At 71.4% G+C, this 57,671-nt stretch carries 46 protein-coding genes (1 of these 46 cut by a window edge); 22 read left to right on the top strand and 24 right to left on the bottom strand.

Annotation, left to right across the window (positions count from 1 at the left end):
• The first annotated feature begins 63 nt into the window (after positions 1-63).
• The gene (locus ACH4XV_RS29270; protein WP_380006152.1) at positions 64-966 is read left to right on the top strand and encodes a MurR/RpiR family transcriptional regulator; all 903 of its coding nucleotides are present in this window, start codon (positions 64-66) and stop codon (positions 964-966) included.
• A 66-nt stretch (positions 967-1,032) separates the two neighbouring features.
• Here ACH4XV_RS29270 and ACH4XV_RS29265 read toward each other — a convergent pair whose 3' ends face one another.
• Complete coding sequence (locus ACH4XV_RS29265) at positions 1,033-1,473, bottom strand: MerR family transcriptional regulator (protein WP_395794896.1); 441 nt, start codon at positions 1,471-1,473, stop codon at positions 1,033-1,035.
• Between the two features lie 120 nt (positions 1,474-1,593).
• Between ACH4XV_RS29265 and ACH4XV_RS29260 the strand changes: the two genes are divergently transcribed.
• A complete protein-coding gene (locus ACH4XV_RS29260; protein WP_395794894.1) occupies positions 1,594-3,090 on the top strand; it encodes an MFS transporter in 1,497 nt (498 codons plus the stop codon).
• A gap of 26 nt (positions 3,091-3,116) precedes the next feature.
• On the opposite strand, the gene ACH4XV_RS29255 is transcribed toward ACH4XV_RS29260, so the two are convergent.
• Entirely contained in the window at positions 3,117-4,589 is a 1,473-nt protein-coding gene (locus ACH4XV_RS29255) for an MFS transporter (protein ID WP_395794892.1), read from the bottom strand.
• Between the two features lie 189 nt (positions 4,590-4,778).
• Between ACH4XV_RS29255 and ACH4XV_RS29250 the strand changes: the two genes are divergently transcribed.
• Entirely contained in the window at positions 4,779-5,348 is a 570-nt protein-coding gene (locus tag ACH4XV_RS29250; RefSeq protein ID WP_395795075.1) for a TetR/AcrR family transcriptional regulator, read from the top strand.
• A gap of 36 nt (positions 5,349-5,384) precedes the next feature.
• On the opposite strand, the gene ACH4XV_RS29245 is transcribed toward ACH4XV_RS29250, so the two are convergent.
• The 5 genes from ACH4XV_RS29245 to ACH4XV_RS29225 form a co-directional block, all read right to left on the bottom strand.
• Complete coding sequence (locus tag ACH4XV_RS29245; protein ID WP_395794890.1) at positions 5,385-6,101, bottom strand: helix-turn-helix domain-containing protein; 717 nt, start codon at positions 6,099-6,101, stop codon at positions 5,385-5,387.
• Between the two features lie 1,234 nt (positions 6,102-7,335).
• Positions 7,336-7,635 (bottom strand): hypothetical protein, encoded by a 300-nt coding sequence (locus tag ACH4XV_RS29240; RefSeq protein WP_395794888.1) that lies wholly within the window; start codon positions 7,633-7,635, stop codon positions 7,336-7,338.
• 105 nt (positions 7,636-7,740) lie between these two features.
• Positions 7,741-8,919, bottom strand: a complete 1,179-nt coding sequence (locus ACH4XV_RS29235; RefSeq protein WP_395794886.1) for a nitrilase-related carbon-nitrogen hydrolase — start codon at positions 8,917-8,919, stop codon at positions 7,741-7,743.
• Positions 8,916-10,229, bottom strand: coding sequence for an ArgE/DapE family deacylase (locus ACH4XV_RS29230; RefSeq protein WP_395794884.1), 1,314 nt, complete (start codon positions 10,227-10,229; stop codon positions 8,916-8,918). Before ACH4XV_RS29230 ends, ACH4XV_RS29235 begins: the two co-directional genes overlap by 4 nt.
• Positions 10,226-11,974, bottom strand: coding sequence for an amidohydrolase (locus ACH4XV_RS29225; RefSeq protein ID WP_395794882.1), 1,749 nt, complete (start codon positions 11,972-11,974; stop codon positions 10,226-10,228). The genes ACH4XV_RS29230 and ACH4XV_RS29225 overlap by 4 nt, the downstream gene beginning before the upstream one ends.
• 233 nt (positions 11,975-12,207) lie before the next feature.
• On the opposite strand from ACH4XV_RS29225, the gene ACH4XV_RS29220 reads away from it, so the two are divergent.
• Positions 12,208-12,939, top strand: a complete 732-nt coding sequence (locus ACH4XV_RS29220) for a response regulator transcription factor (RefSeq protein WP_395794880.1) — start codon at positions 12,208-12,210, stop codon at positions 12,937-12,939.
• Positions 12,940-12,960: 21 nt separating this feature from the next.
• Here the strand turns inward: ACH4XV_RS29220 and ACH4XV_RS29215 are convergent, their stop codons facing one another.
• From ACH4XV_RS29215 to ACH4XV_RS29205, 3 genes are all read right to left on the bottom strand, one after another.
• On the bottom strand, positions 12,961-13,557 hold the full coding sequence (locus tag ACH4XV_RS29215; RefSeq protein ID WP_395794878.1) for a TetR/AcrR family transcriptional regulator: 597 nt from the start codon (positions 13,555-13,557) through the stop codon (positions 12,961-12,963).
• Between the two features lie 164 nt (positions 13,558-13,721).
• Positions 13,722-14,597, bottom strand: coding sequence for a geranyl diphosphate 2-C-methyltransferase (locus ACH4XV_RS29210; RefSeq protein ID WP_395794876.1), 876 nt, complete (start codon positions 14,595-14,597; stop codon positions 13,722-13,724).
• A 17-nt stretch (positions 14,598-14,614) separates the two neighbouring features.
• Entirely contained in the window at positions 14,615-15,964 is a 1,350-nt protein-coding gene (locus ACH4XV_RS29205) for a family 2 encapsulin nanocompartment cargo protein terpene cyclase (protein ID WP_395794874.1), read from the bottom strand.
• 664 nt (positions 15,965-16,628) lie between these two features.
• Here ACH4XV_RS29205 and ACH4XV_RS29200 point away from each other — a divergent pair.
• From ACH4XV_RS29200 to ACH4XV_RS29190, 3 genes are all read left to right on the top strand, one after another.
• On the top strand, positions 16,629-18,041 hold the full coding sequence (locus ACH4XV_RS29200; protein WP_395794872.1) for a family 2B encapsulin nanocompartment shell protein: 1,413 nt from the start codon (positions 16,629-16,631) through the stop codon (positions 18,039-18,041).
• Between the two features lie 156 nt (positions 18,042-18,197).
• The gene (locus ACH4XV_RS29195; protein ID WP_395794870.1) at positions 18,198-18,332 is read left to right on the top strand and encodes a hypothetical protein; all 135 of its coding nucleotides are present in this window, start codon (positions 18,198-18,200) and stop codon (positions 18,330-18,332) included.
• A gap of 48 nt (positions 18,333-18,380) precedes the next feature.
• On the top strand, positions 18,381-18,797 hold the full coding sequence (locus tag ACH4XV_RS29190) for a DUF3052 domain-containing protein (RefSeq protein WP_395794868.1): 417 nt from the start codon (positions 18,381-18,383) through the stop codon (positions 18,795-18,797).
• 97 nt (positions 18,798-18,894) lie between these two features.
• Here ACH4XV_RS29190 and ACH4XV_RS29185 read toward each other — a convergent pair whose 3' ends face one another.
• A complete protein-coding gene (locus ACH4XV_RS29185; protein ID WP_395794866.1) occupies positions 18,895-20,427 on the bottom strand; it encodes a M1 family metallopeptidase in 1,533 nt (510 codons plus the stop codon).
• 212 nt (positions 20,428-20,639) lie between these two features.
• On the opposite strand from ACH4XV_RS29185, the gene ACH4XV_RS29180 reads away from it, so the two are divergent.
• On the top strand, positions 20,640-21,827 hold the full coding sequence (locus ACH4XV_RS29180; RefSeq protein ID WP_395794864.1) for an FtsW/RodA/SpoVE family cell cycle protein: 1,188 nt from the start codon (positions 20,640-20,642) through the stop codon (positions 21,825-21,827).
• 92 nt (positions 21,828-21,919) lie between these two features.
• A complete protein-coding gene (locus ACH4XV_RS29175; protein ID WP_395794862.1) occupies positions 21,920-23,284 on the top strand; it encodes an SMI1/KNR4 family protein in 1,365 nt (454 codons plus the stop codon).
• 255 nt (positions 23,285-23,539) lie between these two features.
• Here the strand turns inward: ACH4XV_RS29175 and ACH4XV_RS29170 are convergent, their stop codons facing one another.
• Positions 23,540-24,184, bottom strand: a complete 645-nt coding sequence (locus tag ACH4XV_RS29170) for a dihydrofolate reductase family protein (RefSeq protein ID WP_395795073.1) — start codon at positions 24,182-24,184, stop codon at positions 23,540-23,542.
• A gap of 126 nt (positions 24,185-24,310) precedes the next feature.
• Entirely contained in the window at positions 24,311-24,742 is a 432-nt protein-coding gene (locus tag ACH4XV_RS29165; RefSeq protein WP_395794860.1) for an ASCH domain-containing protein, read from the bottom strand.
• A gap of 164 nt (positions 24,743-24,906) precedes the next feature.
• Here ACH4XV_RS29165 and ACH4XV_RS29160 point away from each other — a divergent pair, with 164 nt between their 5' ends.
• Positions 24,907-26,142 carry a tetratricopeptide repeat protein gene (locus ACH4XV_RS29160; RefSeq protein WP_395794858.1) on the top strand — a complete coding sequence of 412 codons (1,236 nt, stop codon included), beginning with the start codon at positions 24,907-24,909 and terminating at the stop codon, positions 26,140-26,142.
• A 69-nt stretch (positions 26,143-26,211) separates the two neighbouring features.
• On the opposite strand, the gene ACH4XV_RS29155 is transcribed toward ACH4XV_RS29160, so the two are convergent.
• Complete coding sequence (locus ACH4XV_RS29155) at positions 26,212-27,420, bottom strand: amidohydrolase (protein ID WP_395794856.1); 1,209 nt, start codon at positions 27,418-27,420, stop codon at positions 26,212-26,214.
• Positions 27,421-27,516: 96 nt separating this feature from the next.
• Here ACH4XV_RS29155 and ACH4XV_RS29150 point away from each other — a divergent pair, with 96 nt between their 5' ends.
• From ACH4XV_RS29150 to ACH4XV_RS29140, 3 genes are read left to right on the top strand one after another with little or no spacing between them, the layout of a single operon-like run.
• Entirely contained in the window at positions 27,517-28,215 is a 699-nt protein-coding gene (locus tag ACH4XV_RS29150; protein ID WP_395794854.1) for a TetR/AcrR family transcriptional regulator, read from the top strand.
• Positions 28,215-29,948 (top strand): ABC transporter ATP-binding protein, encoded by a 1,734-nt coding sequence (locus tag ACH4XV_RS29145; RefSeq protein ID WP_395794852.1) that lies wholly within the window; start codon positions 28,215-28,217, stop codon positions 29,946-29,948. Before ACH4XV_RS29150 ends, ACH4XV_RS29145 begins: the two co-directional genes overlap by 1 nt.
• Complete coding sequence (locus tag ACH4XV_RS29140) at positions 29,945-31,930, top strand: ABC transporter ATP-binding protein (protein ID WP_395794850.1); 1,986 nt, start codon at positions 29,945-29,947, stop codon at positions 31,928-31,930. Before ACH4XV_RS29145 ends, ACH4XV_RS29140 begins: the two co-directional genes overlap by 4 nt.
• 102 nt (positions 31,931-32,032) lie before the next feature.
• Here ACH4XV_RS29140 and ACH4XV_RS29135 read toward each other — a convergent pair whose 3' ends face one another.
• Positions 32,033-32,737, bottom strand: coding sequence for an SDR family NAD(P)-dependent oxidoreductase (locus ACH4XV_RS29135; protein WP_395794848.1), 705 nt, complete (start codon positions 32,735-32,737; stop codon positions 32,033-32,035).
• 363 nt (positions 32,738-33,100) lie between these two features.
• Here ACH4XV_RS29135 and ACH4XV_RS29130 point away from each other — a divergent pair, with 363 nt between their 5' ends.
• From ACH4XV_RS29130 to ACH4XV_RS29115, 4 genes are read left to right on the top strand one after another with little or no spacing between them, the layout of a single operon-like run.
• Entirely contained in the window at positions 33,101-34,675 is a 1,575-nt protein-coding gene (locus tag ACH4XV_RS29130; protein ID WP_395794846.1) for an AMP-binding protein, read from the top strand.
• Complete coding sequence (locus ACH4XV_RS29125) at positions 34,672-37,167, top strand: amino acid adenylation domain-containing protein (protein WP_395794844.1); 2,496 nt, start codon at positions 34,672-34,674, stop codon at positions 37,165-37,167. Before ACH4XV_RS29130 ends, ACH4XV_RS29125 begins: the two co-directional genes overlap by 4 nt.
• Positions 37,164-38,411, top strand: a complete 1,248-nt coding sequence (locus ACH4XV_RS29120; RefSeq protein WP_395794842.1) for a cytochrome P450 — start codon at positions 37,164-37,166, stop codon at positions 38,409-38,411. Before ACH4XV_RS29125 ends, ACH4XV_RS29120 begins: the two co-directional genes overlap by 4 nt.
• A 24-nt stretch (positions 38,412-38,435) precedes the next feature.
• Positions 38,436-39,959: a tryptophan 7-halogenase gene (locus ACH4XV_RS29115; RefSeq protein ID WP_395794840.1), complete on the top strand. Its 1,524-nt coding sequence runs from the start codon at positions 38,436-38,438 to the stop codon at positions 39,957-39,959.
• On the opposite strand, the gene ACH4XV_RS29110 is transcribed toward ACH4XV_RS29115, so the two are convergent.
• Genes ACH4XV_RS29110 through ACH4XV_RS29080 form a run of 7 tightly spaced genes read right to left on the bottom strand, consistent with a single transcriptional unit; the run spans position 39,928 to position 50,612 of the window.
• Positions 39,928-44,427 (bottom strand): amino acid adenylation domain-containing protein, encoded by a 4,500-nt coding sequence (locus ACH4XV_RS29110; RefSeq protein ID WP_395794838.1) that lies wholly within the window; start codon positions 44,425-44,427, stop codon positions 39,928-39,930. The genes ACH4XV_RS29115 and ACH4XV_RS29110 overlap by 32 nt on opposite strands.
• A 41-nt stretch (positions 44,428-44,468) precedes the next feature.
• Positions 44,469-45,215 (bottom strand): 3-oxoacyl-ACP reductase FabG, encoded by a 747-nt coding sequence (fabG, locus tag ACH4XV_RS29105; protein WP_395794836.1) that lies wholly within the window; start codon positions 45,213-45,215, stop codon positions 44,469-44,471.
• Positions 45,216-45,226: 11 nt separating this feature from the next.
• Complete coding sequence (locus tag ACH4XV_RS29100; RefSeq protein WP_395794834.1) at positions 45,227-46,321, bottom strand: beta-ketoacyl synthase N-terminal-like domain-containing protein; 1,095 nt, start codon at positions 46,319-46,321, stop codon at positions 45,227-45,229.
• 11 nt (positions 46,322-46,332) lie between these two features.
• Positions 46,333-47,577 carry a beta-ketoacyl-[acyl-carrier-protein] synthase family protein gene (locus tag ACH4XV_RS29095; protein WP_395794832.1) on the bottom strand — a complete coding sequence of 415 codons (1,245 nt, stop codon included), beginning with the start codon at positions 47,575-47,577 and terminating at the stop codon, positions 46,333-46,335.
• A 25-nt stretch (positions 47,578-47,602) separates the two neighbouring features.
• Positions 47,603-47,845 carry an acyl carrier protein gene (locus ACH4XV_RS29090; protein ID WP_380027661.1) on the bottom strand — a complete coding sequence of 81 codons (243 nt, stop codon included), beginning with the start codon at positions 47,843-47,845 and terminating at the stop codon, positions 47,603-47,605.
• Positions 47,846-47,891: 46 nt separating this feature from the next.
• Positions 47,892-49,160 carry a cytochrome P450 gene (locus ACH4XV_RS29085; protein WP_395794830.1) on the bottom strand — a complete coding sequence of 423 codons (1,269 nt, stop codon included), beginning with the start codon at positions 49,158-49,160 and terminating at the stop codon, positions 47,892-47,894.
• 54 nt (positions 49,161-49,214) lie between these two features.
• Positions 49,215-50,612, bottom strand: coding sequence for a cation:proton antiporter (locus tag ACH4XV_RS29080; RefSeq protein WP_395794828.1), 1,398 nt, complete (start codon positions 50,610-50,612; stop codon positions 49,215-49,217).
• Between the two features lie 403 nt (positions 50,613-51,015).
• Here ACH4XV_RS29080 and ACH4XV_RS29075 point away from each other — a divergent pair, with 403 nt between their 5' ends.
• The 5 genes from ACH4XV_RS29075 (at position 51,016) to ACH4XV_RS29055 (ending at position 56,024) form a co-directional block, all read left to right on the top strand.
• Positions 51,016-52,485 (top strand): MFS transporter, encoded by a 1,470-nt coding sequence (locus ACH4XV_RS29075; protein WP_395794826.1) that lies wholly within the window; start codon positions 51,016-51,018, stop codon positions 52,483-52,485.
• Positions 52,482-52,946: a MarR family winged helix-turn-helix transcriptional regulator gene (locus tag ACH4XV_RS29070; protein ID WP_395794824.1), complete on the top strand. Its 465-nt coding sequence runs from the start codon at positions 52,482-52,484 to the stop codon at positions 52,944-52,946. Before ACH4XV_RS29075 ends, ACH4XV_RS29070 begins: the two co-directional genes overlap by 4 nt.
• A gap of 157 nt (positions 52,947-53,103) precedes the next feature.
• On the top strand, positions 53,104-54,423 hold the full coding sequence (locus tag ACH4XV_RS29065) for a serine/threonine-protein kinase (RefSeq protein ID WP_395794822.1): 1,320 nt from the start codon (positions 53,104-53,106) through the stop codon (positions 54,421-54,423).
• A gap of 84 nt (positions 54,424-54,507) precedes the next feature.
• Positions 54,508-54,666: a hypothetical protein gene (locus tag ACH4XV_RS29060; protein ID WP_395794820.1), complete on the top strand. Its 159-nt coding sequence runs from the start codon at positions 54,508-54,510 to the stop codon at positions 54,664-54,666.
• A gap of 101 nt (positions 54,667-54,767) precedes the next feature.
• Positions 54,768-56,024, top strand: coding sequence for an SLC13 family permease (locus ACH4XV_RS29055; protein ID WP_395794818.1), 1,257 nt, complete (start codon positions 54,768-54,770; stop codon positions 56,022-56,024).
• 4 nt (positions 56,025-56,028) lie between these two features.
• Here ACH4XV_RS29055 and ACH4XV_RS29050 read toward each other — a convergent pair whose 3' ends face one another.
• Both ACH4XV_RS29050 and ACH4XV_RS29045 read right to left on the bottom strand, forming a co-directional pair.
• On the bottom strand, positions 56,029-57,468 hold the full coding sequence (locus tag ACH4XV_RS29050) for an amino acid permease (protein ID WP_395794816.1): 1,440 nt from the start codon (positions 57,466-57,468) through the stop codon (positions 56,029-56,031).
• Positions 57,469-57,530: 62 nt separating this feature from the next.
• A protein-coding gene (locus ACH4XV_RS29045) for a M55 family metallopeptidase (RefSeq protein WP_395794814.1) crosses the window boundary here: on the bottom strand, positions 57,531-57,671 show its 3' end. Its footprint extends 693 nt past the window's final position; 141 of the gene's 834 nt are visible here — the last part of the coding sequence; its start codon lies beyond the right edge, outside the window; the stop codon is at positions 57,531-57,533.

Genomic DNA, 57,671 nt, shown 5'->3' with positions numbered 1-57,671 from the left:
GCGGTAATATGTATTGCTTGTTTCATGAGGAGAGTAATGGTTGATACCGGGGAGTCAAGAGGCGTGAGCGAACAACCGCAGGAGAATCCGGCGCTGGCCCGAGTCCGGGCGGCGATCCGTGAGCAGTGGGCCGACCTGTCGCCGGCCGAGCGGAACGTGGCCAGATACCTGACCAACTGCTCCCCCGAGCAGGTACTCTTCGCCAGCGCCGCGGACCTGGGCGCGAGCATCGGCGTCAGCAACGCCACCGTGGTGCGCACCCTGCAACGCCTGGGCCTGGGCGGCCTGTCCGCGCTCAAGCGCGACATCGCCGCCGACTTCGTCACGGACGTGGCCCCCGAGGTGCGCGTCCGGCAGCGGATCACCCAGGTCGGCCAGGACCTCGACGGCATCCGCGCCAGGGTCTACGACGAGGCGATCGAACGGCTGGAACACGGCCGGGCCAACCTGGACGCGACCGCCTTCCGCCGGGCCACCCAACTGCTGGCCGACGCAGGCGAGGTGCTGGCGTACGGCGTCGGCGCCTCGGAACTGGCCGGCCGCCACCTCGCGCTCAAGCTCAACCGCATGGGCCGGCGAGCCCGCTTCGTGGGCACCACGGGCTTCGCGCTGGCCGACGAACTGCTCACGCTGCGTCGCCAGGACGTGGTGGTGATGTTCGTTCCGGGCCGATTCCTGCACGACATGGAGGTACTGCTGGACCGCGCCCGCGTACTCGGCGCCGGCATCGTGGTGGTCACCGACGAACTGGTGGAACGCCTGGCCGACACGGCGGACGCGGTCCTGTACGCCCCCCACACCCCGACCGGCATCACCACCGAATCCCTGGCCGCACTCGTCCTCGGCGACGCACTCCTACTGGCCGTCGCCTCCCTCGACGAAACCCGCTCCGTCGAACACTCCCACCAACTCACATCCCTCAGAGCCCAACTCCTCGACCCCAGAGAAGCCCGCCCCAAACGCTGAAACCGAAGCAGGGGGTGGTCACGAGCCCCGGCCGCCCACCTCGACCACGCCGCTCGCAGCCTCCGCTCAGGGGGCGGGTGGCGCGGGTCGGTCGTGGGTCGGTGGGTGTTTGGGGGCGGGGACCCGGACTTCGGTGCGGAATTGGAGGCAGTCGGCTGCCGGGTTGTCCCGGGTGCATTCGAGCATGTACCCGAGGTAGCCGCGGGCCGTGTCGAGTTGGTCTATTTGCGCCTCGATGGCGGTGATCCTCGAGGCGACGGTGTCGCGCCAGTTGTGTGTCGCGGTGCGGCCGGCCAGGACGGCGGCTATCTCGTCGAGCGACATCAGGCCGGTGTCGCGCCACAGGCGGATCAGCGCGATTCGGTACAGGTGTTCCGCGTCGTAGTAGCGCCGGCCCCCGCGGCGGTGCGGGGTGATCAGCCCTCGGCGCTCCCAGTAGTGCAGCGTCGAGATCGGCAGGTCGAAGCGGTCCGCGACGTCGCCGACCGCGACCAGGGTGTCCGTCATCGCCTCAGTTGACCTCAACCCGGGTTGAGAAGGCAAGGTCGATCCCACTCGACCCGGCCCCGGGCGCGGATGTCCGCGCCGGCCGCGAGTCGGTCTGCCACGCGCACCTCGGGAGGGCCGATGAGAACCGTCCGCGACACGAGTACGCCGCCGACCCCGATCGGCGAGCGGGCGATCCGGCGCCGGGAGCGGGTGGTGCTCGTGCTTGCCTGCGTGGTCTCGTTCGTGGTGGTCCTGGACGCGACGATCGTGTCCGTGGCGCTGCCGGACATCCGGGTCGACCTCGGCTACTCCCCTGCGGCGCTGCCCTGGGTGGTCAACGCCTACACGCTCGCGTTCGCCGGGTTCCTCCTGCTCGGCGGGCGCTGCTGCGACGTGTACGGGCCGCGCCGGAGCCTCGCCGTCGGGATGGCCCTCTTCACGGCGGCCGGGCTCGTCTGCGGACTGGCCACGTCGCCGGCGGTGTTGTCGGCGGCCCGGGCGGCTCAGGGCCTGGGGGCGGCATTGTCGATGCCCGCCACGCTGTCCGTGCTCACCGCCACGTTTGCGGAAGGGCCGCGTCGGGCCCGGGTGTTGGGCACCTGGAGCGCGGTCGGCGGGATCGCCGCGACGGCGGGGCCCGTGCTCGGCGGGGTGCTGACCCAGTGGCTCGGGTGGCGCTGGGTGTTCCTGGTGAACGTCCCGTTGGGGATCGGCGCCGTGGCCGTCGGCCTCGCCGTACTCGCGCCGCACCGACGCGGATCGGGCGGGCCCGGTCGGCTCGACGTCGTCGGCGCGCTCCTGGCCACGTCGGGTCTGGTGGCCGTGGTGTTCGCCGTGATGCGTTCCGAGGCGGTGGGATGGGCGAGTTCGTCGGTGTGGGCCGTGCTGACGGTCGGCGTGTTGTTGCTCGGCCTCTTCCCCGTACATCAGGCCCGGTGGGCCGCCGATCCGCTGCTGCCGCCGGGGTTGTTCCGATTGCGGTCGGTGCGCGGTGCCAACGTGGTGATGTTCCTGGTGGCGCTGGGTTTCGTCGCGACGCTGATCATCCTGTCGTTCCACATGCAGTACGTCCGCGGTTACACACCGCTGCGCGCCGGATGCGGATTCCTGCCGATCGGCCTCGGCATGATGGTCGGGGCACGAACCGCCGGGTCACTGAGCCTTCGGCTGGGCCCGCGCCGCGCCGTCTTCGCGTACTGCGCCCTGGGCGCGGTGGGGCTCACCGCGCTCGCGGCGTCCGCGACCGCCGCCGCGCACGGCTCCTATTGGTGGGCCGTCGCCGTCCCGGGCGCGCTGTTCGGGCTCGGAACCGCGGCCGCCTTCACGCCGATCACGCTGGCCGCCACCGCGGGTGTACCGCCCGCCCGAGGCGGTGTGGCGGCCGGGCTGCTCAACACCGTCCGCCAGGTCGGCGGCGCCGTCGGCCTGGCGGTCCTGAGCACGATCGCCTCCGCCGTGACGGGCCCGCACGGCGACGAGGACCGAACCCCCACCCCGCACGCCCTCGCCGACGGCTACGCGGCGGCCCTGGCGGTGGCGGCCGGCTGCGTAGCCGTCGCATCGGTGATGGCCCTCGTCGCGATGCCACGAACTACCCGACCGCCGACGGACCATGCGCCGACCTCGGGCGCCTGAAGCCCGCCCCGCCACCACTCGCCTCGTCAGCCGCCCCCGGGAGGCTCGACGGCGCCGGCGGGCGCGGTCGCGTGTGGGTCGGGGGCCTGTTGCCGGCGCGTGGGGGCCTCGGTGGGCGTGGTCGCCGTCAGCCACAGGCCCGTGAACACGGCGCCGATCAGGGTGATCACGCCGGCCGCCAGGAACGCGCTGTTCAGGCCCGCCTCGAACGAGGCACCGTCGGACTGCCGCGTGCGCACGACGGCCCCGAGTACGGCCACGCCCAACACGGCGCCGATCTGGCGTGTGGTGCTGCTGATGCCCGCGGCAAGCCCTCCCTCCTGCGGGTCGACCGCCTGGATGGCGGCGCCGGTGAGCGGGGACATGGTCAGGGCGAAGCCGATACCGACGATCGCCAGTCGCCACCACACGTTCCCGTAGCCGGTGTGGGCGTGCACGAAGCCCAGTGCCAGCAGCCCGAGTCCGGCCAGTGTCAGCCCTGCGGTCACCACGACGCGGAAGCCGTATCGGGCGGCGAGCCTGCCCGCGAACGGGCTGACGATCACCATCGCGAGCGTGGTCGGCAACGTCTGCAGGCCGGCGCGCACCAGCGAACTGCCCTGGACGTACACGAAGAACTGGGAAAAGAAGAACGTCGAGCCCATGAGCGCGAAGCCCACCACGACCATGGCGGTGTTGGACACCGTGAACAGTCGCCGGCGGAACAACCGCGGCGGCAGCACGGGGTTGGCGCGGCGCCCCTCGACGACGACGAAGGCGGCGAGGACCACGACCGCGGCGGCGAAACCGCCCAGGATCGCCGGCGAGGTCCAGCCGCGGCTGCCGCCCTCGATCAGCGCATAGGTCAGCGCCCCCACGCCGAGGACGGACAACACCGTCCCGGGGACGTCGATCGCGGGCGCGTTCGGATTACGGGATTCGTCCAGGAGGCGCAGCCCGGCCGCCAGGAGCAGCACGCCGATGGGCACATTGATCAGGAAGATGGCGGGCCACCCGAAGGCATCGGCCAACAGGCCACCGGCCGGCGGGCCGGCGGCCAGGCCGATGCCGCTGAATCCGGCCCACAGTCCGATCGCCTTCACTCGTTCCTGCGGAACGGGATGGGCGGCGACGAGCAGGGCCAGCGACGCCGGGCTCAGCGCGGCGGCGCCGACACCCTGGAGCACCCGTCCGGCGAGCAACCATCCGACCGAGGGCGCCATGGCGCACATCAACGACGCGAGGGTGAACACCGCCACGCCGGACAGGAACACCCGTTTTCGGCCGAAGCGGTCGGCGAACACGCCGCCGGACAGCAGCAACATGGCCACCAGCAGCACATAGGCGTCGACGATCCATTGCAGGCCGGTCAGTTCGGTATGCAAACGCTCCTGCATGTCGGGCAGCGCCGCGCCGACGATCGTGTTGTCGAGCAGCACCATGAACTGGCCCGCGCAGGTCGAAGCGAGCAACGCCGTCCGGCTCGATCGACCGCCTGCGGCCACAGGCAATGCAGCCATGCTCGTCCCCCTCCTTCGCCCGGTACGACCGGGCATGACCGACTTGCCCGCACAAAGCAGCCCGGCAAGTCCTACAAACGCAGGTGCCTACTGCGTTAGAGAGGACTGTAGGTCGCATCCCCCCACTAAGGCAAGCAGCAGCTGCGTTAAGGTGAGCGGATGGACGAGTCACGGATCGACGAGCCGCGGATGGATGAACCACAACGAGCCCGGCGGCCCGGCGGGCGCAGCGCCCGCGTGCGCGCGGCGGTACATCAGGCCGTCGCGGACCTGGTCGGCGAACGCGGCTACAGCGGCTTCACCGTCGGCGAGGTCGCGGCCCGCGCGGGTGTGGCCGACACGAGCATCTACCGCAGGTGGGGCAGCCTGGAGAACCTGCTCGCCGACGTGACGAACTCCCGCCTGACCGCACGGTCGCCGATGCCCGACACCGGAAGCCTGTCCGGCGACCTCCACACCTACGCGGCCAACGTGGCCCGCGAAATCACCGGCCCCCACGGCCCGGCGGTGTTGCGCCTGACCATCGCGCTGTCCGACATGGACGAACAGGGCCTGCGGGCGCGCGACGACTTCCTCGCCGAACGCTCCCGGCAACTGCAGTCGATGCTCGACCGCGCCGCCGAGCGCGGGGAAGACCCACCCGACGCGCTCGACGTACTCGACCACGTCATGGCCCCGATGTACATCCGGGTCCTGTTCGGGATCGGCGCACTCACTCCGGAGTACATCGACGGGCTGGTCGACCGACTGTTGTCGTGACCCCCCGCCGGCCGGGCAACCCCGCAATCGACCGGGTCACGAATCGACCCACCCCGCCTCGCCCACACTTCGCCGCACCTCCTGGTCGGACCGGAATCGGCCGGGCGTACACCCGATCAGGCCCTTGAAGGTGCGGACGAAGTGGGGCTGATCGTGGTAGCCGGTCTCCGTGGCCGCCTCCGTCCACGACAGCCCCGCGTGATGCCGTCGCAACGCCGCGCGCAGGCGCAGGACTTGGGCCATGGTCTTGGGCGACGTGCCGATCTGCTCGCGGAAGCGCCGCTCCAGGCGCCGGACGCTCCAGCCGGCCGCGTCGGCCAGCTCGTCCACTCGCGCGCGTCCGTCCACTCGCACCAACTCCCGCCAGGCGTCCACGACTTCGGGACAACAAAGCGGGCCGTCCCGGAGCCGGGCGGCAAGCAGGTCCTCGACCAAACCGAAACGGCCCGACCAGTCCGGGCATTCGGCCAGGCGTTCGTCGAAGTGCCGCTCTCGCGTGCCGAGCAGGTGCACCGGGTCCAGCGGGCGGTCAACCCATTCGGCCATCGGGAGGCCGCAGATCCGGTAGGCCGCGAGCGGCGTCAGCAGCACGGTGACGCCCGCCAGAACACCGGTGTGCTCGCCGATCACGGTCTTCGTACAACCCCCGGTGACCATCGAGGTTCCGGACACGGCACGCCTCGGGTCGATCGCGTCGACCACCCGCACCGGTTCGCCGAACCCGATCATCACCCTGACGACCCCGTCCGGCACGACCAACCGGTGTCTGGTGCCACGGGCTCGGAGGCGGAATCCACGCAGGCCCAACACCTGTCCGCGCAATGCCGGACCCGCCCTTCGGGCCACGAACTCCCCTGCCTCCACACCGTTTGCCGCAGGACTCACCTGGGCGCGGACGGCACTCGTCGCGCTCCCACCACCGCGCGCTTCGGGGCGCCTGTCCCCCGACGGTCGACCGGCTTCTCGCATATCGACGCACAGTAGCGTGTCGGTGACGGCGCCGACGAGCCCGGAATCGGACCGTTCGGCTGCCGGAACGCGCCGCAGCCGCCACCGTGACGTATTCGTGCAATACACGCGCCCTCGGACCCGCCAATCTGGGACTCGGGCACGGCGATCCCGCACCGCCGGCTCCTCGGTCGCGAATCGGCCGCGGGGCGGGCTGCGGACGGACGAGGAAGTACCGATATCGCCGCTTCGACCGACGGCTGCCCGTCGACGGGGGGCGGGCAGCACCGGGGGGAGGGCACTGCCCGCGCCCCTGTCGCCGATCCGGCCTCCCCGGCGAGCGGACCGGCGCTCGCGACCGGTCATGAACACCAAGACGCCCTCGGACGCGCCCGGGTCCTCGACCCGCGGCAGACACGATCGCCACCTCGTGTGATGCCGCGCCCGATCCGCGGGGCCGCCGCCCGGGCCGAGGCACCACCCATGCCTCGGCCCGGAGCCGTGCTTGCCCTCATGCCCGGGAGGGAGGCACCGGGCAGCGAAGCCCATCCGGGCCCGGTGGGAACCACCGCGAACCCGTCGCGACGGAGCAGCGGGTCGGGGTCGGGCAACGCTCGACGCGCGGGCCGGCAGGGCGTACCCGGCGCGGCCTCGCTCGTCCGCGCCGAGATCAACGGCGAAGCGCGGAGCCGGGTCGTCGCGACCGGGATCGTGCGCGGCCTCGGTATGCTTCCGGGCCGCGCATCCGCGAACCCGCCACCGGGCGTCAAGGCACCGTGACACCGCGCCCGACTCCTCCGAGCCGCCCGCGAGGCGTACGCCCTGGACGGCCCCGGCGTGTCCTCCGGCGCGATCGCCCGCCGAGCGGGCGTGGGCGCCGCCACCCTCTGAGAGCTCAGCGCCGCGTTCCTGGCCGAGTTCCCCGACGCGCCCGACGTCCGGCGCGAACGTGTCCGCGCCGGTCGGCGTCGTCCGGGTCGCGGTCGTCGGGTCGCAGTGGCAGAACGCCGTGGGACGGCAAGGCCCCACGGCGCGAGACCTAACCGCAGTTCATCGTCACGCTCGCGTAGAACACGTGGCCTCGGTACGGGTCGTCGAAGACCTCAAAGACCTGTGGCGCGTCGGCCGGTTCGCAGGAGTAGCGGCCGTCCGCGCGCGCCGAGCCCTGGGCGTCCTCGATCGCGGCGCGAACCGCGATGTCGGCGGTCGGGCCCATGCCCGCGCCGCAGTACGGTGCCGTCCCGCTCGCCATCGCCGGCGCGGCGGCGCACAGCAGGGCGGCGGCCAACCCGGCCACGAACAGTGCGCCCCGGGTCGGCCTCGTGGAAGTTGTCGCCATCGTCGATCCCCTCCTGATTCCGGCAGGGCCCCGACGGTGGGCCGGGCCCTGGAGTCTTTGTCACCTACACGAACGGCCGGTGGCACGGGTTCACCGGGCCGACGTTCACCCGTCCGCGTCCGCCCACCGGCCCAGGAGCGTCGCCGGGTCGTCGCCGCCGGGCGGTGGGATGTACCGCGCGCCCGGGGCGGCGTGTGCGGGCGGGGTGTAGGAGCCACGATCGATCAGGTGGCGGATGGTGGCGCGATGGATCTCGTCGATGTCGGCATGGCCCGTCGGATCGTGGTCGAGCCACAGATTGGCCGGGTGTACGGGGTGGTCGTACATCCGGCGGAAGAGTTCGGTGCGCAGGTCCTTCAGCCAGTTGGAGTTGAGGTTCATCGTCCGGAATCGGCGCAGCGCCTCGATGTCCACGATGCCGGCGACGAAGCTGTTCGCGCCGGAGACGGTGTGTGCGATCACGGCGCCGAGGTGGTCGACGATGTGCGAGTGCCCACCGGCGATGTCGTACGGGTGCCGGGCATCGGGAGTCACGTACACCGGGCCGACGTTCGGGCAGACCATGTACAGGGAGTTGAAGTGCGCGTGGGCCCGGTTCTGCAGGAGCCACGTGCCGCCGGGGTCGGGGCCGGCCTGGGTCATCGGCACCGCTTCGCTGGGGCGGTACACCACCTCGGCGCCGTTCAGCGCCAACGCCCTTACCGCCTCCGGGTATTCGCCGTCGCTGCAGCAGATCGTGCCGATGTTGCCGATGTCCGGGGTGCGCAGGACCGGATAGAAGGCGTCGATCCCGTCGCCGAACACCTCGACCCAGCGGTCGTAGACGTCGTGCGGCGTGCACGAGCGCTCGCGGCACCAGACGTGGTTCTTGGCGGCGCGGTGCACGATCTCGCCGTCGGGGGAGATCACGAACAGCACGTTGAAGTAGCGGTCGGGCACGATCTCGGGCCAGCGGGCCTTGCACTGGACGACGAGGTAGGTGCCGTAGTGGCGGGCGAGGGCGGCGAGGCGGTCGGTCTCGGGGCCGGGGATGTCGATGAACAGGTCCCGGGCGGCCCAGACGTGCGGGAGGTCGAAGATCTCGTCGGTGAAGCCGGTGAGCGCGCCCTCGGCGAGCGCGATCAGCTTGACCGGCATGTTGATCCCGATGGTCGAGACCGCGGCGTGGATGGCGTCCTCGATGGTGTCGAGGTTGCGGGTGATGTGCCGGCGGGCGCCGATGCCGTGCACGATCGTCGACAGTCCGACGGCCATGTACGGCGCGATCGGTTCGGGACCGCTCATGCGCCGCACCAGTCGATCGCCGCGAGCGCGTAGGTACGGGCCGCGCAGATGATCTCGTCGACCGCACAACGTTCGTCGTAGGCGTGCGCCATGGCCAGTTCACCCGGCCCCAGGCCCACGGTCGCAATCCCCGCACGGCAGAGCCAGGTGGCGTCGGTCGCGGAGGGGAACGCCTCGATGCCGGGCCGGGCCGCGTATCGACTGTCGTGCCCGGCCCGCTCGCGCGCGCCGGCCACGACGTTGCACAGCGGATGGGTGGGGTCCACGCGCGAGCCGGGATAGCACAGTTGCCAGGTGACCACGGGCAGGTGGTCGCGCAGCCACGGATCGGTGGCGGCGACGTGCGCGATGTGGCTCTCGATCTCCGCCCGAATCGTGTCCTGTTCCTCGGCCGGCGGGTGGAACACCGCGTAGATCATGCTCATTTGGTCCGGGATGAACGCGCCGCTGCTGGAGTGCCGGGCACCGCCGTCGAGGGCGCCGGGGGCGATGGTGAACTGTCCGGGTTCGAAGAGCGGGTCGAACTTGGTGATGGCCCAGTCGTGTTCGAGGCGTCGCAGGGCCTCGTGGATCACCAGTCCCCGGTCGATGGCGCTGACCGCGATCGGCTCCCGCGTGCCCTGCCCGCGCAACATGCGCCCGCGCATCGACGAGTGCGCGCTCTTGCCGACCACGTCGACCCGCATCACCAGCACGCCGGGGGTCGCGGCCATCACGGTCAACGGACGGGCCGCGCCGGTGGGTTCGGCCACGATAGCGCCGTCGGCGGTGTAGCCGCGCGCGAGCACCGCCGAGGTGCCCATGTGGTGTTCGAGGTTCTCCTCGCCGACCACGGCCTGGAGGATCAGGTCGCCGCGCAGCCGCACCCCGGCCTCGCGCAGCGCGCGGGCCGCGAACGCCTGCGCGACCAGGCCGCTCTTCATGTCCGCCGAGCCGCGGCCGTGGATCCAACCGTCCTCGATCGCCCCGTCGAACGGGTCGCCGGAGCGCCACGCGGCGGGGTCGCCGGGCGGGACGACGTCGACGTGGCCGTTGAAGATCAACGAACGGCCGCCCCCGGTACCGCGGATCACCCCGACCGCGTTGTCCCGCCCGGGGTCGACCGCGAACACGTCGACCTCGGCGCCGGCGTCGGCGTACACGCCCGCCAGCAGGCGGGAGACCGCGCCTTCGGCGCCCACCACGTCGGCGTAGTCCTCGCCGGGGAAGGTCGGCGTGACGCTCGGGATGCGGATGGCCTCGGCGACGGTGGCCAGCAACTCGTCGCGCAGGCTGTCGATTCGGGTGAGCACCTGCTCACGTGCGGTCATCGGCCGTTCTCCGTTTCGGGTTCGTCGCCGGCGTCCGCGAGGTCGCCGCTGTCGTGCACGGTGCGTCCGCCGAGGAGGGTGCGCAGCACCCGGGTGCCCGCGAGGTCGTCGATGTCGCAGCGCGAGGGATCGCGGTCGACGATCGCGATGTCCGCGTGGTGACCGGGTACCAGGGCTCCGATGTCCGGCCAGTCCAGCACTCGGGCGGCGCCGGTGGTCCACATCTCCAGTGCCTGGGCGCGAGTGAGGACCTGGTCGGGACCGGCGTTGCGGTGCCCCGAACCGGCGAACTCGTGCGTCTGGGCGAGTTTGATCTGCTCCCACGGGTTCTTCGGTCCCCAGTCGGTGCCGCCGCCGAGGTCCAGGCCCGCGTCGAGCAGTCGGCGCAGGGGAACGAGATCGCGCCACACGTGCTCGCCCATGCGCTCCCCGTACATCCGGCCCTTGCCCCACGCGAAGCCGACCGACGTGGTGACCTGGAATCCGAGCGCGCGGTAGCGGCGGACCTGGTCGGGGGTGATGGTGATCGCGTGTTGCAGGATCCAGCGCCGATCGCGGAAGTTGTGCTCGAGGACCACCCGTTCGGCGATCGCGAGGAAGTCGTCGTGCTCGCGGTAGGCGCCCATGCACATGTTCGCGCGGATGCCGCGCTCGGCGCAGAACCGGACGAACAGTTCCTCCTTCTCCAGGGACAGGAACCGAACTCCCCGGGTGGGCCGCCCGAACGGGTCGCGGTAGGGCTCGTGTGTCGCGAAGTAGCCGGAGAAGCACGGGCCGCCCGGGCTCATGGTGATGCCGTCGACGCGCAACAACTCGTCGTCCCGCTCGGAGGGTTGCGCGGTCAGCCGCTCCAGGCGGGCCCCGAAGTCGGCGGTGGTCAGCGGCTCGAACGGGCTGAAGATGACCGATTCGATGTCCGGCGCGGTCAGCACGCGGAAGGTGAGCAACCCCTGGGCGCGCAAGTGCCGGTAGACGTCTATGTGTTCGGGTTCCATCGCGTGGCCCTCGTACACCGTGGTCACCCCGCGCGCGGTGAAGCGGGCCATCTCGTCGAGGGTGCCCTGTACGGCGCGGGCGGGGTCGAGCGGGGGCAGTTTGCTCAGGATCTGGGACCAGAAGGGGTCGTACGTGTAGTAGTTGGTGACCGGTCCGCGCAGGATTCCGGTGAGTGCGCCGTTGTCGTCCTTGTCGATCTCGACGTCGCAGACGCGGTCGGGGATGAAGGCGCTCAGCCCCACGGCGCGCAGTCCCGCGCTGTTGAACGCCACCACGTTCGGCATGCGCGGCGCCCAGGCCTGGATCAGCACGGGATGGTCGGCGGTCGCCGCGTCCAGGGTGTGCCGGTCGGGCAGGCGCCGTTCGGCGAGGTCGGCCGACGAGCGCCGGACGAAGTAGTGCGGTTCCCCGACCGGCGTACACATGATCCACTCACCCGGGGGCGTGTGTGCCGCGTGCGCGCGGATCCGGGCCACGATGTCGGCATGGTCGACGGCGTCGGTCAGGTCGACCAGGCCCGCCGCCAGGCCACCGAAGTGCAGTACGTGCGGGTGGGTGTCGATCAGACCGGGCAGCACGGTCGCCCCCGCGACGTCGATCGTCCGGGCACCCGGTCCCGCGAGGCTCGCCATGTCGCGGGCGCCCCCGGTGGCGAGCACCCGCCCCGCCTCCACGACCAGCGCCTCGGCGTCCGGCGCGGACCGATCGAGAGTCAGTACGTTGCCACCGGTGATGAGTGTCCTGGCCATCCGCTGCCTCCGCTCCGACCGGCGGGTCCGGTCATCGGGTGAAGGTAGGCGCGGACGCGGTGGGGCACATCGATCCAACGGTTGACACCCGACCTTGACCCCCGGCTTCGGGCGCGGTTAGGTTCCTCCTGCCTCCCTTCGACCTCCTCGCGTCGATCTCCTCCGGTCGGCCGCCTCGGTCGACCTCTCCTCGACCCTTCCTTCGGACGAAGCGGGCGGCCCCGATGCACCCCATGCACCCCATGCACCCCAGCGGCAAAAGATCCACCGTCGGCCCGCGAAGCGTCGCGGAGTTCAAGGCCCAGACGATGGACTTCCTGGCCGAGTCGGTATCGGCGACCGGGATGGTCTTCTATTCCGTCGACACGGATCTGAACGCGGTCGGCCACGTCTTCCGGGCCATCCCGCCGGTGCGCAACGTCGGCTACCTGAGCCATTTCCATCTGCTCGATCCGTTCCACCCGAGGCGGTTCGCCGCGTCGGACACCCCGCTGGCGACGCTGTTCGACCTGGGGGAACGGTTCGACGCGTCGGACTACTACCGGCACTTCATGCGTCCACTCGGGATCCGCTACGAGGCCGAGTTGTACCTGCGCCACGAGGGTCGGCTCGTGGGGGGTGTGTCGCTGTTGCGGGACACGCGCGAGGGCGATTTCACCGCGCGCGAGCTGCGGTTTCTGCGCAAGGCGCACCCGTACGTCGAGTACACGTTCGCGGCGTGGCAGCAGCCGGTGGTGGACCCGACCCCCGAGGCGGCCTGGGAACTGACCGCGCGCGAGGCCGAGGTCGTCGCCCTGCTGCTCGACGGCGCCACGAACGCGGAGATCGGCCGCGTGTTGTCGATCGGCGTGCCAACGGTCAAGAGTCACCTTCAGCACATCTTCGACAAGACCGGGCTGCGCTCCCGGGGCCGGCTCCTGGCTCACATGTTGCGGGACCGGCCGGCGGATCGGGCGGCGCGCTGACGGCGGGCCCGGGCCCGATGTCTATCCGTGGCCGGCGCAGTGGCGCAGGATCGCGGGGCGCAGGCGGGTGTGCTCGAAGTCGGCCTCGGGTGCGGCGAGTTGTTCGAGGACGAGGCCGTTGAGCAGGGTCAGCAGGTCGGCGGCGGCGGCCTCGGGCTCGGCCGCGCCCACCGCCGCCAACCGGGCGGCCAGGGCCTCGCGTTGTACCGCCCCCCACTCCGCCAGGGCCGGGCGCAGCTCGGGTCGGCGGGCGACCTCCAGGAACAGCTCGTATCGGGCGATGCTCGCGTCCCGATCACCGGCGACGGTGGCCGCTATGTAGCGGGCGAGCCGGGTGGCGAACTCCTGCGGGTCGGCGGTGGCCGAGCGCCGCAATACGGTACGGATCTCGTCGATCTGCCGGCCCGCGAGCCGGCGCAGGGCCTCGTCGAGCAGCTGCTCACGGGTGCCGAAGTAGTAGCGGGCGGACCCGTGGGTGGTGCCCGCCTCGACCGCCACGGCGCGGTGCGTCACCGCCCGGGCGCCGTCCCGGGCGAGCAGCCGCACGGTGGCGTCGAGCAAGGCCTCGCGCCGCGCCGCGCCGCCGGCCGATCGGGGTGCTCGGACGGGAGTGGACATGGGGGCCACCCTAGTTCCTCGGCAAAGTTTTCTCCATCCGGAGAAAACCGGTGCTACGGTCGTCGCGAGGAGGCGGGAAGAGAGGCGGGAAGAGCGGACGCGCCGTCAGGCGTGGGAACGGTTCCGGGACCGGGCGGTGATCACCGCCCGGCGGTCGGATGCGATCAGATGCGGTCGGCGGCGATCAGGAGGTATTGGAAGGAGCCGTTGCGGTAGGAGTTGAGGAAGGCATCCTCGATGCCGGTGGTGAGGGAGGATGTGGCGCGCAGTTCCCAGTAGGGCAGCGTCGCGGGGGTGAGGTCGATGATGGTCTGGGGCACGAAGCGGTTGTCGGCCATGGCCCGCAGGTATTCGCGGCGCGAGTGGATGTTGCATTCGAAGTGGGCGTTGATCTGGGACACCCACTTGGAGGGTTGTCCGTAGACGGGGTTCCAGCAGCCGGTGATGGTCACGTAGCGTCCGCCGGGGGCGAGGATGCGGGCGTGTTCGGCGAACAGGTCGTGCAGGTCGACGTACATGCTCGACTCGTTGTTCCACGAGGCCTGCGCCTGACCGCTCGCGAAGGGCATGTCGAGCATGTTGCAGACGTGGGCGCGCACGGAGGCGTCGATGTCGAGTTCGCGGGCGCGCCGGTTGGCGAACTCGGCCTGCTTGGCGGACAGGGTCACCCCGTCGACCGAGCATCCGAAGCGGTGGTGGGCCATCACCATGGAGCCGCCGCGACCACAACCGGCGTCCACCAGCCGGTCCTCGCGCCGAATCGGCCCGAGGTGGTCCAGGAGCAGATCGGCCTGCGCGGACTCCAGTCGGTGCAGCTCGGCGATGAGCTTGGTCTCGCGGTCGCTGCCTTGGGAGCCGGCGAACGCGGCGTCGTCGACGGCCCCGATGCCGTAGTGGTGGTGGTAGAGGCCGTCCACGTCACCGAGGCGCAGGTTCACCGGCCGTGCCTCGTGGTCCCAATAGGCGGCGATGTCGCCCTGGTAGGGCGTCGCCGGGCCGGGGATGGTCACCGAGATGGCGGGTTGGGCTGTCGTGGTCACGATGGATCTCCTCTTGGTTACCAGAAGTCGGGCAGGCCGTAGCGGTAGGTATTGGTTTGGTGCCAGTGGTGGTTGCCGTCGACCCACGCGGCGACGCCGCGCAGGAAGCGGACCACGAGGGGTGTGGGGCAGGCGAGGGCCAGGGCTGCGGCCTCCGTCTCGAAGGCGCGCATCAGGTCGTTGTGCACCTCGATGGCCTTGAGGAACGCCTCGCGCTCGTCGAGACCTTCACGTTCGGCGAGCACCACGGGCAGGTTCATGTGCCGCCCCGGGGCGGCGAGTTCCTTGGTGTACGAGTACAGGTCGTTGACGATCGTGGTGGCGTTGGACGCCAGCGCGATGACACGCTGCATGTCCGGCCGGGCGTGCAGATCGGCGGGCAGTTCGTAGCCGCCGACGGTGTCGGTGATGGTGGGACAGGGGCGGAAGTTGTTGAACTGCCGCATCGCCAGGTACTCCCACACCTCGGGCACGTACTCCGTCTGCGCCCAGGCGGCCTCCGCGAGGTAGCCCAGGTGCAGCCGGGCCATGTCGTGCCGGTACCGATCCGCCCGGGAGCCGGCGGCGAGCCGCAGGAAGTAGTCCATCGCCGAGCGGTACGCCCGCCTCGGGGCGTCACCGTGCAGCGACTGCGCCCAGGGGCCCTGGTATTCCGGCGTGGTGTGCACCGGATCGAGGGCGGTGTGCGCCATGAGGAGGCGTCCCCCGAGGCCGACCGGTGAGCCGCCGTGGTCCTCGCAGTAGCAGTCGTCGAGCACGTTCTCCGCCGCCATCAACCGGGTGGCGACCATCAGATGCTCGATCGTGGGCGCGTCCGGATGGCAGGCAACCATGTACCGACCCAGCGAGAAGCCGTCGAACTGGTCCTCCCACTCCGGCGGGAACAACGCGACCTCGTCCACCGCCCAGTCCTTGATCCGACGACTGACCTCCGCCACCCGCACCTCGTCCGGCTCGGCCACCGGGTGGTAATACAAACCCGGAATCTCCCGACAGGGCGTCGATGGTTGCGCGCGCTGCGCCAGGTACAGACCCGCCGTACCCAAGCCGCTCGGACCGCGCAACGCGTGCTCCCAACCGTCGCGGGCCGCGACGTCGCGGGCGCCCGCGTCGGGAACTTCGGGCTCGGCCACGGGGTGGTGGAGGGCCGGGCTCTCCCGGGGCGGCTCCGGCGGTCCCGGGCGCCGCGCCGTGTACAGGGCGGACGTACCCAGGCCGCTCGGGCCGCGCAACACCCGCTCCAGGACCTCGCGAGCCGGCGCCGGATCACCCCGGACGCCGTCCTGGGGCGCGGCACGGAGTGCGGCGGGCGCCGCCACGGCCCGTGGGCCCGGTGTCGGCACCGGATGGAGCGAGTGATCGGGCATCCGTGACTCCTTGGGTGATCGGATGGGGGGTTGCCGAAAGTCGGGAATACTCGGCCGGCGGTCCGGGAAAACGGCGGAGAGCAAATTCCAGTATCCGGTCGGCGGGGCCGCCCGTGGTGTCGGGGCGATGTGATTGTGCGAGTCGTGTCTCGTCTGCGGCGGGTCGAAATGACGGATGGGCGGAGGGCGTGCTTTTCACATCCGGGAACAGGTTAGGGCGACTCCCCGATTCGGCGGGGAGGAGAGGTCGGTTGTCATTCGATGTAGTGAACTTCCGGTCGCGTGTTTGCCGGCCACACACAATGGCTGACCTGGCCTCACCCGCCTACGAGCGGGTGGCGCCCAGGCCGAGGGAGCCTCGGCGGGCACACGGGCGGACCCGGATGGCCGTCGGGGATCAACCGGTTTGATCCGGTGGAAAAGGGTGATGCGCCGCAATCCGGAAGTGCGACGAGTGATTCCGCTTTCCTGCTTCGCGCCGAGGCGAAACCCGAATCCCTTTCCAGGAATGGCGCCGTCGTGTTTGATCGGCCGAAATCCCGTTCAATTACCGCACGTCGGGCACGTCGGGCACGTCATTCACTCTTTCGTGTAATAGCAGATTCACCCTCGTTGTTGTCAGGCTGTTCCCGTCTGCTCGAAGCTCGGGAGGAAGAGGCGTTTCATGTCGGTCGACGCAAATCCGCAGCCATCCGCGGATCGGGAACGGGAACAACAGAGCCTGGACACCGCAGCGGCGCGGAATCTGGCGACGACGACCAAGTCCGTCCCGCAGATGCAGGAGATCAGCTCCCGGTGGCTGCTGCGGATGTTGCCGTGGGTGCGGGTGCAGGGCGGTACGTACCGGGTGAACCGGCGGCTGAGCTACGCGGTGGGCGACGGGCGGGTCACCTTCGTGCAGACCGCGGGCCGGGTCGAGGTGATCCCGGCCGAACTGGGTGAGCTGCCGGCGCTGCGGAACTATCCCGACGAGGCCGTGCTGACGGAGCTGGCCCGGCGTTGCGAGCAGCGTGAATACCCGGCGGGCGCGGTGCTGGCCGAGTCCGGGGCGAGCGTCGAGCGGGTGTTCCTGCTGGCGCACGGACGCGTCGACCGAGTGGGGTCGGGGCCGTACGGCGGTGAAACCGTTCTGGACGCGCTGGCGGACGGCGCGTACTTCGGCGACGAGTGTCTGACCGCGGCGGAGCCGACCTGGCCGTGCACGTTCCGGGCGAGCACGCCGTGCACGGTATTGGAACTGACCCGTGCCGACGTGCGGAGCCTCGCCGAGCGGGCCGAGTCGCTGCGCGCGCACCTCGACGGCGTGGCGCGGATCCCGAAGCAGCGGACCAACAAGTACGGCGAGGCGGCGATCGACATGGTCGCCGGCCACGTCGGCGAGGCGGTCATCCCGCACACGTTCGTGGACTACGAGTTGGCGCCGCGCGAGTACGAACTCTCCGTGGCCCAGACCGTGCTCAAGGTCCACACCCGGGTCGCGGACCTCTACAACGAGCCGATGAACCAGACGGAACAGCAGCTGCGCCTGACGGTGGAGGCGCTGCGCGAGCGCCAGGAGTACGAGCTGGTCAACAACAGCGAATTCGGCCTGCTCGCCAATTGCGACCACAGCCAGCGCGTCCAACCCCACGACGGCGTCCCCGGCCCCGACGACATGGACGAACTGCTCTCCCGTCGCCGCGGCAACAAGTTCTTCCTCGCCCACCCCAAGGCGATCGCCGCCTTCGCACGCGAGTGCAACGCGCGCGGTCTGGTCCCGGATTCGGTGGACTTCAACGGGCACCGGATTCCGGCCTGGCGCGGTGTTCCCATCTTCCCGTGCGGAAAGATCCCGCTCACCGAGCAGCGCACGACGTCGATCCTCTGCATGCGCACCGGCGAGGACGAACAGGGCGTCGTCGGCCTGCGGCAGGACGGCATCCCCGACGAGATCGAACCGAGCCTGTCGGTGCGCTTCATGGGCATCAACGAGCAGGCGATCATCTCGTATCTGGTCACCGCCTACTACTCGGCGGCGATCCTGGTCCCGGACGCGCTCGGCATCCTGGAGAACGTCGAGGTCGGTCGCCGCCGCTGACCGGGGAGGGTGGCGCTATCGTGGTGAGCGCGGTGATGCCGAGGCGCGGAGGTCCGGATGGCCGGGTTCGAATGTCTGTGTGGTCACGGACGTTACCGGCACAGTGGGCCGCCCGAACGCCGGGGCGGGTGCCGGAACTGCACATGTGCGGAGTACGTGTACGCGGCCGAAGCCGTCGCGCGGTCACGCATACCCGCCGCGCAGCCCCCGCAGGAGGAGCGCAAGCCGCATCCGAGTTGCCCGCTGCAAGACCCCGACTGCATCGGCTTCCACCCGACGATCGGCTGGTAGCGCCCGCGCGCCCGGGTGTACGGACGCGTGTCGAGAGCGGAGGTTGTGATGGGTGCTGCCGCGGATGCGCCGAACCACGCGCAGCGGATGGGCATCGTGCCGGCCATGGTGGTTCGGGAACCGGGCTGGGACGACGACACCGACGACCGGATCCGCGCCGAGATCCAGGACACGATCGGCGACGCGATGGTGGACGACGAAACCGACGAGGCCGTGGACGCCGTCCTGCTGTGGTGGCGAGCCGGTGACGGCGACCTGACCTGCGAACTCACCGATGTGGTGCGGGCCTTGGCCGACCCGGGCGCGATATGGGTCCTCACCCCCACGACGGGCAAACCCGGCCACGTCGACCGGAGGGAGGTCGCCGAGGAAGCGCACGCGGCCGGCCTCGTCTGCGTGGCTACCGTCGCTCTCGGAGCGTGGTCCGGCAACCACCTCGCCCGACCCGAGCCGGCCTCCGCATAGCCCTGGTTCATCGCCTCCGGGTGTGCGGCTTGCGCCACGGCCCGGCCGGTCGCTCGGGGCGGCCGGGCCGTTTGCGGGATTCACATCCGATGGATCGTCAATCCTTGTGATCGTGCACCGTGTTGGTCTCCTGGATCTTCTTCCAGGACTTCGGCTCCGGCGCCACGTCCGCAGTGACCCTCGGCGTCAGGCCCGGCTTCGCCGTACCCGGCGCCGCCGCTCCCGCCGATCCCGCCGCGGGCTTCGACGGCGTGAACAGCCAGGTGGTGAACAGTTCGGCCAGCGGCTTGCCGGAGATCCGCTCCGCGTACGCCTGGAAGTCCTGGACGGTGGCGTTGCCGTACCTGCGCTCGGTCGGCCAGCCCTTCAGGATCTGGAAGAACTTCTCGTCCCCGACGGCGTTGCGCAGCGCCTGCACCGCCACCGCGCCCCGGTCGTAGACCGCGCCGGCGAACTGCTGGTCCGGGCCCGGGTCGCCCGGCTTGATGGTCCAGAACACGTTGTCGGCCGGGTAGAGGTTGTAGACGTAGTCTGCCAACTCCTGGGCTGTGCCCTCGTTTTCGTGCTCGGACCACAACCACTGCGAGTACCGGGCGAAGCCCTCGTTGAGCCAGATGTCGCTCCAGCGCCGCACGGACACACTGTCCCCGTACCACTGGTGGGCCAGTTCGTGCACCACGACGGAGGTGTTGGCCCCGCGGGCGAACTGCGCCGGGCTGTAGAAGATCTGACCCTGCGTCTCCAGCGCGTAGCCGGTGGGCACGTTGGGCACGTAGCCGCCGACGGTGCCGAACGGGTACGGGCCGAATCGGCCGCTGAGCCAGTCGACCAGCTCGCCGGTCCGCTCGACGCTGGCCTGCGCCGCGCCGGCGTTGTCGCCGAGGTCCCTGCTGTACGCGGTGATGACGGGCAGTCCGCCGGGGGTGGTGTCGGCGCGGATGTCGAACTTGCCGATCGCCACCGTGGCCAGGTAGGTGGCCTGCGGCTTGGTCTGCCGGTAGTTGTAGCGGGTCCAGCCGGCCCGCGAACTCTGCGTCGAGGTGCCGTTGCTGATCACCTGGGTGCCGTCAGGGACCAGTACGGAGACGTCGAACGTGGCCTTGTCGGTCGGGTGGTCGTTGCTCGGGTACCACCAGGCCGCGCCCTCCGGCTCGTTGGCGGCGATGCCGCCGTCGGGGGTGCGCAACCAGCCCGACACGCCACCGCGCAGGACCGTGCCGGGGCGGTCGGCGTAGCGGACGACGACGGTGATCGGGCTGCCCTTGGTGATCACCCGGGCGGGGGTGATCTCCAGTTCGTGCTCACCGGTGGCGGCGAACGTGGCGGGGCGGCCGTTGACCAGCACCTCGTTCACCTTCAGCACGAAGTCGAGGTTGAAGCGGGTGAGGTCCTGGCCGGCGGTGGCCAGGATGGTGGTGGTGCCCTCTAAGTCGTCGGTGGCGGGCTGGTACTTGAGCCGGATGTCGTAGTGCGAGACGTCGTAGCCGCCGTTGCCGGCGGTCGGGTAGTAGGGGTCGCCGATGCCCGGGGCTCCCGGGCCGGCCTGGGCGGCGGCCGAGGCGGAGGCGGGGACGGACAGGAGCAGGGCGAGCGCGCCTGCGGCGGCAGAGACGGTCAGCCTCGTGCGCACAGTGGTCCTCCACAGGGTCACTGGGAAAACGGGTCGGATCGATCCTTGTCCCGCCGGACCCCGTCCTACGCCCGAACGCCCGGATGTTCACGGGAAGAAAGCAATGCGAAATGCCGGCGCCGGGGCGCAGGCGATTTCGGTGGCACGGAACCGGGCCGCCAACGTCCTCGTCGTTCCTTGGAGCGATCACGGCCAACCGACGGGGGCACGACATGACGGATCGGCGGGAGGGTGACGAACTCGTACCGAATCGGCGTGGCACCGAGTTGGCGATGCTCGGCTTCGCGGTGTTGGTGATCCTGTCGGCATTCGCGAACGTCGCTCTGGCGGGCGGCGGTTCGCTGTCCACCGACGTGGCGGCGTACAGTTTCGGGATCGGCGTACCGGCCCTGCTCGGGCACCTGGCGATCCGCCGCTTCGCCCCGTACGCCGACCCGTTGTTGCTGCCGTTGGCGACGCTGTTGAACGGCATCGGCATGGTGTTGATCTACCGCATCGGGCTCGACCCGGCACGCGGCTCGCGGAAGGCGCTGCAAACCGCGCCGACGCAGCTGATGTGGTCCGTGGCGGGCATCGAGGTCGTCCTGACCGTCTTCTTCGCCGGCTATCTCATGGCCAAGCGCGACGCGCTCGCGCTGGCCGGCCGAACCGTCATGGGGTTGCCGCTGCCGCGTGGCCGTGACCTGGGGCCGATCCTGGCCGCCTGGTTGCCGAGCCTGCTGATCCTGGTGTTCGAGCGCGACCTCGGCACCTCGCTGCTGTTCTTCGGGATGTTCGTCGTACTGCTCTACATCGCGACCGAGCGCACCAGTTGGCTGATGTTCGGGCTCGTCCTGTCGGCGACCGGCGCGGTGCTGGTCGGCTCGGTGGAACCGCACGTCAAGAGCCGGGTACATGCCTTGCTCGACCCGATGTACTACTACGACCTGGTCACGCCGGGTCTCACCGACTCCGACCAGGCCGCCCAGGCGCTCTTCGGATTCGGCACCGGCGGCATGCTCGGGACCGGCCTCAACCAGGGCCATGCCGGCGAGATCGGCTTCGCCGCGAACAGCGACTTCATCCTGACGTCGGTCGGCGAGGAACTGGGGCTGGCCGGGATGATGGTGATTTTCATGCTGTACGCGCTGCTGATCGAGCGCGGCCTGCGCACCGCGTTGGCGGCCCGCGATCCGTTCGGCAAGCTGCTCGCCGCCGGGTTGGCGGTGGTCATGGCGCTCCAGGTCTTCGTCGTGGCCGGCGGGGTCATCGGGCTGATCCCGCTGACCGGGATGACGATGCCCTTCCTTGCCCAGGGCGGCTCGTCGGTCATCACCAACTGGGCGCTGGTGGCGATCCTCATCGTGGTCGGCGACGCGGCCCGCCGCCCGGTCCCGTCGACGTCCGTCGCCGTCGCGTAAGGGTCTGCGGGGCGGTGTCACGATGGCGCGGCGGCTGGTGTCGTATCCCTGTGGTGGGGTGAGGGCGGATCGTGGACGGGAGGACGGGGACGATGGGCGAGCGCACGGCTTGGCGGCCGTTTTTGGAGCAGTGGAGCGAGGAGTGGGTCGTGGGCCACGATCCGGAGCGGGACGGGCCGCTCGCGGAGGAGGTCGTACGGGACACCTGGCTCGGGTTCGCGCCGGCGGACGAGACGGACATCGCCGGGGCCGAGGCCCGGCTCGGGCGCCGACTGCCGCCTTCGCTGCGGGAGTTCCTGCTCGTCACCGACGGGTGGCGCGATGCGGGGAACTTCGTCTACCGGCTGGCGGGCAGCGCGGAACTGGAATGGCTGCGGGACACCGACGACCGCCACTGGATCGAGGCATGGGAGGACCTCGTGGAGGACGAGGGCGACGAGGACTCCGGGGGCGAAGAGGGCGACGACGAGGACGACGAGGATGCCTTCACCCTCCAGGAGGCGAAGATCCTCGCGCGCTCCCTGCGCCTGTCCCTCGAGGGTGATTCCGCGATCATGCTGCTCGACCCGGAGGACGTGGACGAGGACGGCGAATGGGCGGGCTATTGGCTCGCCTCCTGGTCCGGCGAGGGGCCGCAGCGGTACGGATCGTTCCATGCCCTCATGCACCGGCAGTGGGTTTCCTTCCACGCCCTGCGCAAGCCGCCGGGTGCCACGCGGGACCACTGGGACGCGGAGGTCGAGCGGGCCCGTCGGGAGGCACTGGCCGGGGCGGTGGACGAGCCGCTCGCCCTGTTCGCCCGGGCAAACGAATACGGCCGCGAGCGAGCGGAGTTGCTGAGCACCCAGATGAACGTGATGCTCGGCGATTGGCGCCGGCACATCGCGCGACTGATGTGGCACGCCCCGCAGCGGGAGGGTCTCCTCACCGGTCCCCTGTTCGCCGCGGAACTCCTGCCGCTGTTGGTCGAGCACGAACGACTCGCCCATCCCTACGATCTGCGGCCCCTGCCGCGACTCAAGGAGCACGCGCCCGAGCCGGTGCGGGAGCTCGTCGCCGCATACGAGGCCCGCGGCACGCAACCGGGCTTCCGGGTCACCTTCGGCGGCGGCGCCGAGTTCGACGCGGCCGTACGCGCCGTCGCCGACCGTCTCGCGGCGCATCCGGCCTTCCGGGTCCCCGAGCCGCCGACGGCCACGGATGGGTACGTCGTCACCCTGTACGCGGACGGCGGCCCGGCGCCCGACCCGCTGTCCGATCCCGCGACCGCCCGGACGGCCCGCGCGGCCCTCTGCGACGAAGCCTGGCCCGAACTCCGCGAGGCCCTGCGCCTGTGGCGGCCGGTATGCGAGGACCACATCGCCCCGATCTCCCTGCTCGCCGACCCCGTCCTGGCCGAACTGATCACCCCGGCCCGCGGCCGCGAAATCCTGGCCATGCCCCGTGGCGTCGGGTAGGGCGGACTCAGGGTAATCGTCGTCCGCCTCGAAGCACGACGGCGCCGCTCCCCGGGTAACGGGAGGCGGCGCCGTGCGTCACGTCGAAGCCGGTGAGGGGGCCGCCTCACGGCGGAAGGCACACCGTGGCTCCAGCCGAGCGGTATTCCACGGAGGCAATGGTTGGGCCCGGGGGCACACCCTCACCGACGACCATCACAACCGACACCGCCCAGGAATCATTCCCCACCCCCGAAGCGCGGTCGGCGGCCGTGGCTACTTACGCCAGAAGAGGTGGTGCACCACGCCGCTCGGGCTGGGCACGACATCGAGGTGGAACCGGTCGAGCAGCTCGTCGGGGGATTCCCACAGACGCAGTCCGCCCCCCAGCTTCAGCGGCGAGACCGCCACATGCATCGTGTCGACGAGGTCGGCCTCCAGGAATTCCCGAATGACGGTGACCCCACCGCCCAGCCGCACGTCCTTGCCCTGCGCCGCCTCGCGCGCCATGTCGAGAACGGTGGCCGGGTCGCCGTCGACGAAGTGGAACGTGGTGTCGGAGAGCGTGAACGAGGGACGCTCATGGTGCGTCATGACGAACACCGGCGTCCGGAACGGTGGCTCGTCCCCCCACCAGCCACGCCACTCGTGGTCCCGCCAGGGCCCGCGCTGGGGCCCGAACTTGTTGCGGCCCATGATCTCGGCACCGACATTGCGGTCGTAGTCCCGCGTGAAGTAGTCATCGAGCCCCCGACTGCCCCCGGGCTCGGTACGCATCCGCCAGCTGGCGGTCGCCCCCGCCCAGGCGAACAGTCTTTCGGGATGATCATATCCGAACGGTCGTTCGAGACTCTGATCCTCACCGGCACCCACGCCGTCACTCGACACGCCGAAATTCTGAACTCTCAACAGCTGAGCCACGTCTTCCTCCTGTGATTCCTTCAGGCTGCGCGTCGGTTTCACGGATGGATCGGAGCCCGGATCCCGTTTTCGACATCGAGCCACGGATTCTCCGAAAAATATTCCGAACCCGCCTCGCGATCGCGCCTACGCGCCTTTGCCGCGCGGGAGGAGTCCGAAGCGCTGGGCGACAACCCGAGTGTCGTCATCGACGGTGAACCCGGGATCGTCCATCGCCGCCCGCATCTCGGGTCCGTGCCAGAACGTCTCATGGTTGGCGCGCCACTGCGCGATCGAGGTGTCGCCCTCACCCTCGTCGCGAACGTGCGGCCAGTCGACATCCGCCAGCCGCAACACGCGGACCTCGGTGATCTCGATGACGCCGACACCACATCCCTCCGAATCGACGACCGTGTAGCGATCCCCGACCCGCGGAAGTTCCTCACCCGCATGCTCATAGTCCGCGAGCACACCGGTGGTACTGGTCTTCGTCCCATCGAGCACCGCGGCAACAAGCGCATCCCGCAACGCCCCGGGAAAGCCGAACTCCATGGGCGGATACTCGAACACGTCGACCATGCCCCCACGCTACGACAGGACGTTCACGGACGCAGTCCCGCCGCGCGCGGCCATTGGTGCCAAGCGCGACGGGGTGGCCCGGCCCCGTTCGGGCGGATGTCACACCTGCTGTGGGATCATCCGGTTCGGCGGTTGGGTGGGGTGCGCGTGAGGGGGCAACTCGGGTGGGTCGGTTGTCGGATCGTTGGCGGGAGCGTACCGGGGGCGAGGCCGGTGCGTTGTACCGGAGCGGGCTGGGCTTGTTGTCGGATCGACGGGACACGGAGGCGGAGCCGTTGTTGCGCGAGGCCGTGCGCTTGACGGTCGAGCGCGACGGGCCGACGGCGCACACCACGTTCGTGTGCAGATTGGATCTGGGCAGCGCGTTGTCCAAGCTCGGCCGACACGAGGAGGCCGAGGCGCTGATCCGCGAATCGTTGGCATACGCGCAGGCGGCGCAGCCGTCGGGGGACGAGGAAATGCGTGCCCGCGCGTATCTCGTCCACGCACTCGTCGTCGCCGGGCGACCGAAGGTGGCGGAGACCGAGTCGCGCACCGTGATCGGACTGCCGGTCGGGCGCCCCTCACCGTGGTGGTACGTCGCCAACTGGCAGCTCCGGGCCCGAACGTTGGCCTCGCTCGGCCGTCCCGGCGAGGCACTGGAGATCGCCGAGCGCCTGATCGCCTACGCCGTTCGGCGTCCCACGGTGCGCCATTGGGAGCGGGGCGCGCGAATTCTGCGTGCGGAACAGTTGGGATATCTGGGTCGATACTCGGACGCCGAGCGGGAGTGCCGGGCCGCCCTGGGTTCGTTGGACGGCGCCGACGAACGTACGACGACGCGGACTTCCGTGGAGGTCGGGCACGTGCTGGTTCCGGTGTTGCTCGCCCTGGGGCGTCTGACCGAGGCCGAGGCGTGCGCTCGATCGACGGTCGATCGTGCCGCGTCGCATACCGCGACCTGGCGCGAGTTGCCGGTCGCGCACGCGAACCTGGCCGTATGCCTGGACGCGGACGCTCGCCACGACGAGGCCCTGGCGCAGATCACCGCGGCCAGAGCGGTGTTCGCACGCACCGGACCGGCCGACCGGGACGGCGGCACGGCGCTGATCGCGAACGCCGCCGCCGGCGTGCTGATCGGCCTGGGCCGATACGCCGACGCGCAGGCCGAATCCGACGCCGCGCTGTCCCTGGGTGCCCGCGAACTCGGACCCTTCCACCACCGCACCCTCGAGGCGGGCACCGCCCTGGGCACGGCACTCGCCCACGAGCCGCGGCGCCGCGCCGAGGCCCGGGACCGGCTCCGGATGGCCGAGGCGGCCTGGCGGACCCACTTCGGCCCGGAGCACCCACGAACGGCCGCCGTCCGCAGGGTACTTGCGGAACTACCGGAGATTCCGCCGCAACCCGACCCGGACTGAGCCGACCGCAGCACCTGTCCGGGGCCGGGCTCGGAGGTTCGCACGACGGCGGCGGCTGGAATCGGGGCGCTAACGCGTGAGCCAGGTGCGGGTGGCGGTTACCAGGGTTTGTACTCCGGTGGCCAGTGTGGGGTCGAGGGTTGGGGCGAAGTGGGGGGAGTGGTTGGTGGGGATGTTTTCCGCGATCCGGCCTGCCGCCTCGGCCTCTGCGTACAGCGCCGGGTCCGTGCCTCGGACGAACCAGTACGCGGAGGGGATGCGGCCGCCGTCGGTCAGCAGGCCGAAGTCCTCGCTCGCCGGGATCAGCGGTGCCGCGACCACGCGCGCCGGGTCGAACTGCGCCCGGAACGCCGCGAGTACCGCCTCGCCGACCCCCTGGTCGTTGACCAACGCCGGGAAGCTGTAGAGCAGTTCGACCTCCGGATCCGGCGCCCCGGACGTGGCCGCCTCGCCCCGCACGATCCGTTCGATCGCCGCCAGTGCTCGGTCGCGGACCGCGGGGTCGAACGAGCGCAGGGTCAGGCCCAGTTCGGCCTCGTCGGGAATGATGTTCTCCTTGGTGCCCGCGTGCATCGATCCCACGGTCAGCACCACCGGGTCGGTCGCCGCCACCTCCCGGGACACCACGGTCTGCAGGCGCATCACCGTCGCGGCGGCCAGGACCACCGGGTCCACCGTCGCCTCCGGCCGCGAGCCGTGACCGCCCTTGCCACGCAGCCGGACCCGGATGGCATCGCCGGCGGCCATGGTGACCCCGTCGCGGTACCCGATCCGGCCGGCCGGTCCGGGACCCACGTGTTGCCCCAACGCGACCGCCGGCGTGCCGAATCGTGCGTACAGGCCGTCGTCGAGCATCGCCCGGGCCCCGCGGCCGATCTCCTCCGCGGGCTGGAAGACCAGTAACACCCGGCCCGACCAGTCGGCGAACCGACCGGCCAACTCGGTCGCCGCGCCGATCAGCCACGTGGTGTGCAGATCGTGGCCGCAGGCATGGGCGACCCCGTCCCTCGTCGACGCGTACGGCAGGCCGGTCTTCTCGGTGACCGGCAGCGCGTCCATGTCGGCGCGGAGCAGCACGGTCGGCCCCTCTCCCCGGGCCAACACGCCCACCACGCCGGTGCCGCCCACCCCTTCCACCGTGTCGCAGCCGAGCGCGCGCAGGTGTGTGGCGACCAGGGACGCGGTGCGGTGCTCCTCGAAGGCCAACTCGGGATGCCGGTGCAAGTCCCGGTACACCTCGGTGAGTTCGTTCAGCAGGTCGGGTGGCGTGGAGATCATCGTATTCCTTCCGTCCGGTCGGCGGGGCACGGTCCCGATGCTAGGGCGTGCAGCGCCGTTTGACTGAGTGAGCACTCATTCATTAGCGTCGGGCGCGTGACGGACACCACAAGCAGGGCTACTCGGCGGCGGCGCGCGCCCTCCCTCGAACCCGAGGAGCGGCGCGCCGCCATCATCGCCGCCACCCTCCCCCTCCTCCTCGAACGCGGCGTCTCGGTGACCACGCAGCAGATCGCCCGAGCCGCGGGCGTGGCCGAGGGCACGATCTTCAGCGTGTTCCCGGACAAGCACTCGCTCGTCCACGCCACCGTGCTGAGCAGTTTCGAACCGACACCCATCGTCGCCGCGATCGCCGCGATCGATCCGAATCCGGACCTGCGCGACCGGCTGAGCGCGGTGATCCGCGTCATCGCCGACCAACTCGTCGCCACCGAACCGCTCGTGGCCGCGCTGCGCACCCAGAGCGTGCCGGCGGAGGTCAGGGAACCGTTCCTGGCGGAGGTGGCGCGCTACCGGCAACGCCTCGTCGCGGCGGTCGCCGAGGTGGTCGAGCCCGACCGCGACACGCTGCGCCGTCCACCGACCATGGTCGCGCAACTGGTGGTGGCGATGGTATTCGCCACCACCCGCGGTACGTTCGGCCTCGGCGACGCGCTCGACACCGACGAGATCGCCACGCTACTCCTCGACGGCCTGCTCGTGCGCGAGCAAGCCCACGATCCAACCCCCGCGCCCACCCCGACCCTCGACCCGGCACGCCAACCACCCCGGTCGACCAAGCGGGCGCGACGCTGATGTTATTGCGCCTGTTACGCAACCACCTGAGGCCCTACCGCCGTTCCCTGACCCTGCTCCTCCTCCTACAGGTCGGTCAGGCCGTCGCCGCACTGCAACTGCCCAGCCTCAACGCCGATTTGATCGACAACGGCGTACTCGAAGGCGACAACGGATACATCCTGAGCATCGGCGGCGTGATGGCGGCCGTCGCACTGGGCCAGATCCTCTGCTCGATCACGGCGGCCTATCTCGCCGCCCGGATCGCCACCGCCCTCGGCTACGACCTGCGGGCGGCGGTCTTCGACCGGGTGTTGTCCTTCTCCGCCCAGGAAGTGAACCGGATCGGCACCGCGTCGCTCTTCAACCGCACCACCAACGACGTGCAACAGGTGCAACTCCTCGCGCTGCTCACCGGCACCCTGCTGGTGCCCGCGCCGATCGTGTGCGTCGGCGGCGTGGTCATGGCGCTGCGCCTGGACGGGCCGCTGTCCGGCCTGTTCGCGGTCGTCATCCCGGTGCTGGTCGTCATCGTGGGTGTCCTGGTCGGCCGGATGCTTCCGCTGCACCGGGTGGCCCAGCGGCGGCTCGACCGCACCAACGGCATCCTGCGCGAACAGATCACCGGCGTCCGGGTGATCCGGGCGTTCGTCCGCGACGACCGCGAGCGCCGCAGGTATACCGCCGCCAACGAGGAACTCACCGAGGTGTCGCTGCGCGTCAGCCGGCTCACGGCGGTGATGTTCCCGATGCTGATGCTGGTCATCTACGTGTCCAGTGTCGCCGTGTTGTGGTTCGGCGGGCACCGGATCTCCGGCGGGTCGATGCAGATCGGCGCCCTGCCCGCCTACCTGTCATATCTGATGCAGATCCTGATGTCGATTCTGTCGGCCACCTTCATGTTCACCATGATTCCCCGGGCCGAGGTGAGTGCGGAACGCATCCAGGGCGTACTCCGCACCGAACCGATGTTGCGGGCGCCGGAGCACCCCCTGACCGCACTCTCCCGCCCCGGCGAAGTCGAGCTGTCCGCAGTAGAGTTCCGCTATCCCGGTGCCGATTCGGCCGTACTCCAGGGCATCGACCTGGTGGCCCGACCGGGCACCGTCACCGCGATCGTCGGCGGAACGGGCAGCGGGAAGACGACCCTGCTCAACCTGGTGCCGAGGCTGCTCGGGGCGAGCGCGGGCACGGTCCGCGTCGGCGGCGCCGACGTACGGGAGTTGGCACCGGCGCTGCTCGCGGCACAGGTCGGGTACGTACCGCAGCGGCCGTTCCTGTTCTCCGGCACCATCGCCGACAACCTCCGGCACGGCCGGCACGATGCCGGCGAGGCCGAGATGTGGCACGCCCTGGAGGTCGCGCAGGCCCGGGAGTTCGTCGAACGACTCCCGCAGGGACTGGAGGCCGCGGTCACCCAGGGCGGCTCGAACCTGTCCGGTGGGCAGCGCCAACGGCTGGCCATCGCCCGGGCGCTCATCGGCCGGCCGGCGATCTACCTGTTCGACGACTCGTTCTCCGCCCTCGACCACGCCACCGAGGCGGCGCTGCGTACCGCGCTCGCCGACGAGACCGCCGAGGCGACCGTGCTCGTCGTGGCGCAGCGGGTCGGCACCATCCGCGACGCGGACCACATCCTCGTGCTGGACGAGGGACGTGTGGTCGGCGCCGGTACGCATGCCGAACTGCTCGAACACAACGCCACCTACCGGGAGATCGCCCTGTCCCAGACCAACGACCAGGAGGCGGCGTGAGTATCGGGAAGCCCGGGGACCCGGCGCGACCCACCGTGCCGCGCGCGCCCCTGGCCGGTGCGGTCGGCGCCGGACGGGCGATGGGCGGCGGGATGCCGCCGGCCAAGGTCCTCGACCTGCGCGGCTCGATCCGCCGCCTGGCGCGCACCCTGCGTCCGGACCGTCTGCTCATCGCCGCGACCGCCGGCTGCGCGGTGGTCGCCGTCACCCTGGCGGTGCTCGGACCGCTCATGCTCGGCAAGGCCACCGACGTCATCGTCACCGGGCACATCGGCGCCGAATTGCAGCCCGGCGTCAGCAAGGCCGACGCCGTCGCCCACCTGCGGGCGACCGGGCACGACCGGCTCGCGGACCTGGTGTCCCCGCTGCCGGTGTCGCCCGGCCACGGCATCGACTTCACCCGGCTGGGCTGGGTTCTGCTCGCGGCCCTGCTGCTGTACCTCTTCTCCGGGGTGTTCGGCATCGTGCAGGCCCGGTGCACCGCCCGGCTGGTGCAGCGCATCGGCTATCGGCTCCGCGAGGACGTCGAGGCGAAACTCTCCCGACTGCCGCTGAGTTACTTCGACCGGCAGTCGCGCGGGGACGTGCTCAGCCGCGCGACCAACGACATGGACAACCTCACCCAGACCCTGCAGCAGACGCTGAGTCAGTTGCTCACGTCGGTGCTGACCATCGCCGGGGTGGTGGCGGTGATGTTCTGGGTGTCGTGGCTGCTCGCCCTGGTCGCGCTGACCACTGTCCCGCTGTGCCTGATCGGCGCCGCCCGGATCGGCCGTCGGGCACAACCCCACTTCGTCGAGCAGTGGGCCACGACCGGCCGGCTGAACGGGCACATCGAGGAGACCTACGCGGGCCACTCGGTGGTTCGGACCTTCGGGCTGCAGGAGGAGGTGCGGCAGGATTTCGACCGGCACAACCGGGAGTTGCGTCGGGTCGGCTTCCGGGCGCAGTTCGTCTCCGGGACGATCCAACCCACCATGCTGTTCCTGGCCAACGCCAACTTCGTCCTGGTCGCGGTGAGCGGCGGGTTGTTCGCCACCGCCGGCATGGTCACCCTGGGCGGCGTCCAGGCCTTCGTCCAGTACTCCCGCCAGATGAGCCAGCCGATCACCCAGATGGCGAGCATGAGCAATCTGCTCCAGTCCGGCATCGCCTCGGCGGAGCGCATCTTCCAACTCCTGGACGCAGAGGAGCAGTTGCCGGATCCGGCGCGGCCGGTGCGGCCGGGGCCGCTCGGGGGTCGCATCGTCTTCGAGGACGTCTGCTTCCGGTACACGCCGGACGAACCGCTGATCGAGCACCTGTCGTTCACCGCCGAGCCGGGGCAGACGGTGGCGATCGTGGGCCCCACGGGCGCCGGGAAGACGACCCTGGTCAACCTCCTGATGCGCTTCTACGACCTCACCTCGGGCCGGATCACCATCGACGGCGTGGACATCGCGACGATGACCCGCGAGGACGTACGGCGCAACATCGGGATGGTGTTGCAGGACACCTGGCTGTTCCGGGGAACCGTCGCGGACAACATCGGGTACGGCGCGGACCGCCCGACGGCCGAACAGATCGAGGAGGCGGCGCGCGCGGCACACGTCGACCACTTCGTGCGCGCCATGCCCGACGGCTACCGCACGATGCTGGACGAGGCGGGTACCAATCTCAGTGTCGGCGAACGGCAACTGGTCACCATCGCACGCGCGTTCCTGGGCGGGTCGGGCATCCTGATCCTGGACGAGGCGACCAGTTCGGTGGACACCCGTACCGAGGTGCTGATCCAGCGGGCGATGAACACGTTGCGCACCGGGCGCACCAGTTTCGTCATCGCGCACCGGTTGTCCACGATCCGCGACGCGGACCTGATCCTGGTGATGGAGTCGGGTCGGCTCGTCGAACAGGGCACGCACGAGGCACTGTGCGCGGCCGGCGGCGCCTATGCGCGGCTGCACGCGGCGCAGTTCGCCGGGGCGGATCGGCGGCGCGACTGAGGCCGTTCGGGGCTTCGTTGGGAGCCCTGCTCAGGGCTCTGTTCAGGGCTCTGTTCAGGGCTCTGTTCGGAGCCCTGCGCCGGGACCTGCTCGGAGCTCCGCTCAGGGCATCCCACCGGCGGCCGCCACGTGGACGACCTCCCCCGAGGCGACGCCGGCCCCGTCACCGGCCAGGAACGCCACGGTGGCCGCGAGTTCGACCGCCGGCGCACGCCCGCCCGGCGCGGGCGGACCGGGCGCCGGCGGCAGGATCTCCCCCGCCGCCGCCCACATGCCCCGACCCACGACGACGAGGTGGGCGGTGACGCCGAACGCGTCGGCCTCCAGCGCCAGCGTCCGGGTGAACCCCTCCAGCGCGGCCCGCACGGTGGCGTTCCCCCGCCCGTCGGCGGCGTCCGGCATGTCGACCACGGTGACGATGCGCCCGCACCCCTCCCGAATCATCGGGTCCAGCACCGCCCGGCTGATCAGGAACGTCTCCCGCAGCGGTTCGCCCACCTGCCCGTCCCAGTCCGCCACCGCGCCCGGCGGCCCGCCCGGCAGCGCCCGGACGACGTGCACCAGCACGGCGGGCGGCCCCAGGTGCACGTCGACGTGATCCACCGCCCCCTGCACCGAATCGGCCTCACCCGCGCGTACCTCCACGGCCAGCGCCCGCCGACCCGACCGCCGCGCGCACTCCACGGCCCCGGCACAGGCATCCGCGGACGAACCCAACACCGCGAGATCGAATCCCGCGTCCGCCAGCCGTGCGGCGAGCGAGTCGCCGGCCCGGCCCGCCCCGGAAATGATGCCAACTGCGGCCACGGCGGCCTCCCCCCAACAGTTCGGAGGCGGGAGCCTAGCAGCGCAAATGGTGCTGGTCATCGATGAGTTCCCCACCAACCCACCCGCCGTGCGCACCGCGACGCCTGCGGGCCACATCGCTCTGGACCCCGTCGCCGACCCTGCCTAGACTCGGCGAATTCCATCGGGATCCCGCAGCGGCACGGTTCCGCTTCCAGCGCCGATCCGACAGTCTCTGCCCTGCCCGCCGCGGCAACCCGGCCCGGAGCCGCCTGCCGGCCCGAAGCCCGGCACCACGACGGAATACCCACGAATCCCGCAGGCCCGCCCGCGACCGCGCGGCGGCGCCGCACCCCGCAGCCGTACATCGGATGGGAGTACGCCATGCCCGGCAACGACCACTACGTCCGACAGATCCTGGAGTCGTTATCCGTCGACGAGGACCGGATCAGCCTGGTCCACGAGGACATCCCGACCCGCGCCGGCGAGTTGGCCGCCGCGGTCCGCTCGGCCGCCGCCGGGTTGCGCGCGCACGACGTCGGCGTCGGCGACGTGGTCGCGGTGATGACGGTCAACAACACCCCCGCGACGCTCGTCCTGCGCTACGCCGCCGGCCTCGTCGGCGCCCTCGTGGTGCACGTCGGCACGGTGAACGCGGTCGACCCCGGCGATGTACTGCGCGCCGGCGAGCAGTTCGAGATGGTCGCGAGCACCGGGGCGACCGTGTTCGCGATCGACGCGGACAACGCCGCCCGGGCCCGCGAGTTGCGCGCCCGGTTCGAACGGCCCGTGCTCCTGGTCGGATTGGGCGACCTCGGTCCCGATGTCACGGACCTGAGCCTGCCCTCGCCCGACGCCTTCGATCCCGCCGACGCCGCACAGGGCGAACTCGCCGTCGTCACCTACACCAGCGGCTCGACGGGTCGACCGAAGGGTGTGTGCTGGTCGTTCGAGGTGCGCAACGACGTCACCGCGCGGATGGCCGCCCTGGGCCATCGGCAGACGATGTTGGTCACCGCGCCGCTGACCCATACGGCCGCGTTCACCTCGGACAACGTCCTGGTGTCCGGCGGCACGGTCGTGCTGCACCAGGGGTTCGACCCGGCGGCGGTGTTGCGCGCGGTGGGCCGGCACCGGATATCCCGGGTGATGTTGTCCGCCCCGCAGGTGTACGCCCTGGCGGACCATCCGGACGTCGGCACCACCGACCTGTCCAGCCTGCGCGACCTCGGCTACACCGGCAGCCCGGCCTCCGCCGACCGACTCGCCGAGGCGGTGAAGGTCTTCGGCCCGGTGCTCGGCCAGATCTACGGAAGCAGCGAGTGCGGCCTGATCTGCCGGCTCACCGGCGACGACCACACCCGTCCGGAGCTGCTGGGCACCGTGGGCCGGCCGGTCGCACCGGTGACGCTGAGCATCCGGGACCCGCTCGACGAGCGTGAACTGCCCATCGGCGAGGTCGGTGAGGTGTGTGTGCATACGCCGCTGGTGATGGCCGGGTATTGGCGGGACCCGGAGGCGACCGCGCGGACCCTGCGCGGCGGTCGGCTGCACACCGGCGACATCGGACACCTGGACGAACACGGCTATCTGCACCTGCGCGGCCGGCTCGCGGACGTCGTCAAGACCAAGGGCATCAAGGTGTATCCGGCGGCCGTGGAGAAGGCCCTGTCCGGGCACCCCGCGGTGGCGCAGGCCGCGGTGTTCGGGGTCGCCGACGCCGACCGCATGGAGCGCGTGCACGCCGCGGTGGTCGTGCGCGACGGCCGGCACGTCACCGCCGAGGAACTGCGCGAGCACGTCGCCGCGGTCCTGTCGCCGAACCAGTCCCCCACCGTCGTGACGTTCCGCGCGGAGTTGCCGCTGCTCGGCCTCGGCAAACCCGACCGGATGCGGCTGCGCGCGGAGGCCGAGGCCGCCGGCGCAGCGCCGGCCCACAACGCATCGGAGACGAGATGACCCTGCCCACCACATACGTCGGCGACCTGGACACCCCTCCCGCCGAGCATGCCCGGGGCGGCGCGTACCCGCCCGCTCCGGCGGAACCGACCCTGCTGGTGCCGGCGCTCGCGGGGGCCGCCGAGACCGGTGCGCCGGCGAGCACCGAGCGGGAGCTGTCCGAGGCGACGAGCGCTCGGCTGAGCGCCCACTGCGAGGCCCGGGGCCTGACCCTGGAATCGGTGGTGCGGGCCGCCTGGGGCGCGGTGTCGAGCCTGCTGACCGGCAACGAACACGTGGTCTTCGGCGGGGCGATACGTCCCGTCCACCTGCGGTACCGGCCGGCCGCCTCGCTCGCCGCGACGGCCCGGCAGGCCGAGGCTCCGCCCGGACCCGTCGAGGGCGAGCCGTACCGGAACCACTCCGCGGGCGAGTTGTTCGACAGCGCCGTGTACATGGCCGGCACCGATCCCGTGGGCTCGCCCGCCGGCGGGGTGCCGATCCGCTGCACCGTGCGTCCCGGCCGGCGGGTGCGGCTGTGCGTGCGTGCGGCGGACGGTACGGCCACCGAGTTGCCGGCGAACCTGCTCGTCCGGCTCCTGGACGCGTTCGCCGACGACCCGGATCGCCCGCTCGGCACGATCGCCCTGCTGACCGGCGACGAGCACCACCGGATGTTGACGGAATGGAACGACAACGGCGCGGACCCGCCCGCGATCTCGCTCGCGGAGGTGGTGCGGCGCCAGGCCCGGGCCAACCCGCACCGGACCGCGCTGGTCGGCGACGGCGAAACCCTCACCTACGCCCAACTCGATCGCCGCGCCGACCGGTTGGGTCGATTGATCCGGCGCCGGGGTCTCGGTCCCGAGGACATCGTCGCGCTCGTGCTGCCCCGCTCGGTGGCGATGGTCGTCGCGATCGTCGCGGTCGGCCGGGCCGGCGCCGCCTACCTGCCCGTGGATCCCGAATACCCGGCCGACCGCGTCGCGTTCATGCTCGGCGACGCGCGGCCCGCGCTGCTGGTGACGACCACGGGGGCGGCGCCGCCGGCCGGTGTCGGGCCGGAGCGGATCGTGCTGGACGAGGCCGAGACGGCCACCGCGCTCGACACGCCCGACGCCGAAACCAACGCCGAATCCGAGGCCGAATCCGAATCCGAGGCCGAGAAGGGCCGACCCCCGTACCGGACGGCCGATCCGGCGTACGTCATCTACACCTCCGGAACGACCGGACGCCCCAAGGGAGTCGTGGTCACCCACGCCGGCCTGGCCTCGCTCGCGGCGGCGAAGGTGGCGCGCATGGCCGTCGCGCCGGACAGCCGTGTCCTGCAGTTCGCCTCCCCGAGCTTCGACGCGTCGGTCACCGAATTGCTGGCCGCCTTCACCGCCTGCGCCACCCTCGTCGTCCCGCCCGCCGGGCCGCTGGTGGGCGAGGAGTTGGAACGGGTGCTCGTCGACGAGCGGATCAGCCACGCGGTGCTGCCGCCGGTCGCGGTGGCCGGACTCGCCGAACCCCGGCTGCCGGGCCTGCGCACCCTGGTGATGGCGGGCGAGGCGTGCCCGGCCGAACTGGCCGCGACCTGGTCGGGCAACCACCGGACGATCAACGCCTACGGCCCGACCGAGGCCACCGTGTGCGCGACCATGAGCGAGCCGCTGTCGGGTTCGGGACGGCCGTCGGTGGGCGGGCCGATCGCCGGCCGGTCGGTCTACGTGCTCGCGGACGGGCTGCGCCCGGTGCCGCCGGGTGTGGTCGGCGAGCTGTACATCGCCGGTCCCGCTCTGGCCCGGGGCTACCTGCGGCGGCCGGCCCTGACCGCCGCGCGGTTCGTGGCCGACCCGTTCGCGCCCGGGGAGCGCATGTACCGGACCGGGGACCTGATGTCCTGGCGACGGGACGGAAGCCTTACCTTTCACGGTCGGGCCGACGACCAGGTCAAGGTCCGCGGGTATCGCGTCGAACCGGGCGAGGTGGCCGCCGCGGTGGCCGAACACCCGGATGTCGCCCGCGCGATCGCCGTGGTCCGCGATGACACGCCGACCGGCCCCCGCATCGTGGCCTACGCGGTACCGGCGGGCGAAGCCGCGCTCGATCCCGCCGCCCTGCGCGAGCACGTCGAGCGGTTCCTGCCGGCGTACATGGTGCCCGCCGCCTTCGTCGAGGTCGCCGAGTTCCCCCTCACGCCCGCCGGCAAGCTCGACCGGGCCGCGCTGCCGGCGCCGCAGGAGGCCCCCGCGACCCCCGGCCGGGCGCCGCGCAACCCGGCCGAGGCCGCCCTCGTCGCGTGTTTCGCGAAGGCGCTCAACCTGTCCGCGGTGGACATCGACGGCGACTTCTTCAAGCTCGGCGGCAACAGCATGCTCACCATCGTGCTGATCCGCGAGGCCCGCCGGGCGGGACTGTCGATCTCACCACGGGACCTGATCGACCACCCCACGATCGAGGCCCTCGCGGCGGTCGCCGAAACCAACCGGCTGAACCGCGCGAACGGGCACCAGAGGAGCCAGGCGTGAACACCCGACCCGTGATCTCCCCCGACGACATCGACGACATCGACCTGGCCGACGCGCGGCTGCACGCCGAGTACGACCTGCGCGAGGTGTGGCGCCACCTGCGCGCGCACCGGCCGATCCACTGGCACACCCCGCGCGAGTCGCGCCCCGGCTTTTGGGTGGTGAGCCGCTACGCCGACGCGATGACCGTCTATCGCGGCAAGGACCACTTCACCACCGAGGGCGGCAACGCACTGGCCACGATCCTCACCGGCGGCGACTCGGCATCGGGAACGATGTTGGCGGTGACCGACGGCAAGCGGCACGCGCAGATCCGCAACATCCTGATGCGGGCCTTCTCCCCCCGGATGTTGGAGGAGATCAAGCAGGCGCTGCGGGTGACGGTGGATCAGCTGCTGGTCGAGGCGATCCGCGAGGGCAGCTGCGACTTCGCCCACGACGTGTCGGGGAACGTACCGCTCGGCGCCATCTGCGACCTGCTCGCCATTCCCCGGGAGGACCGGCGGCAGCTGCTGGATCTGACCTCGCACGCGTGGAGTTCCGACTACGCCGACGCCCCGTACCAGGACAGTTGGACGGCGAAGAACGAGATCCTGCTGTATTTCTCCGACCTGGCCGAGACCCGCCGGGACAGCAGGCACGACGACGTGGTGAGCCTGCTGGCCGGCAGCCGCATCGACGGGGAACACCTGTCCGACGCCGAGCTGATGGCCAACTGCTACGGCCTGATGATCGGCGGCGACGAGACCGGCCGGCACGCCATCACCGGCGGGCTGCTCGCCCTCGTCGAGAACCCCGACCAGTGGGCGGCCCTGAAGAAGGGCGAGGTGGACATGTCCACGGCGGTGGAGGAGGTGTTGCGCTGGACCCACCCGTCGCTGCACGGCGGCCGTACGGTCACCTCCGACGTGACGGTCGGCGGCCATCGTTTCGCCGCCGGCGACGCGGTCAGCGTGTGGATCTCCTCGGCCAACTTCGACGGCGAGGTCTTCGCCGATCCGGACCGCTTCGACCTCAACCGCTCCCCCAACAAACACCTGACCTTCGCGTACGGCTCGCACTTCTGCCTCGGCCACTACCTGGCGCGGCTGGAGGTCGAGGCCGTGCTCGACGGACTGCGGCGCCTGGTGGCCGACATCGAGCCGCTCGGGCCGCCGCAGCCGATCTACTCCAGCATCCTCTCCGGCATGCAGTCCCTGCCGGTACGCCTGATCCCGGAACCGCACGCGACCGCAGCGGCCTGACCCATCTCGAAACGGAGACCAACCATGAACACAACCGATCGGGACTCCACGGACGTGGACGTCGTCGTGGTCGGCGGTGGACCGGGCGGCTCGACCGTCGCCTCGTTCGTCGCGATGCGGGGCGGCCGGGTGCTGCTGCTGGAGAAGGAGAGCTTCCCCCGGTATCAGATCGGCGAGTCGCTGCTGCCGTCGACCACGGAGTGGATCTGCGGGCTGCTCGGCGTGGCCGACGAGGTGGAGGCGGCCGGCTTCCAGACCAAGACGGGCGGCACCTTCCTGTGGGGCGCCAGTCCCGAGCCGTGGTCGTTCACCTTCGCGACCGACACCCACCGCGGCCGCCACGCGTTCCAGGTCGAGCGGATGAAGTTCGACAAGATACTGCTGGACAACGCCCGCCGGGTCGGCGTGGACGTGCGCGAGCGGTGTTCGGTACGCGATGTCCTCGGCGATCCGGAGCGGGTGCGCGGCGTGCGATACACCGACGCCGACGGGGTGGAGCACGAGGTCACCGCGAAGTTCGTCGTCGACGCCTCCGGCAACACCAGTCGGATCCGCCGGCATGTCGGCGGTACCCGCGAACTCGCCGAGTACTTTCGCAACATCGCCGTGTTCGGGTACTTCGAGGGCGGCAAGCGCATGGACCCGCCCCGGCGGGGGAACATCCTGTGCGCGGCGTTCGGCGGCGGCTGGTTCTGGTATATCCCGCTGACCGACGAGTTGACGAGCGTGGGTGCCGTGGTCCCGGCCGAGATGGCCGACAAGATCCAGCAGGACCGCGAGGGCGCGCTCGAGCGGTTCATCGCCGAGTCGCCGATGATCAGCGACTTCCTCGGCGACGCACGGCGGGTGACCGAGGGGCCGTACGGACAGGTGCGGGTGCGCAAGGACTACTCGTACAGCAACACCCGCTTCTGGCGGCCCGGCATGGCCCTGGTCGGCGACGCCGCCTGCTTCGTGGACCCGCTGTTCTCCACCGGCGTCTACCTGGCCACCTACAGCGGACTGCTGGCGGCGCGCTCGATCAACAGCGTGCTCGCGGGCCGGCTCGACGAGCAACGCGCTTTCGCCGAGGCCGAGTTCCGCCACCGCCGGGAGTACGAGCTGTACTACGAGTTCCTCAAGGCGGTCTACGACACGCACCAGGACGAGACCTCGTACTTCTGGACCGCGAAGAAGCTGACCGGCGCCGCGGCCTCCGAGGCCGACTCGTTCAGCTACCTCACCGCGGGTCTGGGCGCCGGCGAGTACACGCCGCTGGACGGTGGATCCGCGACCCCGGCGCCGCGCACGCGGGGGCGCGGGCCCGACGAGGACGCCGGGATGCGGGCGTTCTGGGAGGGCCGGACCCAGGAGTTCACCACCGAGAACCACCCGGACCCCAACCACCTGCGGCTGGAGGGCGACAACCACCGGCGGTTGCTCGACACCATCGCCGCCGGGTGGCGGGATCGACCCGATCGGCTGACCGTGTCGACGGACGGCATGTACTGGGAGGAGCCCGCGCCGACGCCCGCGCTCAGCGAGCCCTCGGCAGCCGAGGCCGGATGACTTCGGCGAACCGGGCCAGCGGCTCCGGCTGAGTCATCTCCCGGTGCTCGCACCCGATGTCGTGCACCTCGATCGGCCCGGTGACCCAGGGCCGCCAGACCTCTCGGTTCGCCGAGTCGGTCCGGCGGCCCTTCGTCGCGCGGAACAGCAGCAGGTCGCCGTCGAACACCGCCTCGGGCGGTCGGCGGATCAACCGGGCGTTGTTGAGGAAGACGTCCACGACGGCGTGCCGGCTCGCCGTGTCGAGCGCGGACAACGGACCGCCCTCGACGCCGAGGGCCGCCACCGCCCGAGCCCGGTCCGGCGGCGCGTGCGCCGGGTCCGGGGCGCCGCCGACGAAGTCCACCAACTCGGCGAGCAGTTCCGGCTCCGACGACCCCGACGGCTGCGACGGTACGCGGCCGTTCGCCGGACCGACGCCCGGGAAGCTGTCGAGCACGGCCAGCAACGCGACGGCCTCGCCGCGCGCCTGCAGCATGGTCGCGAGGGTGTGTGCGACGTGCCCGCCGAAGGACCAGCCCATCAGGTGGTACGGGCCGTTCGGCTGCACCTTCAGGATCTGTTCCAGGTAGTCGGCGGCCATCTCCGCCACGGTCGCCGGCAGCGGCTCGCGACCGTCCAGGCCGCGTGCCTGGAGGCCGTGCACGGGCTGGTCGTTGCCGAGGTGGTGCAACAGCCCGGCGTAACACCAGCTCAGCCCGATGCCCGGATGCACGCAGAACAGCGGTGGCCGCTCGCCCCGGGTGCGCAGCGGCAGCAGTACGCCCAGCGCGTCGCGCCGGTCGCCCTCGCCGAGCCGCTTGCCCAGCTCGGCCACGGTCGGCGCCTCGTACACGTCCCGCACCGACGGTTCGGCGCCCAGGACGTCGCGCACCCGCCCGACGAGGTGCGCCGCGAGGAGCGAGTGGCCGCCGAGGTCCAGGAACGAGTCGTCGATGCCCACCGACGGCAGCACCAGCGCCTCGGCGAAGAGCCGGCACAGCACCTCCTCGCGGGGTGTGCGGGGGCCACGACCGGCCGGGTTCGGCTCGACGCGCGGGGCCGGCAGCGCCCGCCGGTCGGGTTCGCCGTCGGCGGTCGACGGCAGGTCCTCGAGGACGACCACGGCGGTCGGCACGGGACGCTCGCGCAGGGTTCCGCCCAGATAGGCGGCGCCGGCCAGGTACGCCCGCAGCGCTCCCGGGTCGATCCGGCGGTCCGGCGCCGGGACGGCGTAGCCGACCAGCCGGCCGTCGGTGAACGTGACGGCGGCGCGGGCCACGTCGGGATGCTCGGCCAGGATCGGCCCCAACTCCGCCAGGTCGGCCGGATCGATCGCGTCGGGCGGGGTGTCCTCGCCGCCGGCCGGCTCGCCCAGAGCCAATCGCGCCGCCAGGCCGGCCACGGTGGGCGACTCGAACACATGCCGGACCGACAGTTCGACGCCGAGCACCTCACGCACGCGGCCGAGCAGGCGGGTGGCCAGCAACGAGTGGCCGCCGAGGTCGAAGAAGTCGTCGTCGACCCCGACCGCCTCGACCCCGAGCACCTCGGCGACCAGTTCGCACAGGGTCTGCTCGGTCGGCGAGCCGGGTCGCCGTCCGCCGCCCGCGCCGGGGGTCTCGGGCGCCGGCAGCGCGCCGCGGTCGAGCTTGCCGTTGCCGGTCAGCGGCAGCGCGTCGAGCACCACCACGGCCGCCGGCACCATGTGTTGCGGCAGTCGGGCGGCGAGCGAGCGGCGCAGCGCGACCGGTTCGACGGCGCGTCCGGGCTCGGGGACGACGTACGCGACGAGCCTGCGGTCACCGGGCCGGTCCTCGCGCAGGACCACCACCGCGACGCCGACCTCGGGCTGTTCCGCGACGGCCGCCTCCACCTCGGCGGGTTCGACCCGGAACCCCCGCACCTTCACCTGGTCGTCCGCGCGGCCCAGGAACCGCAGGGTGCCGTCGTCGTGCCGGCACGCCAGGTCCCCGGTGCGGTACATGCGCGAGCCGGGCGGCCCGAACGGATTCGCCACGAACCGCGTGGCGGTCGGCCCCGGTCGACCCCGATAGCCGCGGGCCACTCCGGACCCCGCGAGGTACAGCTCGCCGGGCACCGCGATCGGCGCGAAGGACAGGCCCGGCGAGAGCACATGCGCCTGCGCGCCGCGAATCGGCGTCCCGATCGGCGGTGCCTGGTCGCCGTGCAGCGCGGCGCTCGCGGTGGCGCAGACGGTGTACTCGGTGGGCCCGTAGGCGTTGACGAGGGTACGTCCCGGCGACCACTCGGCCACCAGCGTGCCGGATACCGCCTCCCCGGCGACGACCACCGTGGTGCTCGGGGGGATCGTGTCGGCGGGGATGCTCGCGAGCACCGCCGGGGTCAACGTCACGTGGGTCACCGCCGGCCGGCCGGCCAGGGCTTCGACGATGGCGTCGATGCGCGGGCGCCCGGGTTCGGGCAGGACCAGCGCCGCGCCCGAGGTCAGCGCCTGGCACAGTTCCCAGAACATCGCGTCGAAACCCATCGACGCCGCCTGGAGCACCCGGCTGCCGGGGGCGACGCCCAGCGTCTCGCGCTGCCATCGGGCCAGGCTCGGCACGCCGGCGTGGGTGACGAGCACACCCTTGGGCGTGCCGGTCGAGCCCGAGGTGTGGATCAGGTAGGCGGGGTGCGCCGGGCACAGCGGCCGGCTGCGCTCGGTGTCGGCCGGCTCGTGGTCGGGCAGGGCCGCCCACCGGCGGGCGAGGTGCGCGTCGTCGAGTACGAGGGTGGACGCGGCCGAGCCGTCCGGGAGCGCGGCGTGGTGCTCGTGGTCGGTCAGCACCAGGTGTGGCGCGGCGTCCGCGAGCAGGAACCGCAGCCGCTCCACCGGAAGTTCGACGTCCAGGGGCACGAAGGCGCCGCCCGCCTTGAGGATCGCGAGCAGTGCCACGATCAGCTCCACCGAGGGCGGCAGCGCCACCGCCACCAGCCGCTCCGGGCCGACCCCGCGGCGCATCAGGTGGCGGGCCAGCCGATTGGCGCGGCCGTGCAGCTCCCGGTAGGTGACCGTCGCCGTACCGCAGTGCACGGCCGGGGCGTCGGCGTGCGCCCACGGCGCCAGCAACTCGGGCACCGTGGCGATCGGGGTGTCGTCGTCCACCGGCCCCGCGGCCAGGGACCGCAGCCGATCACGCTCGGCGGGTGTAGTCAACTCGATTCCCACGACCGCCAGTTCGGGATCGGCATCGACCACTTGGCGCAACACCCGGAACAGCCGGTCGCCGTGCGCGGCCACCTCCGGGCGCCCGTACAGGGCCGGGTTGGCGTCGAAGTTCAGCTCGTATCCCTCGCCCTCGCCGAGGTCCTCGGCCGCCACGGCGAAGTCGGCCACGGGCCCGTTGGTCAGGCTGTGTACGCGCCAGGTCCGCCCGCCGGAGCGCAGACTTCGCGGGAAGGACGTCACGTTGACCACCAGGCCGAACAACTCCCGGTCGCCGGTGCCGCGTTGCAGGGTTCGGCTCAGTTCGCCGCTGCCGTGCCGCTGGTAGCGCAGCGCTTCCAGCAGTCGCTCGGCCGCCTGTGCGCGCAGCTCGGCCACCGTCGTCGCGGGGGTCACCGTCATGCGCAGCGGCACCGCCTGGGCCAACATCCCGGGGATCCGACGCAGTTGCCGACTGTCCCGCCCGCCGACGGCGAGCCCGATCACGACGTCCGACGCGCCGGTGATCCGGTGCAGGTAGGCCGCCGCGGCGGCGACCAGGTGGGCCGGCGCGCCCGACGCCGGCGGCCGGTTCGGCGCCGCGGTTCCGCGCAACGCGGCGTGCGAGAGCCGTCGGGTCTCGCGCAGGAAGTCGGTGGGCAGCGCGGCGGGGGGTTCGCCCAGTCGCACCGGCTCGGGGGCGTCGCGCATGCGCTCCAGCCAGAAGTCCCGACACCGCTCGAACGCCGCCGAGGCGCGGAACTCCGTTTCGTCGGACAGCAGTTCGGCGAGGGGGCCGAAGCCGCACGGCGGTAGCGGCGCGCCGTCGTGCAGCGCCGGGTACACCTCGGCGACGCGGCGCACCAGCAGCCCGACGCTGTACGCGTCGAGCAGGAGGTGGTGGTTGGCCAGATACCACAGGAACCGGTCGGGCCCCTCGCGGAACAGCGCGAACGAGAACAGCGGCGCCCGCTCGATCACACGCGGCTCGCGCAGGTCGGCGCGCATCCGCTCCAGGGCCGTGGCGCGCGGGTCGGGCGCGGCGCCGATGTCGAGATACGGCAGCGACCAGTCCGGCTGCGCGCCGACGATCTGGCGCGGCTCGCCGTCGACCTCGACGAACCGCAGTCGCAGCGCGTCGATCTCGTCGACCACGTGCCGCAGCGCGGATTCGAACACCTCGGGCCGGACCGGGCCGAGGATCTCGACGTAGCCGCCGATGGTGTAGACGGGGTTCGCGGGGGCCGACTGTTGTGCGAGCCAGATTTCCCGCTGCGCCGCGGTGAGGGGCAGTGTCGCGGCCGTGGCACCCGGTTCCATCTCGCTCCGTTTCCTGTTCCTTCGGTTCCCTGGGGTTGCGGTCAGATGGTGATTCCGCCGTCGATCTCGAAGACGGAGGCGGTGATGTAGGCGGCGCGGTCGGAGGCGAGGTAGCCGATGAGGTCCGCGACCTCCTCGGCGCGGCCGAACCGGCCCAGCGGTACCGCGTCGAGCAGCTTCTTGCGCGCGCGTTCGGGCATCGCCCGGATCATGTCGGTGTCGACGAGTCCCGGCGCGACCGTGTTCACCCGGATCCCGAACCGGCCGACCTCCTTGGCCAGCGCCTTGGAGAAGCCGATGATGCCCGCTTTGGACGCGGAGTAGTTCGTCTGCGAGGGGTTGCCATGCACGCCGGCGACCGAGGACAGCGTGACCACGCTGCCCCGTCGCCGCTTCATCATCGCGAACACCGCGGCCCGGCAGACCTCGAACACGCCGGTGAGGTTGGTCTCCAGGACGCTGTGCCACTCCTGGTCGGACATCAGCACCAGCGGCTGGTCGCGGGTCACGCCGGCGCACGTGACCGCCACCTCGACCGGACCGAGGCGGGCCTCGGTCTCGGCCAGCCAGGCCCGGACCGCGTCCCCGTCCGCCACGTCGACCGGTACGGCCAGGCAGCGCGCGCCCGCCTCCTCGACCAGCGCCTCGACCTCGTGCGCCGCGGCCGCGTCGGAGCGGTAGCAAAAGCTGGTGTCGAAACCCTCCCGGGCCAGGCGCAGCACGGTGGCGCGGCCGATCCCGCGCGAGCCGCCGCTGACCAGCGCCACCCGGCGATCGTCGTCCGGCATCGTCTTTCCCCTCAGGCTCGTGGCCGGCGGGCGGCCGAGTGACGCTCGCCCAGCCGCAGCAGCGCGCAGGCGACGGTGCCGTCGCGGTCGACGGAGCTGACCAGCGCCGCCCGCCCGGCGGCCGAGGGCAGCCGGTCCGATGCGCTGAGCACGGACACGAGTTGGAAGGCGGCGGAGGCCGCGCCGGTGTCGCCGAACGGCAGGTGCGGGAGCCGGTCGAGCGCGTCCGGGGCGAACAGCCGTGTCAGCGCCGCCCATTCCCGATCGCCCGCGGGCCCCGGCGGCCGGCTCGGCGACACCGCCCAGACCTCGTCCGCGGCCACTCCCGCCGAGGCCAGCGTCTCCAGCGCCACCTGCCCGATCGCCTCGGCCGGATCGTCGCCGTGGTGGACCCGGCTGCGTACCGAGAGCAGTTCGGCGAGCACGGGAGCGCCGGCCGCGCCGTCGCCCAGGATCACCGCGCACCCCTCGCCGAGCGGCATCGGATCCGCGTCGTCCGCCCGGGCGTGGTGTTCCAGCCAGGAGCGGGTCACCGAATACTCCTCCGCCGCGCCGCACACCACCCGCCGCGCCCGACCGCAGGACAGCAGTCGCCGCTGGTAGCTCAGCGCCAGCAGGCCGGCCGCGCGCCCGCCGGCGATGGTGGCGTTGGGTCCGCGCAACCGGTAACGGATCGCGCATTGCCCGGCGGCGCAGTTCATCACGGTGTTGGGGGTGCGTGCGGGGTCGACGTGATACGGGCGCGCGCCCTGGAACGATTCGCGGGTGAAGTCGGTCATGCTCTGCACGCTGCCGGTGGCGGTGCCGAGCACGAGTCCGGTCTGCTCCGGCGCGTCCGGCGCCGGGTCGGGGTCGGCCTCCGCCAGCAGCCGTCCGACGGCGACCGCGGCCAGCGCGGTGACCCGGTCCATGGACCGGGTTTTGCCGCGGAGCGCTTCCCGCGGCGAGAAGTCGGGCACCAGGCAGGCCCGCGAGCCCGGTGCCGGCGGGGGTGTGGAGGTCGGCGCGGCGGCGGGTCGGGCGCCGGACCACAGGCCCTCGGTGAAGGCGTCCCGACCCACGCCGAACGGTGATACGGCGTCCCACGCCGTGATGGCGATGCCCATGCGACGATTCCTCACTGGTATCTGCCGAGGACCACCACGGCGTTGTTGCCGCCGAAGGCCATCCCGTTGTTCTGTACGATCCGCAGGTCCGCCTCGACCGACGTGTTGGGAACGCAGTCGATCGCGCATTCGGGGTCGGTGCGTTCGTGGTTGATGGTGGGCGGGATGAAGCCGTGGGTGATCGCCAGCGCGCATCCGATGGCGCCGAGCGCGCTGGCCGCGCCCATGGAGTGCCCCAGCATCGACTTCAACGCCACGGTGCGGGGCGGGTGTTCGCCGTACACCTCGCGGATGGCCATGCTCTCGGTGACGTCGTTGGGGATCGTGCCGGTGCCGTGCGCCGAGATCAGGTCGACCTGGTCGGGGGTGACGCCGGCGTCGCGCAGCGCCAGATCGATGCAGCGGGCGACGCCCGCCTGGTTCGGCGCGACCGGGTGGAAGGCGTCGCAGCTGAGCCCGAATCCGAGGATCTCCGCGTAGATCCGGGCCCCGCGGCGCAGCGCCGAGCCCAGTTCCTCCAGGACCAGCACCCCGGCGCCCTCGCCGGTGAGGATCCCCTTGCGGTCCACGTCGAACGGTTGGCACCGGTCGGGCGCGATCGTGCCCAGGCGGTAGAAGCCGGCGAACGTCTTGCGGCACATGGCGTCCGCGCCGCCGCACAGGGCCACGTCCACCTCTCCGGAGCGGATCGCGTCCAGGCCCGTCCCGATCGCGTAGTTGCCCGCCGAGCAGGCGGTGGCCACGGTGGACGCCTCCGCCCGGTTCAGCGCGAGTTCCTGGGCGACGGCGGTGGAGAGCCGGATCGCGGACACCCGCCGCACCGCGACCGGGTCGTACTTCTCGGGTCCGTCGGCGAGTTCGCTCTCCACGAGCCGGTCCAGGTCGTACGCCTCGCCGTCGGTGGTTCCGATCGCGACCAGGACGGGTTCGTCCCGCAACCGGTCGAGCGGCAGGCCCGCGTCCTCGACGGCCATCCGGGCGGCCGCGACCGAGAACCCGGTCGCCTTGCCCAGCGTGTCGATGTCCAGGTTGCGGATCCACTCGGCCGGATCGAATCCGACCACCTCACACCCGTTGCGGTGCTCGAAGCCGTCGGTGTCGAACACGGTGATCGGTCGGACCCCGCTGCGCCCCTCCCGCAGTGCCCGGGCGAATTCGTCGGCGCCGATGCCGATGCTGGACAGCACCCCGACGCCGGTGACGACCACGCGCCGCCGCCCGGCGGGCGGGTGGTCCGCCGCTGCTCCTGTTGCCATGTGCGCCCCCTCGGTCGGCCGGCCGCTACCAGCCCGGCGTCGCGTCGAGTACCTCGTACACACCGCGCAGGTTGACCATGCGCGGCACTTCGGACTGGGCGATCACCACGTCGAATCGCTTCTCCAGTCCGGCGAGGATCTCGATCAGATTCAGCGAGTCGGCCTCGTGGTCGTCGACGAATCTGCTCGTTTCGGTGACCTCGGACCGGTCCAGCTCCAACAGTTCGCAAACGAGGTCCGCGACCTGGCCCCGGCGTTCGTCGTCCATGTGTGCCCCTCTTCCGTCCCGACCCCCGATGCGGGCGGGTTTGCCGTCATCCGGCCGTACCGGAGCCCGGTACGGCGCTCGTCGTGGGTTGCCGCCCCAGACGTACGGGCAGGTCCACCAGGCCGTGCATGACCACGCTCGGGCGCCGGCGCAGTTCGCCGACCGGGACCGCGAGCGTGATGTCGGGGAAACGTTCGACCAGCCGGCCGAGGGCGACCTGCGCCTCCATGCGGGCCAGCGCGGCTCCCAGGCAAAAGTGCATGCCGTGCCCGAAGCTGAGGTGGCCGGTGATCCGCCGTTCGATGTCGAAGGCGTCCGGGTCCGGGATGCGCGCATCGTGGTTGGCCGCGCCCAGCGCCAGCAGCACGAGGTCGTTCGTCGCGATCGGGGAGCCGTGGATGCTCATCGGTTCCGCCGCGTATCGCCAGGTGGTGACCGGGGCCGGCGAGTCGTAGCGCAGTGTTTCCTCCACCGCCGCGTCCACCAGTTCCGGCCGCTCGCGCAGTCGCGCGAACTGGTCCGGGTGCTCCAGGAGTGCCAGCAGCGCGCTGCCGAGCAGGTTCACCGTCGTCTCGTGGCCGGCGATCAGCAACAGGCAGGCCATCGACACCAGTTCCAGCGGGGTGAGCCGGTCGCCGGTGTCACTGGCCTCGACCAGGTCGGAGAGCAGGTCGTCGCCCGGCGCGGAGCGTTTGGCGGCCATCGTCTGCGCGAGGTAGCCGCCCATGGCCGTGGTGGCCCGGCGCAGCTGGTCGCGCGAGGAGGAGCCCACGACGACGGTCGACCACGCGCGGAAGGAGCGCTGGTCGGCGCGCGGAATGCCGAGCAGTTCGCAGATGACGGTGAGGGGCAGCGGGAAGGCGAAGGCGTCGATGAAGTCGACGCTCCCGTCCGCGGCCCGCACGACCATGGCGTCCAGCAGTTCGTCGGTGAGTTGCCGGACGAGCGGGCGCAACCGCTCGATGCGGCGCGCGCTGAAGCCCTGCGCCACCAGCTTGCGCAGCCTGGTGTGCTCGGGCGGGTCGCTGTTGAGCATGTCGGTGGCGACCATCTCGCCCACGTGCGATCCGTCGAGCCCTGGCGGTGTGGCCCGGTCGATGATCGCCCGCAGCCGGGCCGAGTCCTTGCACAGGCGCCGGTCGGCGAGCGCGGCCAAGACCTCCGCATGGCCCGTGACGACCCACACCAAAATGCCGCTCGGAGTATTCGCGCGATGTATCGGACCCACCCGGCGCAGCTCGGCGAATACGCGGTAGGGATCCTGCATGTAGCGGTCGCTGAATAGGCCGTGCTCATGCACCGATTCGATCGCCACGACGCCCTCCTTTCCTCCGGTTGCCGTCTTCGGGTCGCCGCCGAATTACGCGTCTCATCGCTCGGGTTCGGTTTTCCCCGGGGAATGAAAACGGCCGGACAATGGCGTGTCCTCCGGTGATGGGGATCGACCGTACGGGACGGTATCGACATTGACAATGTCCACGGTCGGACGGATGCCGACCGGTCGTGGATCCGGTCGAAAGCCCAGGCGTCCCAGCAGCGGTCCGGTCATGAGCGTGGTCACCAGGGCCATGATCACCATGGCGGTAAACATGCGCGTGTCGAGCACGCCCAGCCCGAGACCCACGTTCAGGATGACCAGTTCGGTGAGTCCGCGGGCGTTCAGCAGCACGCCGAACGTGAGCGCCTCGTGCCCCGACGCGCCGGACAGCCGGGCGGCGACGGCCGCTCCCACGAACTTGCCCGCACACGCCACCAGGACGACGGCGACGACCATCACGAGGCCGCGCCGGCCGAGGCTGCCGAGATCCACCGACAGACCGGTGACGGCGAAGAAGACCGGCAGCAGGAACAGGCCGGTCTGGTCGATGCGTTGGGCGACCTCGGGGGCCCGCTCCTCGACCTCGCGGCGCGGTACCACCACACCGAAGGCGAAGGCGCCGAAGACGGCGTGCAGCCCGATCACGTTGCCGGCCCAGGCGGACAGCAGTACGCCGGTGACCAGCACGGCGTGCAGGAGCACGCCGCCGGCCGAACCGCGCCCGGAGGCCGTCAGCCGGCGCAGTCCGGGGCGCACGATGTAGCCGAGGACCAGCAGGAACAGCGCCGTCTCCAGCGCCATTCGGATCAGCGGCCAGGACCCGCCGGCGGTCGCGACCATGACGATCACGGCCAGTACGCACCACGCGAGGAAGTCCTGGATGGCGGCGCAGGCGAGCGACATCGCGCCGATGCGGCTGTGCTGCATACCCCGTTCCTCGATGATCCTGGCGAGCACGGGGAAGGCGGTGATGGACATCGCCGCGCCGAGGAACAGGGCCGGTGCGAGCATGCCGTCGGTGTCGAGCCGGGACGTGTCGTACCAGGGGTAGAGCAACACCGCCAGCCCGGCTCCCAGCAGGAACGGCAGCGTCACGGAGGCGAGCGACACCGCGGTGACCCGGCGACCGGTCCCGCGCAGGTGCGCTGCATCCAGCCGATGGCCGATGCCGAACATGAAGAGCACCAGGCCCAGTTGCGACAGCGCCTGGAGGAGCGGCCGGGTGTCCGCCGGGAACAGCGTGTCGGTGGGATCGCCCGGGAGCAGGCCCAACACGCTCGGCCCCAGAGCGAGCCCCGCGACGATCTCCCCGACCACCGCCGGTTGTCCCACCCGGCCGGCCAGGCGGCCGAAGACGAAGGCCGCCGCGAGGATCAGGGCGAGCCCCGCGAACATGCTCCCGGTGATCGCGTCCGCGGAACGGGCGGCGAGGAAATGGGTTTCGGACAAGGTCGGCTCTCCCCCGGTTCTGAATCCACTGGACGACGGGAACGACGATTCGCCTCCGACACGGGTTGACTGCGGCCGGGAATACCCGGGGTGGCGAATCCCGAGGCTCGCACCTCGTACCTCATACCTCGTATCGCGCACTTCTCGACCGGCCATGCGGGAGAAACGCCGTCGATATCGGGTCGTCGAGCGCCACCGCATCAACGTAGAGCGGTCGGCGGGCCCTTTCAAGGACCCGGAATTCACCGCGTGACGCGATTTCATCGTCCTGCCGACAGGACAACGCCGCACTCGCCCGACTCGGGCCCTGCGGTAATGGGCCGCGGTGGAGCGGTTGACCGTCGACTCGGATCGTTGTACAACTATAACGGTTGTAGATCAGTAACGATTGATGGGGTGGTACATGTCGTCGCCCACCGGGATCGGCCGCCGCGAGAAGCTCCTCGTCCTGTCGACCTGTTGCCTGAGCCTGTTCATCGTCGGGCTCGACAACACGATCCTCAACGTGGCGCTGCCGTCGATCCGGGGCGATCTGCACGCCTCGGTGTCGCAGCTCCAATGGACCATCGACGCCTACACGTTGGTGCTGGCCGCGCTGCTGATGGTGGCCGGCTCGACGGCCGATCGCATCGGCCGGCGTCGGGTGTTCCAGACCGGACTGGTGGTGTTCGCCGTGGGCTCGGCGTTGTGCGCCGTGGCGCCGGGGCTCGGGTGGTTGATCGCGTTTCGCGTGGTGCAGGCGGTCGGCGGGTCGATGCTCAACCCGGTCGCGATGTCGATCATCACCAACACCTTCACCGAACCCCGCGAACGGGCCCGCGCGATCGGCGCGTGGAGCGCGGTGATCGGCGTCGCCATGGCGCTCGGGCCGATCGTGGGCGGTGCGCTGGTCGACTCGGCCGGCTGGCGGTCGGTGTTCTGGATGAACCTGCCGGTCGCGCTCGTCGCCATCGTGCTCACCGCGCTGTACGTGCCCGAATCCAAGGCCGCGCGTCCCCGGCGGGCGGATCCGGTCGGCCAGATACTGGTGTTGGTGTTCCTGCTGTCGCTCACCTACACGATCATCGAGGGCCGCGCCCAGGGGTGGACCTCGCCGCTCATCCTCGGCCTGTTCGCCCTCGCCGCCGGCTGCCTGGCGGGTCTGGTGTACCGGTCGCCGCGGCGCGTTGAACCGCTGATCGATCTGCGGTTCTTCCGCAGCGTGCCGTTCGCGGGGGCGACCGTGACGGCCGTGTGCACGTTCGCCGCGATGTCCGGATTTCTGTTCCTGAACACGCTCTACCTCCAGGACGCGCGCGGCTGGTCGCCGACCGAGGCAGGTCTGCGTACGCTGCCGATGGCGGTGATGACGGTCGTGTTCGCGCCGATCTCCGGGCGGTTGGTGGCGCGGGTCGGCCCGCGCATACCGCTGGTCGGGGCCGGTGTCGCCATGGCGACGGGCGCGGCGTTGCTGGTCGGGCTGGCCGAGGACACCTCGACCCTGCGCATGGTCGCCGCGTACGGCGTCTTCGGCGTCGGCTTCGGGCTGGTCAACGCGCCGATCACCAATACCGCCGTGTCCGGAATGCCGCGTGCCCAGGCGGGTGTCGCCTCCGCGATCGCCTCGACCAGCCGCCAGTTCGGCCAGTGCCTCGGGGTCGCGGTGGTCGGCACCACGATCGCCTCGGTGCCGGGCACACCCGGCGGCGCCGACCTGGCCGCCGCGACGCACACCGGGTGGTGGATCGTGCTGGGCTGCGCGGGCGCCGTCGCCGTCCTCGGTATGCTCACCACGGGCCGCCGGGCCCTGCGCACGGCCGAGCGTACGGGCGCGGAACTCATGCCCGCGGCGCCGCCCGCCGGTACGCAGGAGACGACGGACGTGAGGCAATGACCCCATCCCCCGCGCACGACGCGACGAGCGACGCCCCTTCGGATGCCGCCGGGCGAATCTGGCGGGGGATGCGCGTGCTCGTCGTGGAGCGGCACGATCGCCGCCGCGCGGTGACCGAGGCGACCGGGCTGAGCTTCGTCCGGGTCAAGGCACTGCGGCGGATCGCCGCCGGTCCGATGTCGATGCGCGAACTGGCCGGCCGGCTCGCCACCGACAAGCCGTACACGACGCTGGTCGTCGACGACCTCGAACGGCGCGGCCTGATCGAACGCACCGTCCATCCCACCGACCGCAGGCAACGCATGCTGGCGGCGACCCCGGAGGGGCGGCGCCTCGCCCGAATCGCGCGCGACATCCTGGACGAGCCCCCGGCGTCGTTGCGCGACCTGCCGGCGGCGGACCTGGCGGTGCTGGACCGGGTGATCGCGGCGCTGGTCGACGCGGACGAGCCGGCGCGGTAGGGGCGCGCCCGCGTCGCGTCGGCCGACTCCCACGCGCTGGGCCCAAGTCGTATGCACGCGGCCGGAATCCCTCGGTTTTCGGCGTGCGGGCGCCGGTATGGCGGGGCGAACGGTGGGTAGGAACCCGGGCATTGTCGGGACCGATCGGGGAGAGCGCATGACGGCATTGCCGCGCCGAATACGGCGTCCGCTTCCGCGGAGCGGCGGCATCCTCGACGGTCGATACCGCCTGGGGCAACTGCTGGGCGCGGGCGGCACCGCCGATGTCTTCCGGGCCGTCGATCTGCGGCTGCGGCGCGAGGTCGCGGTCAAGATCTTCCGACCCGGCGTGCCCGCGGTGACGGCGGAACGGTTCTGCCAGGAGGCGGTGTTGCTGGGCCGGTTGACCCATCCGGCCCTGGTCACGGTGCACGACGTGGGTTGGCACGAGAGTTGCACCTATGTGGTGATGCGCCTGATCCGGGGTGTCACCCTGCGGCAGCACATCGTGGACGGCCCCCTCACCGCCGACCGGGTGGCGAGGATCGGCGCACGACTGGCCTCGGCGTTGGCGCACGTACACGCGGCCGGCATCGTGCATCGGGACGTGAAGCCGTCCAACGTGCTGATCGGCCCCGGCGATACGCCGTACCTGGCGGACTTCGGCATCTCGCGTCTCGTCGACGAGCCCACCCGCTCCTCACCCGGCACGATCGTCGGCACCGTCTCCTACCTCGCGCCCGAGCAGATCCTCGGGCACGGCTCGGGGCCCGCGTGCGACGTCCATGCCCTCGGCCTGGTCCTGTTGGAGGCGCTGAAGGGCGAACGCGAATATCCGGGATCCTCGCTCGACGCCGCTCTGGACCGCTCGCGGCGAGCGCCGTACATCCCGTCCCACGTGCCGGGCGAACTGGCCGCCGCGATCGAGGCCATGACACGTGTCGACCCGGCCACCAGGCCCGACGCCGCCGAGTGCGCCCGCCTGCTCGACGCGGCCGCGGCATCGTGCGCGCCCGCGTCGGGCCCGCCGGTCGTCGCGGCCCCCGCCACTTCGGATACTCAGGTGCTGCGCCGGAGACGGCGCCGCCTGCCGACCGCGGGCCTGGTCGCCGGCATCATCCTGGGCGCGTCCGGCGCGACCCTGGCGGTCCTCCACCACCAGGCCGGCCCGGACGCGGACAACAGCCGCCCCGCACCGACCACCGCCCCCCTCCCACCCCTCACACAGCCCACGCCCCCACCGGTCGTGCCGCCGCCCACCACGGCCGCCCCGCCGCCCACCACGGCCACCCTGCCGCCCTCGACACCCCCCACACGCGCAACCACTCCCCCTCCACCACCGGCCACGACAGTCACCGTCGCCGTCACCGTCCCCGCCCAAGCCCCCTCGTCCGCCGCCGACGCCCCACCCCCGGACAGGGAACCGAGAGGCGACTCCAAGCCCAAGGGAGAAAAGCGCACCAAGCCCGCCGAACCCCCCGGCAAACCCGACCGGTAAATCCACCCGACGACCGCCGGCGCAAGTACCGCCGGCCGTTCGTGATCTCATCGATGGGAGAACCGCGTGCGGGCAATCGTGGGCGTGACCGTATCCGTGGACCCGAAGCCGGTCTGCGTGCGCGGAACCGACCGAGTCGACATCCCGGCCCGCGCGATCAAGGCCGGCACCACGTTCACCAGCGGCGACCGGGGCGATTCCACCCTGCGCTTCATCGACAACGCGTGGTACGTCGTGGACTGACCCCCGGGTTCGGCTGGAGGGCGAGGGGCCGAGCCGGTGGGGTGTCCCGATTGCGCGGACGCGCCGGATGTCGGTTGGTTCGGGTGGGGGAAGATCAAGCGGTGGATTCCTCGTGGGCGGAGGTCGTCTCCGTCGTGCTGCTTCTGGGCGTGCTCGCGTGCGCCGTCGTTCGCCCGTTCGGCATAACCGAGGCGGTTGTCGCCGTGCCGGCCGCCGGGCTGGTGGTCGCCGTCGGGGCGATCTCGCCCGCGCATGCCGGTGACGAGGCGGCGCGGCTCGGGCCGGTGATCGGGTTCCTCGCCGCCGTGCTGGTCCTGGCCCGGCTGTGCGACGACGAGGGCCTGTTTCACGCCTGCGGGGCGTGGATGGCCCGAACCGCGGCAGGACGCCCGCGTCATCTGTTGGTGCAGGTGTTCGTCGCCGCCTCGGGGATCACCGCGGTGCTCAGTCTGGACACCACGATCGTGCTGCTCACCCCCGTGGTGTTCGCCACCGCCGCCCGGCTCGGCGCCCGCTCCGAACCCCACATCTACGCCTGCACCCACCTGGCGAACACCGCCTCGCTGCTGCTGCCGGTTTCCAACCTCACCAACCTGCTCGCGTTCGCGGCCAGCGGATTGAGCTTCGCCCGCTTCGCCGCCCTGATGGTCCTGCCCTGGCTGGTCGCCATCGCCGCCGAGTACCTGGTCTTCCGGCGCTTCTTCGCCGCCGACCTGGACGCCGGCGCGCAGGCGCCGCCCACCGCCGAACCCCGCGAGGTGCCGCTGTTCGCCCTGGTCACCGTGGCCTGCACGCTGGCCGGATTCGTACTGACCTCCGCGATCGGCGTCGACCCCGCCTGGGCGGCCCTCGCCGGCGCCGTCGTCCTGGCCGTGCGGGCCCTGGTCCGGCGGCGCACCACGGCCACCGCCATCGTGCGCGCCGCCGCGATCCCGTTCCTGGCCTTCGTCCTGGCCCTGGGCATCGTGGTCCGTGCCGTCGTGGACAACGGCCTCGCCGACGCCCTGGGCCGGCTGATCCCGGACGGCACCGGCCTCGCGGCCCTGTTCGCCATCGCGGCACTGGCCGCGCTGCTCGCGAACATCGTCAACAACCTGCCCGCCGTGCTGGTACTGCTCCCGCTGACCGCGCCGTCCGGGCCCGGCGCGGTGCTCGCGGTGCTGCTCGGCGTCAACCTCGGACCCAACCTCACCTACGCCGGCTCCCTGGCCACCCTGCTGTGGCGGCGCATCGTGCACGAACACGACAGCGAGGTCGAACTCGGCAGATTCACCCGACTCGGACTGTGGACCGTACCCACCGGCCTGCTCGTGTCGGTGCCGGCGCTGTGGCTCTCCCTCACCGTCGTCGGCGTCTGATCCGCTACGGCGTGGCGATGGGTTCCGGAGCGGCCTTCGGGTCCCGGGGCTCGCCCGACCCGGCCGCCGGGCGCGGGCCGTACACCCGGCGCAGCCCGTACGCGGTGAGCACGACGGCGAGGCTGCCCAGGCTGGTGAACAGTTGGGTGCGCTGGTCGTCGATGACCGCCATCGCCACCAGCACGGCGACGAAGCCCGCCATCACGATCCAGGTGAGGTAGGGGAACAACCACATCCGCAGCGTCAGTCGCTCCGGGGCCTCACGCTCCAACCGGCGGCGCATGCGCAGTTGCGAGGCGCCGATCATGACGTACATGAAGATGGCGATCGCGCCGGAGGAGTTGACCAGGTACGTGAACACGGTGTCCGGCGACAGGTAGGCCAACACCACCGAGACCCAGCCGACGACCGTGCCCGCCAGGATCGCCCGCACGGGGACGTTGCGCCTGCTGGTCCGGACCGACCACTTGGGCGCGTCGCCGTGCGAGGCCAGCGCGAAGAGCATGCGCGAGGAGACGTAGACCGACGAGTTGAGCACGCTGAGCACGGCGGTGAGGATCACGATGTCCATCACCGTTCCCGCGCCGGGCAGGCCGATGATGTCCCATGCGGCGACGTACGGGCTCGCCAGCACCTCGGCGCCGTCCCACGGGACGATCGTGACGACCAGGAAGATCGAGCCGACGTAGAACAGGATGATCCGCCAGATGATGCCGGTCGTCGCCTTGGCCACGGAGCGCTCGGGCTCCTTGCTCTCGGCGGCGGCGATCGTGACGATCTCGGCGCCGCCGAAGGCGAAGATGACCACCACGATCGCGGAGAAGATCGAGGTGAAGCCGTTCGGCGCGAAACCGCCGTGCGAGGTGAGGTTGCCGAAGTCGAACGAACTGCCCGGCCACGCGCCGAACACGTGCAGCCCCCCGACCACCAGGAACGCGATGATCGCGGCGACCTTGACCGAGGAGAACCAGAACTCGAACTCGCCGAAGGACTTCACCGACAGCAGGTTCGTCGCCGTCATCACCGCCATCAGCGCCATCGCCAGCACCCACAGCGGCAGATCGATCCAGGCGTGCAGGATGGCCGCGCCCGCGACCGCCTCCACGGCCACGATGATCACGTAGTAGTACCAGTACAGCCAGCCGATCGTGAATCCCGCCCAGGGCCCGATGGCACTGCGCGCGTAGTCCGAGAACGAACCCGACGACGGTCTCGCCACGACCATCTCGCCGAGCATGCGCATCGTGCACAACACCAGAGCGCCGGCGAGACAGTACGACACGATCGCGGCCGGCCCGGCGGTCTTGATCACACTGCCGCTGCCGACGAACAGACCGGCCCCGATCGCCCCGCCGATCGCGATCATGGCCATGTGCCGGTTGCGAAGCGAACGGCTGAGTCGTGGTTGTTCGGTCGAGGATGTGGGCTGCGGCTGCGACGACATGGAGACTCCTGCGGGGGCGGGGAACGAGAGAGGTGAAAGGGAACAGGCGGGCGCGCGACCGGTCAGGTCCAGTCGCCCTCGCGGCCGGCGCCGATCACCCAGGTCAGGGCCCGGAACCGGCGCAGCGCCGTACGGGCGTCGGGGGCCGCCAGGCGCACGGTGCGCGGGCCGATCACGTCGACCCCGCCCATCGTGCTCGCCCG

The organism is Embleya sp. NPDC020630 (genome assembly GCF_044334985.1).
In the GTDB taxonomy this organism is placed as follows: Bacteria; Actinomycetota; Actinomycetes; order Streptomycetales; family Streptomycetaceae; genus Embleya.
The sequence above is the reverse complement of the archived record's forward strand: the minus strand, read 5'-3'. Positions and strand labels throughout refer to the sequence as shown.

Coding starts and splice junctions, on each gene's coding strand:
- ACH4XV_RS29265 (WP_395794896.1), bottom strand. CDS start 1,473: ATGACGGACACCCTGGTCGCGGTCGGCGACGTCGCGGACCGCTTCGAC.
- ACH4XV_RS29260 (WP_395794894.1), top strand. CDS start 1,594: ATGAGAACCGTCCGCGACACGAGTACGCCGCCGACCCCGATCGGCGAG.
- ACH4XV_RS29255 (WP_395794892.1), bottom strand. CDS start 4,589: ATGGCTGCATTGCCTGTGGCCGCAGGCGGTCGATCGAGCCGGACGGCG.
- ACH4XV_RS29250 (WP_395795075.1), top strand. CDS start 4,779: ATGGATGAACCACAACGAGCCCGGCGGCCCGGCGGGCGCAGCGCCCGC.
- ACH4XV_RS29240 (WP_395794888.1), bottom strand. CDS start 7,635: ATGGCGACAACTTCCACGAGGCCGACCCGGGGCGCACTGTTCGTGGCC.
- ACH4XV_RS29235 (WP_395794886.1), bottom strand. CDS start 8,919: ATGAGCGGTCCCGAACCGATCGCGCCGTACATGGCCGTCGGACTGTCG.
- ACH4XV_RS29230 (WP_395794884.1), bottom strand. CDS start 10,229: ATGACCGCACGTGAGCAGGTGCTCACCCGAATCGACAGCCTGCGCGAC.
- ACH4XV_RS29225 (WP_395794882.1), bottom strand. CDS start 11,974: ATGGCCAGGACACTCATCACCGGTGGCAACGTACTGACTCTCGATCGG.
- ACH4XV_RS29220 (WP_395794880.1), top strand. CDS start 12,208: ATGCACCCCATGCACCCCAGCGGCAAAAGATCCACCGTCGGCCCGCGA.
- ACH4XV_RS29215 (WP_395794878.1), bottom strand. CDS start 13,557: ATGTCCACTCCCGTCCGAGCACCCCGATCGGCCGGCGGCGCGGCGCGG.
- ACH4XV_RS29205 (WP_395794874.1), bottom strand. CDS start 15,964: ATGCCCGATCACTCGCTCCATCCGGTGCCGACACCGGGCCCACGGGCC.
- ACH4XV_RS29200 (WP_395794872.1), top strand. CDS start 16,629: ATGTCGGTCGACGCAAATCCGCAGCCATCCGCGGATCGGGAACGGGAA.
- ACH4XV_RS29190 (WP_395794868.1), top strand. CDS start 18,381: ATGGGTGCTGCCGCGGATGCGCCGAACCACGCGCAGCGGATGGGCATC.
- ACH4XV_RS29180 (WP_395794864.1), top strand. CDS start 20,640: ATGACGGATCGGCGGGAGGGTGACGAACTCGTACCGAATCGGCGTGGC.
- ACH4XV_RS29175 (WP_395794862.1), top strand. CDS start 21,920: ATGGGCGAGCGCACGGCTTGGCGGCCGTTTTTGGAGCAGTGGAGCGAG.
- ACH4XV_RS29165 (WP_395794860.1), bottom strand. CDS start 24,742: ATGGTCGACGTGTTCGAGTATCCGCCCATGGAGTTCGGCTTTCCCGGG.
- ACH4XV_RS29155 (WP_395794856.1), bottom strand. CDS start 27,420: ATGATCTCCACGCCACCCGACCTGCTGAACGAACTCACCGAGGTGTAC.
- ACH4XV_RS29145 (WP_395794852.1), top strand. CDS start 28,215: ATGTTATTGCGCCTGTTACGCAACCACCTGAGGCCCTACCGCCGTTCC.
- ACH4XV_RS29130 (WP_395794846.1), top strand. CDS start 33,101: ATGCCCGGCAACGACCACTACGTCCGACAGATCCTGGAGTCGTTATCC.
- ACH4XV_RS29125 (WP_395794844.1), top strand. CDS start 34,672: ATGACCCTGCCCACCACATACGTCGGCGACCTGGACACCCCTCCCGCC.
- ACH4XV_RS29115 (WP_395794840.1), top strand. CDS start 38,436: ATGAACACAACCGATCGGGACTCCACGGACGTGGACGTCGTCGTGGTC.
- ACH4XV_RS29110 (WP_395794838.1), bottom strand. CDS start 44,427: ATGGAACCGGGTGCCACGGCCGCGACACTGCCCCTCACCGCGGCGCAG.
- fabG (WP_395794836.1), bottom strand. CDS start 45,215: ATGCCGGACGACGATCGCCGGGTGGCGCTGGTCAGCGGCGGCTCGCGC.
- ACH4XV_RS29100 (WP_395794834.1), bottom strand. CDS start 46,321: ATGGGCATCGCCATCACGGCGTGGGACGCCGTATCACCGTTCGGCGTG.
- ACH4XV_RS29095 (WP_395794832.1), bottom strand. CDS start 47,577: ATGGCAACAGGAGCAGCGGCGGACCACCCGCCCGCCGGGCGGCGGCGC.
- ACH4XV_RS29090 (WP_380027661.1), bottom strand. CDS start 47,845: ATGGACGACGAACGCCGGGGCCAGGTCGCGGACCTCGTTTGCGAACTG.
- ACH4XV_RS29075 (WP_395794826.1), top strand. CDS start 51,016: ATGTCGTCGCCCACCGGGATCGGCCGCCGCGAGAAGCTCCTCGTCCTG.
- ACH4XV_RS29070 (WP_395794824.1), top strand. CDS start 52,482: ATGACCCCATCCCCCGCGCACGACGCGACGAGCGACGCCCCTTCGGAT.
- ACH4XV_RS29065 (WP_395794822.1), top strand. CDS start 53,104: ATGACGGCATTGCCGCGCCGAATACGGCGTCCGCTTCCGCGGAGCGGC.
- ACH4XV_RS29050 (WP_395794816.1), bottom strand. CDS start 57,468: ATGTCGTCGCAGCCGCAGCCCACATCCTCGACCGAACAACCACGACTC.